This window comes from Rhizobium sp. LARHSG275, assembly GCF_052871115.1.
The window spans coordinates 1-57324 of sequence record NZ_JBIXJN010000027.1 but is presented as its reverse complement, the minus strand read 5'-3'; the positions used below and the strand labels follow the sequence as shown (position 1 = coordinate 57324).

51 protein-coding genes, 1 tRNA gene, 1 pseudogene and 1 riboswitch (1 of these 54 only partly in view) are annotated in these 57324 nt (G+C 61.7%); of the genes and pseudogenes, 38 read left to right on the top strand and 15 right to left on the bottom strand.

Going from position 1 to position 57324, the window contains the following annotated elements:
• Positions 1-289, bottom strand: the 5' end (the start) of a protein-coding gene (locus ACIPSK_RS28800; RefSeq protein WP_162115040.1) for a M48 family metalloprotease. 1256 nt of this gene lie to the left of the window's left edge; the window shows 289 of its 1545 coding nt (coding positions 1-289); the start codon lies at positions 287-289; its stop codon lies off the left edge, out of view.
• Positions 290-679: 390 nt separating this feature from the next.
• Positions 680-2212 (bottom strand): MDR family MFS transporter, encoded by a 1533-nt coding sequence (locus ACIPSK_RS28795; RefSeq protein ID WP_162115041.1) that lies wholly within the window; start codon positions 2210-2212, stop codon positions 680-682.
• Positions 2213-2325: 113 nt separating this feature from the next.
• Between ACIPSK_RS28795 and ACIPSK_RS28790 the strand changes: the two genes are divergently transcribed.
• From ACIPSK_RS28790 to ACIPSK_RS28775, 4 genes are all read left to right on the top strand, one after another.
• Positions 2326-2856, top strand: a complete 531-nt coding sequence (locus ACIPSK_RS28790; protein ID WP_017966117.1) for a MarR family winged helix-turn-helix transcriptional regulator — start codon at positions 2326-2328, stop codon at positions 2854-2856.
• Positions 2857-2913: 57 nt separating this feature from the next.
• Positions 2914-3570, top strand: coding sequence for a thiamine diphosphokinase (locus ACIPSK_RS28785; RefSeq protein WP_210254144.1), 657 nt, complete (start codon positions 2914-2916; stop codon positions 3568-3570).
• A 3-nt stretch (positions 3571-3573) separates the two neighbouring features.
• Positions 3574-5391, top strand: coding sequence for an ABC-F family ATP-binding cassette domain-containing protein (locus tag ACIPSK_RS28780; protein ID WP_162115043.1), 1818 nt, complete (start codon positions 3574-3576; stop codon positions 5389-5391).
• A 114-nt stretch (positions 5392-5505) separates the two neighbouring features.
• Entirely contained in the window at positions 5506-6135 is a 630-nt protein-coding gene (locus ACIPSK_RS28775; protein WP_162115044.1) for a DUF5666 domain-containing protein, read from the top strand.
• A 119-nt stretch (positions 6136-6254) separates the two neighbouring features.
• On the opposite strand, the gene ACIPSK_RS28770 is transcribed toward ACIPSK_RS28775, so the two are convergent.
• Positions 6255-8147: an ABC transporter ATP-binding protein/permease gene (locus tag ACIPSK_RS28770; protein ID WP_210254145.1), complete on the bottom strand. Its 1893-nt coding sequence runs from the start codon at positions 8145-8147 to the stop codon at positions 6255-6257.
• A 114-nt stretch (positions 8148-8261) separates the two neighbouring features.
• A riboswitch (SAM riboswitch) is annotated at positions 8262-8339 on the top strand.
• Positions 8340-8386: 47 nt separating this feature from the next.
• On the opposite strand from ACIPSK_RS28770, the gene metA reads away from it, so the two are divergent.
• The 6 genes from metA to ACIPSK_RS28740 all read left to right on the top strand — a co-directional run bounded on the left by metA (position 8387) and on the right by ACIPSK_RS28740 (position 14420).
• Complete coding sequence (gene metA / locus ACIPSK_RS28765) at positions 8387-9310, top strand: homoserine O-acetyltransferase MetA (protein WP_162115046.1); 924 nt, start codon at positions 8387-8389, stop codon at positions 9308-9310.
• 226 nt (positions 9311-9536) lie between these two features.
• Positions 9537-10559 carry an aldose epimerase family protein gene (locus tag ACIPSK_RS28760; protein WP_162115047.1) on the top strand — a complete coding sequence of 341 codons (1023 nt, stop codon included), beginning with the start codon at positions 9537-9539 and terminating at the stop codon, positions 10557-10559.
• A gap of 162 nt (positions 10560-10721) precedes the next feature.
• Positions 10722-11495: a GntR family transcriptional regulator gene (locus ACIPSK_RS28755; RefSeq protein WP_162115048.1), complete on the top strand. Its 774-nt coding sequence runs from the start codon at positions 10722-10724 to the stop codon at positions 11493-11495.
• Positions 11492-12523 (top strand): SIS domain-containing protein, encoded by a 1032-nt coding sequence (locus ACIPSK_RS28750; protein ID WP_162115049.1) that lies wholly within the window; start codon positions 11492-11494, stop codon positions 12521-12523. The genes ACIPSK_RS28755 and ACIPSK_RS28750 overlap by 4 nt, the downstream gene beginning before the upstream one ends.
• The gene (nagA, locus tag ACIPSK_RS28745; protein WP_162115050.1) at positions 12523-13674 is read left to right on the top strand and encodes an N-acetylglucosamine-6-phosphate deacetylase; all 1152 of its coding nucleotides are present in this window, start codon (positions 12523-12525) and stop codon (positions 13672-13674) included. Before ACIPSK_RS28750 ends, nagA begins: the two co-directional genes overlap by 1 nt.
• 17 nt (positions 13675-13691) lie before the next feature.
• Positions 13692-14420, top strand: coding sequence for an SIS domain-containing protein (locus ACIPSK_RS28740; protein ID WP_012759421.1), 729 nt, complete (start codon positions 13692-13694; stop codon positions 14418-14420).
• Positions 14421-14601: 181 nt separating this feature from the next.
• Here ACIPSK_RS28740 and efp read toward each other — a convergent pair whose 3' ends face one another.
• A complete protein-coding gene (gene efp / locus ACIPSK_RS28735) occupies positions 14602-15171 on the bottom strand; it encodes an elongation factor P (protein WP_017966128.1) in 570 nt (189 codons plus the stop codon).
• A 148-nt stretch (positions 15172-15319) separates the two neighbouring features.
• Here efp and epmA point away from each other — a divergent pair, with 148 nt between their 5' ends.
• From epmA to ACIPSK_RS28690, 9 genes are all read left to right on the top strand, one after another.
• Positions 15320-16381, top strand: a complete 1062-nt coding sequence (epmA, locus tag ACIPSK_RS28730) for an EF-P lysine aminoacylase EpmA (RefSeq protein WP_162115051.1) — start codon at positions 15320-15322, stop codon at positions 16379-16381.
• A complete protein-coding gene (locus ACIPSK_RS28725) occupies positions 16378-17430 on the top strand; it encodes a lysine-2,3-aminomutase-like protein (protein WP_446533086.1) in 1053 nt (350 codons plus the stop codon). The genes epmA and ACIPSK_RS28725 overlap by 4 nt, the downstream gene beginning before the upstream one ends.
• A gap of 262 nt (positions 17431-17692) precedes the next feature.
• Positions 17693-17944: an acyl carrier protein gene (locus ACIPSK_RS28720; protein WP_017962508.1), complete on the top strand. Its 252-nt coding sequence runs from the start codon at positions 17693-17695 to the stop codon at positions 17942-17944.
• Positions 17944-19125, top strand: a complete 1182-nt coding sequence (locus ACIPSK_RS28715) for an acyl-CoA dehydrogenase family protein (RefSeq protein WP_162115350.1) — start codon at positions 17944-17946, stop codon at positions 19123-19125. Before ACIPSK_RS28720 ends, ACIPSK_RS28715 begins: the two co-directional genes overlap by 1 nt.
• A gap of 5 nt (positions 19126-19130) precedes the next feature.
• Positions 19131-20039, top strand: a complete 909-nt coding sequence (locus tag ACIPSK_RS28710) for an amino acid--[acyl-carrier-protein] ligase (protein WP_162115053.1) — start codon at positions 19131-19133, stop codon at positions 20037-20039.
• Positions 20030-21007, top strand: a complete 978-nt coding sequence (locus ACIPSK_RS28705; RefSeq protein ID WP_017966133.1) for a DUF1839 family protein — start codon at positions 20030-20032, stop codon at positions 21005-21007. Before ACIPSK_RS28710 ends, ACIPSK_RS28705 begins: the two co-directional genes overlap by 10 nt.
• Positions 21008-21023: 16 nt before the next feature.
• Positions 21024-23504: a glycoside hydrolase family 2 protein gene (locus ACIPSK_RS28700; RefSeq protein WP_162115054.1), complete on the top strand. Its 2481-nt coding sequence runs from the start codon at positions 21024-21026 to the stop codon at positions 23502-23504.
• Between the two features lie 45 nt (positions 23505-23549).
• Complete coding sequence (locus ACIPSK_RS28695) at positions 23550-24728, top strand: glycosyltransferase family 4 protein (RefSeq protein WP_162115055.1); 1179 nt, start codon at positions 23550-23552, stop codon at positions 24726-24728.
• A gap of 186 nt (positions 24729-24914) precedes the next feature.
• Complete coding sequence (locus tag ACIPSK_RS28690) at positions 24915-28226, top strand: oligosaccharide flippase family protein (protein ID WP_162115056.1); 3312 nt, start codon at positions 24915-24917, stop codon at positions 28224-28226.
• 73 nt (positions 28227-28299) lie between these two features.
• Here ACIPSK_RS28690 and ACIPSK_RS28685 read toward each other — a convergent pair whose 3' ends face one another.
• From ACIPSK_RS28685 to ACIPSK_RS28675, 3 genes are all read right to left on the bottom strand, one after another.
• Positions 28300-29478, bottom strand: a complete 1179-nt coding sequence (locus ACIPSK_RS28685; protein WP_162115057.1) for a glycosyltransferase family 4 protein — start codon at positions 29476-29478, stop codon at positions 28300-28302.
• 249 nt (positions 29479-29727) lie between these two features.
• Positions 29728-29964, bottom strand: coding sequence for an Lrp/AsnC ligand binding domain-containing protein (locus ACIPSK_RS28680; protein WP_026154354.1), 237 nt, complete (start codon positions 29962-29964; stop codon positions 29728-29730).
• A gap of 68 nt (positions 29965-30032) precedes the next feature.
• Positions 30033-30941, bottom strand: a complete 909-nt coding sequence (locus ACIPSK_RS28675) for a LysR family transcriptional regulator (protein WP_017966139.1) — start codon at positions 30939-30941, stop codon at positions 30033-30035.
• Between the two features lie 84 nt (positions 30942-31025).
• On the opposite strand from ACIPSK_RS28675, the gene hglS reads away from it, so the two are divergent.
• The 6 genes from hglS to ACIPSK_RS28645 all read left to right on the top strand — a co-directional run bounded on the left by hglS (position 31026) and on the right by ACIPSK_RS28645 (position 39354).
• Positions 31026-32456, top strand: a complete 1431-nt coding sequence (hglS, locus tag ACIPSK_RS28670) for a 2-oxoadipate dioxygenase/decarboxylase HglS (RefSeq protein ID WP_162115058.1) — start codon at positions 31026-31028, stop codon at positions 32454-32456.
• A gap of 68 nt (positions 32457-32524) precedes the next feature.
• On the top strand, positions 32525-33808 hold the full coding sequence (locus ACIPSK_RS28665) for an NAD(P)/FAD-dependent oxidoreductase (protein ID WP_162115059.1): 1284 nt from the start codon (positions 32525-32527) through the stop codon (positions 33806-33808).
• Between the two features lie 25 nt (positions 33809-33833).
• Positions 33834-35372 carry an L-piperidine-6-carboxylate dehydrogenase gene (amaB, locus tag ACIPSK_RS28660; protein WP_162115060.1) on the top strand — a complete coding sequence of 513 codons (1539 nt, stop codon included), beginning with the start codon at positions 33834-33836 and terminating at the stop codon, positions 35370-35372.
• 200 nt (positions 35373-35572) lie between these two features.
• Positions 35573-36589, top strand: a complete 1017-nt coding sequence (locus ACIPSK_RS28655; protein WP_162115061.1) for an iron ABC transporter substrate-binding protein — start codon at positions 35573-35575, stop codon at positions 36587-36589.
• A gap of 63 nt (positions 36590-36652) precedes the next feature.
• Entirely contained in the window at positions 36653-38320 is a 1668-nt protein-coding gene (locus ACIPSK_RS28650) for an ABC transporter permease (RefSeq protein ID WP_162115062.1), read from the top strand.
• The gene (locus tag ACIPSK_RS28645; RefSeq protein WP_162115063.1) at positions 38317-39354 is read left to right on the top strand and encodes an ABC transporter ATP-binding protein; all 1038 of its coding nucleotides are present in this window, start codon (positions 38317-38319) and stop codon (positions 39352-39354) included. Before ACIPSK_RS28650 ends, ACIPSK_RS28645 begins: the two co-directional genes overlap by 4 nt.
• Positions 39355-39400: 46 nt before the next feature.
• On the opposite strand, the gene ACIPSK_RS28640 is transcribed toward ACIPSK_RS28645, so the two are convergent.
• From ACIPSK_RS28640 to ACIPSK_RS28620, 5 genes are all read right to left on the bottom strand, one after another.
• The gene (locus tag ACIPSK_RS28640; RefSeq protein WP_162115064.1) at positions 39401-40735 is read right to left on the bottom strand and encodes a glucoamylase family protein; all 1335 of its coding nucleotides are present in this window, start codon (positions 40733-40735) and stop codon (positions 39401-39403) included.
• Between the two features lie 6 nt (positions 40736-40741).
• Positions 40742-40960: a hypothetical protein gene (locus tag ACIPSK_RS28635; RefSeq protein WP_162115065.1), complete on the bottom strand. Its 219-nt coding sequence runs from the start codon at positions 40958-40960 to the stop codon at positions 40742-40744.
• 184 nt (positions 40961-41144) lie between these two features.
• Positions 41145-42587 (bottom strand): M81 family metallopeptidase, encoded by a 1443-nt coding sequence (locus ACIPSK_RS28630; RefSeq protein ID WP_162115066.1) that lies wholly within the window; start codon positions 42585-42587, stop codon positions 41145-41147.
• Positions 42588-42594: 7 nt separating this feature from the next.
• A complete protein-coding gene (locus ACIPSK_RS28625; RefSeq protein ID WP_162115067.1) occupies positions 42595-43047 on the bottom strand; it encodes a hypothetical protein in 453 nt (150 codons plus the stop codon).
• Between the two features lie 606 nt (positions 43048-43653).
• Positions 43654-44001, bottom strand: coding sequence for a hypothetical protein (locus ACIPSK_RS28620; protein ID WP_162115068.1), 348 nt, complete (start codon positions 43999-44001; stop codon positions 43654-43656).
• A gap of 132 nt (positions 44002-44133) precedes the next feature.
• On the opposite strand from ACIPSK_RS28620, the gene ACIPSK_RS28615 reads away from it, so the two are divergent.
• The 3 genes from ACIPSK_RS28615 to ACIPSK_RS28605 are packed head-to-tail and all read left to right on the top strand — an operon-like array spanning position 44134 to position 45072.
• Positions 44134-44472 carry a hypothetical protein gene (locus tag ACIPSK_RS28615; RefSeq protein WP_162115069.1) on the top strand — a complete coding sequence of 113 codons (339 nt, stop codon included), beginning with the start codon at positions 44134-44136 and terminating at the stop codon, positions 44470-44472.
• Entirely contained in the window at positions 44472-44828 is a 357-nt protein-coding gene (locus tag ACIPSK_RS28610) for a DUF6680 family protein (protein WP_210254146.1), read from the top strand. The genes ACIPSK_RS28615 and ACIPSK_RS28610 overlap by 1 nt, the downstream gene beginning before the upstream one ends.
• 1 nt (position 44829) lies before the next feature.
• Complete coding sequence (locus ACIPSK_RS28605; RefSeq protein WP_162115071.1) at positions 44830-45072, top strand: DUF6680 family protein; 243 nt, start codon at positions 44830-44832, stop codon at positions 45070-45072.
• A 143-nt stretch (positions 45073-45215) separates the two neighbouring features.
• Here ACIPSK_RS28605 and ACIPSK_RS28600 read toward each other — a convergent pair.
• Positions 45216-45290: transfer RNA gene (locus ACIPSK_RS28600), tRNA-Gly, on the bottom strand.
• Positions 45291-45545: 255 nt separating this feature from the next.
• Here ACIPSK_RS28600 and ACIPSK_RS28595 point away from each other — a divergent pair.
• The 4 genes from ACIPSK_RS28595 to ACIPSK_RS28580 all read left to right on the top strand — a co-directional run bounded on the left by ACIPSK_RS28595 (position 45546) and on the right by ACIPSK_RS28580 (position 48198).
• The gene (locus tag ACIPSK_RS28595; RefSeq protein ID WP_162115072.1) at positions 45546-46055 is read left to right on the top strand and encodes a prolyl-tRNA synthetase associated domain-containing protein; all 510 of its coding nucleotides are present in this window, start codon (positions 45546-45548) and stop codon (positions 46053-46055) included.
• Between the two features lie 160 nt (positions 46056-46215).
• A complete protein-coding gene (gene trxA, locus ACIPSK_RS28590; RefSeq protein ID WP_017966160.1) occupies positions 46216-47190 on the top strand; it encodes a thioredoxin in 975 nt (324 codons plus the stop codon).
• A 123-nt stretch (positions 47191-47313) separates the two neighbouring features.
• Positions 47314-48000, top strand: a complete 687-nt coding sequence (locus ACIPSK_RS28585; protein WP_017966161.1) for an LON peptidase substrate-binding domain-containing protein — start codon at positions 47314-47316, stop codon at positions 47998-48000.
• A 9-nt stretch (positions 48001-48009) separates the two neighbouring features.
• Positions 48010-48198 carry a Trm112 family protein gene (locus ACIPSK_RS28580; RefSeq protein ID WP_017966162.1) on the top strand — a complete coding sequence of 63 codons (189 nt, stop codon included), beginning with the start codon at positions 48010-48012 and terminating at the stop codon, positions 48196-48198.
• A gap of 72 nt (positions 48199-48270) precedes the next feature.
• Here ACIPSK_RS28580 and ACIPSK_RS28575 read toward each other — a convergent pair whose 3' ends face one another.
• Positions 48271-49485, bottom strand: a complete 1215-nt coding sequence (locus tag ACIPSK_RS28575; protein ID WP_162115073.1) for a ubiquinone biosynthesis hydroxylase — start codon at positions 49483-49485, stop codon at positions 48271-48273.
• Positions 49486-49568: 83 nt separating this feature from the next.
• Here ACIPSK_RS28575 and tesB point away from each other — a divergent pair, with 83 nt between their 5' ends.
• The 6 genes from tesB to ACIPSK_RS28545 all read left to right on the top strand — a co-directional run bounded on the left by tesB (position 49569) and on the right by ACIPSK_RS28545 (position 57200).
• Positions 49569-50453, top strand: coding sequence for an acyl-CoA thioesterase II (gene tesB / locus ACIPSK_RS28570; protein ID WP_017966164.1), 885 nt, complete (start codon positions 49569-49571; stop codon positions 50451-50453).
• A gap of 211 nt (positions 50454-50664) precedes the next feature.
• Positions 50665-51015 carry a P-II family nitrogen regulator gene (locus ACIPSK_RS28565; RefSeq protein WP_003543684.1) on the top strand — a complete coding sequence of 117 codons (351 nt, stop codon included), beginning with the start codon at positions 50665-50667 and terminating at the stop codon, positions 51013-51015.
• Positions 51016-51042: 27 nt separating this feature from the next.
• Positions 51043-52470 carry an ammonium transporter gene (locus ACIPSK_RS28560; RefSeq protein ID WP_017966165.1) on the top strand — a complete coding sequence of 476 codons (1428 nt, stop codon included), beginning with the start codon at positions 51043-51045 and terminating at the stop codon, positions 52468-52470.
• A 280-nt stretch (positions 52471-52750) separates the two neighbouring features.
• Positions 52751-55441 carry an FtsK/SpoIIIE family DNA translocase gene (locus tag ACIPSK_RS28555; protein WP_162115074.1) on the top strand — a complete coding sequence of 897 codons (2691 nt, stop codon included), beginning with the start codon at positions 52751-52753 and terminating at the stop codon, positions 55439-55441.
• A gap of 139 nt (positions 55442-55580) precedes the next feature.
• Positions 55581-56249, top strand: coding sequence for an outer membrane lipoprotein carrier protein LolA (locus ACIPSK_RS28550; RefSeq protein ID WP_162115075.1), 669 nt, complete (start codon positions 55581-55583; stop codon positions 56247-56249).
• A gap of 147 nt (positions 56250-56396) precedes the next feature.
• Entirely contained in the window at positions 56397-57200 is an 804-nt protein-coding gene (locus ACIPSK_RS28545; RefSeq protein ID WP_162115076.1) for an exodeoxyribonuclease III, read from the top strand.
• 6 nt (positions 57201-57206) lie between these two features.
• On the opposite strand, the pseudogene ACIPSK_RS28540 reads toward ACIPSK_RS28545, so the two are convergent.
• Positions 57207-57324, bottom strand: a pseudogene (locus tag ACIPSK_RS28540) (IS630 family transposase); the annotation flags it as partial.

Below are 57324 nucleotides of genomic sequence, written 5' to 3'. Positions count from 1 at the left end.
CCTTATATTCGCCGCCGTAGCTTGATACGATGCGCGGATGCTCACGAGCGCCCATCGCCGCGCGCGGATCGTTCTTCTGCACCTCGTCGACGATCTGCGGATTGGAAGAAGGCGAAACACTCGGCTGATAGGATTGGTCGATCAGCGTTTGGCAGCCATTCAGCGCCATTGCGACGGCCGAAAACAGCATCAGGCGACGGGCGAAACGCTGCGGCGCGGAGATGGCATCACTGGAAAGCGCGGGCGATTTCCACGTCGTCAAGCTGTCCAGGCTGTTTCTCCGCATCATGTCGCTGTTTTGCCGGTTTGCCGCAGATTCGGACCGACCATGGCAAAGGGAATTCAACAGGGACGCACCCCTGATCTCGCACTGCACAATCGGCCGATACAAGTCCTTGCTGTAGCTGATTTACGCATCGGTTGCATAGCGAGACTCTGTATAAATGTGGCGCCGTTGCATTTTGGCAAGCCTCAGGCATGAGGGCCACCCTTCGCTCGGATGAAATTATGGCGAAAGTTCCGTCACAACGCGGAGATTCGTCGACGGCGCGGAAAAAGAACGGCCCAATTGAAGCAACCGGGCCGATAGCAACAGTCCTGCGAGAAAATTGCAACCCACGATATATTCATCGAGAAGGAATGCCTTCCGATGAAGCATTCTCTCGCCGTCGTGATTCGACTATTCCGCAGCTTCCGCCGCCGGTTGCTTCGTCGTCTCGCCGGCGCGGGGCAGCTGCACAGGCTTCAGCATGATGGCGGCGGCAAGGCCGATCAGCGCAATGGCGCAGGAGGTCATGAACAGCGGCGAGAAAGCGGCGGCATAGGTATCGGCGACGGCCTGGCGACTCGCTTCGGGAAGGGCGGCCATCATTTTCGGCGTCAGCTGCTTGATATCGGCGACGCCGGGAATGGAGATGCTGACCTTGCCGAGCTCAGAGGCGATGATGGCGCCGTAGATGGAAATGGCGATCGAGGCGCCGCCCATGCGCGACAGCGTCACCGAGCCGGTGGCGGCGCCGACGTCGCGGGTGGGTGCTGCATTCTGTACGCCGATAATGGGAACCTGCTGGGCAAGGCCGATGCCGATGCCATGCAGCATCATGATCGCGCCGATGAAGGCGATCGGCGTTCCGGCGTGGGTCTGCGACATCAGCGCAAAGGCGGTGGCGCTGCAGGTGAGGCTTGCGATGGCGAAGGGCTTGTAGCGCCCCGTTATCGAGATGATACGGCCTGCGGAAAGCGACCCGCAGACGAGGCCGCCGGTCAGGAGGATGAAGAGCAGGCCGGCGGCAGACGGCGAAAGGCCGGTCGTGGTCTGCAGGAAGAGGGCGAGATAATTGACCATGCCGATGGCGACGGCGCCGCCCATGATCGAGATCACCAGGAGCAGGCTGAAGGTCGAATTGCGAAACAGCTGCAGGGGAACGATCGGTTCCGGCGCGCGGCGCTCGACGAACACCCAGGTGACGGCGCAGACGACGCCGAAGGCGACGATGCCGATACTCTCAGGCGAGATCAACGCGCCGAACAATTCGCTGCTGTCGGTGGCAAGCACGATGCTTGTCGTCGTCATGGCAAGCAGGAGCGCACCGGCATAATCGATCTTGGGGCGGCGATGCGGTTTGCGGTACGGCAGCATGAAGGCAAGGCCGATGAGCACGACGAAGCCGATCGGCACGTTGACGAGGAAGATCGAGCGCCAGCCGAAGAGATCGCTCATCGTGCCGCCGAGCACGGGGCCGATTGCGCCCGATGCCATCAGCACGAGGCTGGAATAGCTTTGGTAGCGAGCCCGTTCGCGCGGCTCGAACAGGTCGGCGTTGACGGCGAAGATCGACACCATGATGCCGCCGCCGCCAAGGCCTTGCAGCACGCGGGCGGCGATCAGCGTGTCCATCGAGACCGCCAGGCCGCAGACTGTCGATCCGACGGTGAAGATCATGATCGCCGTCATCATCACGTATTTGCGGCCGAACAGATCGCCAAGCTTGCCATAGACCGGCATGACGGCGCTCAGCGACAGGAGATAGGCCGAGCCGATCCAGCCGAAGCGCTCGAGATGGCCGAATTCGCCGACGATCGTCGGCAGAGCCGTGGAGACGATCTGATTATCGAGCGTCGCCATGAACATGGCCGTCATCAGGAAGAAGAAGAGAATAAGCCGTCGGCGAGGATCCGTCACGAGCGGCGCAGGCGCGAGTTGCATGTCCATGGAAGGCATCGTTCCGGGTTGATGTGCTTTTATGTGCTAACAGCATATAGTTGTCAATGGCACATTAATGACATCGGCATATTCAATTTTTGAATCGGCTCTGTTATAGTCCTATGATGAGTGAAATCCTGACCAAGACCCTTTCTGCGGAGCCGGCCGAGCCGGATCGTGAAAATGTGCCGCGTATCGGCCGGAGCATGGCGCGCATGCGGCTGATGACCGGGCGGCGGCTGATCGGCCGGCTGGCGATCCAGAGTGCTGCACCGGGCCTTGAGCTTTCGCATCTCGACGTGCTCGATGCCGTGCGCAAGGCGCAGCCTGCCGGCGAGGTCACCGTCGGCATGATCGCGGAGATGCTGCGCATCGATCCGTCACGGGCAAGCCGGGTGGTGGCCGACATGGTTGGGCGCAATGTGCTGCGCCGCGAGGCCTCGCAGGCCGATGCGCGGCGGATCGTCGTCGTCATGACCGAGGTCGGCCAGGACCTGCTTGCCGAGATCGTCGCGCAGAAACTTGCGATCATTTCCGAGATCGTTTCCGACTGGCCGCAGGAAGATGTCGAGCGCTTCGCAGCGCTTTTCGAGCGCTTCATCGGCGGTTACGAGGCGGTCTTCCTGTCGCGCGACAAGGATACGCCGGGCTGAGGCAGACGCCGTCGTTCGCCGGCCCTTCCCCTCGACCCCTCGTTTGCGCTAAGGGCAATGCCCATGAGCCAATCCACCTTCACCATTCTCCTTGGCGGCGAACTCAGCCTGACGGAACGCCTGCGCCATGCCATCGAAGACAGCCGCTTCATTGCGGCCGATGGCGGCATGCGGCATGCGGCAGCCCTCGGTATTACGCCGGAGCTCTGGGTCGGCGATTTCGATTCGACGCCTGATGATCTCGCCGGTGCATTTCCCGATGTGCCGAAACAGCCTTATCCGGCGGCAAAGACGGCGACGGACGGCGAAATCGCAGTGGCGGAAGCAATCGCGCGGGGCGCTGGGCGGCTGATCCTCGCCGGTGCGCTCGGTGGTGAACGTTCCGACCACGCGCTTCAGCATCTGCTGTCGGCCGTCAGCCTGGCGGAAGAGGGTTTCGACCTGCTGCTGACCTCGGGCAAGGAAGAGGCAGTGCCGCTGGTTGCCGGTACGATCGAACTGGACCTTCCCAAAGGCAGCCTGTTTTCCGTGCCCGGATTCAGCGAACTGAGGGGGCTTTCCATCGAGAATGCGCGTTATCCGCTGGTGGATTTCCATCTGCCTTTCGGCTCGTCACGCACGATTTCCAATGTTGCGGAAGGCACCGTTCGCTTTTCGCTCCGCAGCGGCCGGGCAATCGTGCTCGCCCGGCCCTATGATCTTTCCGGAGTCTGATTTTTGGCCCCTCCCATTCTGAAACTCGACGATATCTTCCTGAGCTTCGGCGGTGCACCGCTTCTGGCGGGTGCTGGCCTGCAGATCGAGCCCGGTGACAAGATCTGTCTCGTCGGCCGTAACGGCTCGGGAAAATCGACGCTGCTGAAGATTGCCGCCGGCCTGGTCGAGGCGCAGTCCGGCGAGGTCTTCCGCCATCCGTCCTCGACGGTGCGTTATCTCGAACAGGCGCCGGATTTTGCCGGCTTCAACACGGTGCAGGCCTATGCCGAGGCCGGCCTCGGCCCGGGCGATGACCCCTATCGTGTCACCTATCTGCTGTCGCATCTCGGGCTGAGCGGCGACGAAGACCCCAGAATGCTGTCCGGTGGCGAATCGCGGCGCGCAGCCCTTGCCCGGGTTATGGCACCGGAGCCGGACATTCTCCTGCTCGACGAGCCGACCAACCATCTCGACCTGCCGACCATCGAATGGCTGGAAGGCGAGCTGCAAAAGACCCGCAGCGCCTTGGTGCTGATCTCGCACGACCGGCGTTTCCTCGAAAAGGTCTCGACTGCAACCGTTTGGCTCGACCGCGGCACCTCGCGCCGGCTCGACCGCGGCTTTGCACATTTCGAAGCATGGCGCGACCAGGTGCTGGAGGCCGAGGAACTGGAGCAGCACAAGCTCGGCAAGTCGATCGAGCGCGAGGAGCACTGGCTGCGCTATGGCGTCACGGCGCGGCGCAAGCGCAACATGCGCCGTCTCGGCGAGCTGCAGACGATGCGCTCGAACTATCGCGGCCACAAGGGGCCGCAGGGCACGGTGCAGGCGACGGTTTCGGACGCGCAGGAATCCGGCAAGCTGGTGATCGAAGCCGACAAGATCACCAAGAGCTTCGGCGAGCGGGCAATCGTCACGTCGTTTTCGATCCGCGTACATCGCGGCGACTGCATTGGTTTGGTCGGGCCGAACGGCGCCGGCAAGACGACGCTGCTGAAGATGCTGACCGGGCAGCTTTCGCCGGATAGCGGCATCGTCAAGCTCGGCACCAATCTGGAGATCGCGACGCTCGATCAGAAACGCGAGGATCTCGATCCCGAGGACACGCTTGCCAACTATCTGACGGATGGGCGCGGCGAAAGCCTGCTCGTCAACGGCGAGCAGCGGCATGTCACCGGCTACATGAAGGAATTTTTGTTCCAGCCGGAACAGGCGCGTACGCCGATCAGAAACCTCTCCGGCGGCGAACGCGCCCGGCTGATGCTGGCGCGCATCCTTTCGCGCCCGACAAACCTTTTGATCCTCGACGAACCGACCAACGATCTCGATATCGAAACGCTCGATCTCCTGCAGGAGATTGTCGCCGGCTTTCCCGGCACTGTCATTCTCGTCAGCCACGACCGCGATTTCCTCGACCGCACCGTGACCTCGACGATTGCACCCGCCGTGCCGGATGCGCCGGATGGTCGCTGGATCGAATATGCCGGCGGCTACTCGGACATGCTTGTGCAGCGCAAGGGCGCGCTCGATGAGCGTAAGAGGGCCGAGAGAACGGCGGAGAAGCCGAGGACGCAGCAAGCAACAGCTTCAGGCAACTCGAAAGTCAAGCTCTCCTTCAAGCAGAAATTCGCATTGGAAAACCTGCCAAAGGAAATGGCGAAGGCCGAAGCCGAAATCGCCAAGCGCGAACAGGTGATGGCAGATCCCAATCTTTTCACGCGCGATCCCGCAGCCTTCAATCGCCTTGCCCGCGAGATGGAAAAATTGCGCGCCAGCCTGACAAAGATGGAAGAGGAGTGGCTGGAGCTCGAAATGCTGCGGGAAGAGTTGGAAGGCTGAACCTTCTCTCGCGGCTCACTTTTCCTTGATTCGTCGGTGTGTCGTCCTGCGGCATAAGGTGCCGTCCGGCAGCCGGGGATATTGCCGATCGTAATGGCGACAAGGAAAAGTCATATGTCTCGCAAGCCCCATTCCCGTTTTCTCACAGCACTTGCGGCCGGCGGCCTCGTCGCGCTTGCCCTGTCACAAGCCGCACAGGCGCAAGACGCCCAGCGCATTCGTGTTCGCGGCGCAATCGAAAGCCTCAGCGGCGATACGCTCGTCGTCAGGACGCGCGAGGGCAACGATGCGACGGTCGCGCTGAAAGCCGGCTGGAAGGTCGGCGGTATCAAAAAAGCGTCCGTCGAGGATATCAAACCCGGCGATTTCGTCGGCGTCGCCTCGTTTCCGAAGGGCACGGGCCCGGACGGAGCGATCGAGGTGCTGATCTTTCCGGCGTCGATGAAGGGAACCGGTGAGGGCAACCGTCCCTGGGATGCGCAGCGGAACAGCCAGATGACGAACGCGACCGTCAGCAACGCCGTCAAATCCGTCGACGGCCACACGATCACGTTGACCTATGAGGGCAAGGAAAAGACTATCTCGATTGCCGATGGCACACCGATCGTGACGTTGGCGCCTGCGACCAAGGATGATCTGAAGCCCGGCGCCGGCGTTGTCGTCACTGGCGAGAAGGGGGCGGACGGCAGCATCTCCGCCAGCCAGATCGCCGTCGGCCTCAACGGCGTCATACCACCCATGTGACGGATGCGCTGCGCATCTTTGTTTTACGCATCGCCGTTAGACCGAATCGCTAGATTCCCTGGTGCCGCACGTCTTTTCAGACGGGCAAAGGGCGCTGCAACGCCGGTAGCAGCGGCGTTTTACAGCGCCGGCGCGGGGACGGCGGCAGCGCCGGCACTGGCGCTGGCGCCGGCTTGGACGACAGGCGGCGATTCCTCGGATTTTGACGGCAGCGCCTGCAGATGCAGCACGCGCGGCTTCAGTGCCTCGAGATAGGCCTCGGAGCGGCCGATATAGATCATGCTGCTTTCAGGCATGGAGGTGAGCAGTTTGGCCATTGTTTCCTGCCATTCCGGCTCCATGCCTTCCAGGACTTCCTCGAAGATGACCCAGCGGGGGCGCACGAGCAGCAGGCGCGCAAAGCCAATCGCCTTCTGTTCGTCGCTGTCGAGCAGCTTGTCCCAGCGGGCACGGGTATCGAGCCTTGCGACCAGCGAATGCAGGCCGGCCTTTTCGAGGGCCGCCTCGACGGCCGCTTTCTCGTATTTCTCCGGGCTTTCGGGAAAGGCCAACGCCTCGCGCAGCGAACCGCCGGGAACGTAGGCAACCTGCGGAACGAACACCATATCGTCGATCGGCGGCAGACCCATCGTGCCGCTGCCGCACGGCCAGAGGCCGGCCATCGCCTGGAACAGCAGCTTGCGGTTGACGCTGTGATCGCCGTTGATCATGATCTTGTCGCCGGCCTTGATCACGACATCGGTTTCAAGCAGGCGGAAACCGCCGCATTCATCGATGTCTTCGCCGATCTTAGCGACGATCACCACATCCTTCAGCGTCAGCGTGCCGGGCGCGGCATTTTCATAGGCAATGCTGTTCTTCAGGTTGAAGTCCTCTTCCATCTCGACCAGCGCCTGGCGGAAATCGGTGACGCGCATCAGCGTGGCACGCCATTCGGCGATCGGGCCGAAATTGGCAACGTACCAGCGCAGCGCCGTGTTGACCTGATTGAAGGCGCCGACGGACATCATCAGCTGGCCGAGGGTGAGGCCGCCGGAAAAATAGGCGGGGGCGGCAACGATGATCGGGATGACGATCACCAGCCAGCCGTAGCCGGCCGAAACCCAGGTGAGGTTGGTATTGGCCATGGCGAGCCGCTTGACGACCCTCAGCACCGAACTGATATCGGTGTTGATGCGCCGGCGCTCGTTTTCCTCGCCGCGGGCAACGGTGATTGCCGGCATGTTTTCGTTGGCGTGCATCAGCGTGAAGCGAAGCTCGGCCTCTTTCGAAAAACGATCGGCATTGAGCTTCACTAGCTTGCGGCCGACGACCTGGCTGAGCACCGAGGCGGAAGCGGCATAGAAAATCGCCGCCCAGACCATGTAGCCCGGAATGGAGAAGCTGTGGCCGCTGATGCGGAAGATGAAGCCGCTCGAAAGCTCCCAGAGCACGCCGATGAAGCTCACCAGGAGAATGGTCGACTGCAGCAGGCCGAGAACCAGCCCTGTCGTGCTTTCGGCGAGGTTGCGGGAATCCTCGTGCAGACGCTGGTCCGGATTGACGCCGATCAGGCCGCTGGAAGCGAGCCGCAGCGCCCGCTTGCGCTTCAGCCACTGGTCGACGAGATCGCGCGACAAGCCTTCGCGCATATAGAGCGCCGTCATCTGGTTCAGCCAGGCCTGCAGCACGTTGAGCAGCAGCAGTGTGCCGGCGATCATCGCGAAGATTTCGAGCTGGTGGAAGAATTCGCCGAGGTCGCGGCGCTCCAGCGAATCATAGAAGGGAGCATTCCACTCGTTCAAAATCACCTGGCCATAGGATGTCGCCAGGATGACGAGGATCAGCACCGTCGCCAGAAACAGCACCTTGCCACGCACTTCCGAATTCCAGAATGCTGAGAACATGACGCCGAGGCGATATGTCAGGCTGAGATCATACCCTACCCTATCCTGCCTTCGGATGCCCGGCCCCCTCTCGATTTTATCTGCCATTACGCTTTTCCACACCGCCCATGCTCCCATTAATAACATGGTGGCGTTACCGGTCTATCAACAGATTCTATCAGTCATTAAAGTGTGATGATGCTTGCATGAGTCTCTCCTGCATGCATTCGCCAGTTGATTCGCAATTCGACTGGGTCTAATTAAGGCCTCCGTGGTGATTTGGCCGGCCGGCTTGCAGCCACGTTAAAAAAGTCGCTAAAGGGCCGCGTGCGGACCGGTAGCGATTTTTGTCGCCGCCGGTTTTTGTTTTTGATCGAGTGACCGCAATGCCCATCAAGATCCCCGATACGCTGCCCGCCTTCGAAACCCTGGTTCAGGAGGGCGTGCGGGTGATGACCGAGACGTTGGCGATCCGTCAGGATATTCGGCCGTTGCAGATCGGGCTGCTCAACCTCATGCCGAACAAGATCAAGACCGAGCTGCAGATGGCCCGCCTGGTCGGCGCCTCGCCGCTGCAGGTGGAGCTGTCGCTCATCCGCATCGGCGGCCACAAGGCGAAGAATACGTCCGAGGACCATCTGCTTGCCTTCTACCAGACCTGGGAGGAGGTAAAGCACCGCAAGTTCGACGGCTTCATCATCACCGGGGCGCCGATCGAGCTTTTGCCGTATGAGGACGTCACCTATTGGGCGGAGATGCAGGAGATTCTCGACTGGACGGAAACGAATGTCCATTCGACGATGAACGTCTGCTGGGGCGCGATGGCGGCGATCTATCATTTTCACGGCGTTCCGAAATACGAGCTGAAAGAGAAGGCCTTCGGCGTCTACCGCCATCGGAACCTGAAACCTTCCTCGATCTATCTCAACGGCTTTTCCGACAATTTCGAAGTGCCGGTGTCGCGCTGGACCGAAGTGCGCCGCGCCGATATCGAAAAATCCGAAAGTCTGGAGATCCTGATGGAATCAGCCGAGATGGGCGTGTGCCTCGTGCACGAGAAGCGGGGCCGGCGGCTCTACATGTTCAACCATGTCGAATATGATTCCACCTCGCTTTCCGACGAATATTTCCGCGACGTCAACGCCGGCGTGCCGATCAAGATGCCACACAATTACTTCCCCCATAACGATCCGGCGCTTGCGCCGCAGAACCGCTGGCGCAGCCATGCGCATCTCCTGTTCGGCAACTGGATCAACGAAATCTATCAGACGACGCCCTTTGATGTGGAAGAGATCGGCACGGATCTCTGACCGTTGCCGATCGCGCCGCGAGCCGATGCCACTGCCTCGATGCTGCGGCTTTTCTTTCCGATCCATCGGTTGCGGATCGAAGCAAATGCGGGCAGGTTCCTGTCCTGAAGCCTACAGCACCGCGCGTCTTCGTTGGACGTGCAATGCACATGTTGAATCGCTGCAAATTCCTCAAATCGGTTCCGAATTGAGGAATTTGCAGCAGAGATAGAATGGACGGTCGATCATGTCGGATAAGTTGGAGCGGGACGTTTTCGGGCGAACGAAGGCGGGCGAGACCGTCTATCGGGTCGAGATCAAAGGCGGCGGGCTGACGGCCAAGATCATCAGCTGGGGTGCGGTCATCCAGGATCTGCGCCTCGAGGGACATGACGCGCCGCTGCAGCTCGGCTTCGACGATTTCGACAGCTACCCGCTCTATTCGTCCTACTTCGGCGCAACGCCAGGCCGCTGCGCCAACCGCGTCGGCGGCGGCAGGTTCACGCTTGACGGCAAGGACTATCAGCTCGAGCCGAATGAAAACGGCGTCACGCATCTGCATGGCGGCAGCGACAATATCGCCAAACGCAACTGGACGATCGTCGAGCATGACGTCGACCGCGTGGTGCTGAAGATCGTCGATCCGGATGGCCGCGCCGGCTATCCCGGCAATTGCACCATCCAGGCGACTTTCTGGGTGCATGGCAACGGTGAACTGTCGATCATCTACGAATCGACCAGCGACCAGCCGACGCTCGCCAATGTCTGCCAGCACGCCTATTTCAACCTCGACGGCCGCGAAGATGCGCTTGGCCATGACATCATGATAGCCGCCGATCATTATCTGCCGACCGATGAAAAGCAGGTGCCGACCGGTGAGATCCGTCCCGTCGAGGGCACGGAATTCGATTTCCGCGAGATGGCGCCGATGAAGCGTTTCGTCGGCAGTGAACAAGCGTTTTACGACCATAATTTCTGCCTGTCGGGCGAGCGTACCGCCAAGCGGAGCGTCGCGCTTGCCCGCAGCCTTTATTCCGGTGTGTCGCTGGAAGTGCGCAGCACGGAGCCAGGCGTGCAGTTCTATGCCGGCTTCAAGCTCGATGTCGCGGCTCCCGGCATCGGCGGGCGCAAATACGGCCCGTTCGCCGGCTTCTGCCTGGAGACGCAGGTCTGGCCGGATGCCATCAATCACCAAGGTTTTCCGAATGCAGTGCTGCGCCCCGGCGAAGTGCTGCGCCAGGAGACGGATTATATCTTCACCAAGAACTGAGCATCCTCCAGCGCCGCGCGTTCTAAACGCGCGGCGCTACCGACGCACGACTGTCAAATTCGAGCGCTATAAAACCCTTGCTGGTCCGCCGGCGAGGGTTTTTTCGTTGCATGTTCGATTCTACCTTGCCGATTGGTTCTATATAGGTTCTATTGTTGGCCTATGGATAGAACCAGTCTGATAGCGGAACTGAACAGCCGCGGCCTGCGTGACGAGGCGCTGACCGGGCCGCTCTACAAGCGGCTGGCGCAGACACTGACCGGCCTCATTCAGGAAGGGCTGCTGAAGCCCGGCACGGCACTCCCGGGCGAGCGCGACCTTGCCGAGGCTCTGAAGCTCGGCCGTGTCACTGTGCGCACTGCCTATCGCGATCTGATGGCATCCGGCGCACTGGAATCGCGCCACGGAAGCGGTACTTTCGTATCGAGCAGGGTGGAGCGCATGGAACAGTCGCTGTGGCGGCTTTCCTCCTTTTCCGCCGACATGCGCTCGCGCGGGCGTCTGCCGGCCGCACGGATATTGTCGCGGGCGGTCAATACGCCATCGCCGGAGGAATCCTTCCTGCTCGGCCTCGGCGGCGACGAGCCGGTGCTGAGGCTCGACCGCTTGCGCCTTGCCGACGGACTGCCGCTGGCGATCGAACGCGCCGTGGTGCCGATCAAGTTCCTGGAGCACGATGCCGGCGGCGAGGGATCGCTCTACGATGCGCTGACGGCCAGCGGCCACAGGCCCGTGCGCGCGCTGCAGCGGCTGACCGCGGTCACGCTCGACCCATCCTCCGCCGCAATCCTGAACGTCAAATCAGGCGCGCCGGCGCTTCTGATCGAACGTGTCTCGCGCCTGGAAGACCAGCGCGTCGTCGAATACACTCGCTCGCATTATCGCGGCGATGCTTATGATTTCGTTGCCGAATTGAGAATCGGAGATGACCTATGAATGACAACCAGTCACTGATGCTGCAAGAAGCCGGTCAATCGCCGGAGGTGGTGGCCACGCTGCTCGAAAAGGAAAAACCGGTCTTTGCCGAGATCGCCCGGCTGTTTTCGTCCGCCCGCCCGAGTGTGGTGACGACGGCGGCGCGCGGCTCCTCGGACCACGCCGCCACCTTCTTCAAATACCTCTTCGAGATCACCTGTGGCGTTCCGGTCGCCTCGGTCGGTCCGTCGATCGCTTCCGTTTATGGTGCGGCGCTGCATCTGAAGGGCGGCGTGCATTTCACCGTCTCGCAGTCGGGTGCCAGCCCCGACATCGTCGCGCTGCAGGATGCGGCGAAGAAGGGCGGAGCAACGACGATCGCCGTCGTCAACGTCACCGACAGCCCGCTTGCGAAACAGGCCGATATTGTTCTCGGTCTCAATGCCGGCGCGGAAAAGAGTGTCGCGGCGACAAAATCCTTCATCGCCTCGGTCGCCGCCCTTTCCGGCGTGACGGCTGCGATCGGCGGTGGATCCGATCTGCAGGCCGCGCTCGGCAAGCTGCCGGAGGCACTGTCGGCGACCGCGGGGATCGACACGGCGGCAGCCGAAGAGGTGCTCTTCAACGCGACCTCGCTTTATACGGCCGGCCGCGGCCCGGCTTTCGCGATCGCTCTCGAAGCGGCGCTGAAGGCCAAGGAAACCTCCGGCCTGCATGCCGAAGCCTTTTCGCTGGCGGAATTGATGCATGGCCCGATGCGCCTGGTGCAGCCGGGCTTCCCGATCGTCGCCTTTGCGCCCGACGATGCGGCCTTCGCCAACAATGTCCAGGCGCTGGAACGCCTGCAGAAGCTCGGCGCCACCACCGTCGGCTTCTCGGCACAACCGCTCTCCGGCGTCCATCTGCGCGTGCCGACGACGGGCAACGGCCTCGTCGATCCGCTGGTGTCGCTGCTCGTCTATTACCGGCTGATCGAGTCGGTGACGCGCCGCAAAGGCTTCGATCCCGACAAGCCGGCAAACCTGCTCAAGGTGACGGAGACGGTCTGATGGTCCGCAAGATCTTCCTCGGTGCTCGCATCTTCGACGGCGAGCGCTTCCATGACGACAAGGCCCTCATCGTTGCCGGCGGCCGCGTCGAAGCGATCATCGCCAGAAATGATCTGCCGGACGGCGAGGTGGTGACGCTTGCCGGCGGGGTTCTGTCGGCCGGTTTCATCGATGCGCAGGTCAATGGCGGCGCCGGGCGGATGCTGAACGACGAGCCTTCCACCACCTCGATGGACATCATCGCCCGGGGGCACCGATCCTATGGCACGACGTCGCTGCTGCCGACGCTGATCACCGATACATCAGAGGCCTCCATTGCCGCCATCGACGCGGCCAAGGCGGCAGTGAAAGCCAACCGCGGCGTCGCCGGTCTGCATCTGGAAGGCCCGCATCTGGCGCCTGCGCGCAAGGGCGCGCATCTGGCCGAATTGATGCGGCCGGTGGAGGGCCGCGACGTCAAGGCCTTCATCCGGGCGCGCGAGGCGATCGGCACGCTGCTCGTCACCATGGCCGCCGAGCAGGTGACGGTTGCCCAGGTGCGTGAGCTTGCGGAGGCCGGCGTCACCGTCAGCATCGGCCATTCCGATTGTTCGAGCGAGGCGGCGGAGGAACGTTTCGATGCCGGCGCACGGGGCGTCACGCATCTCTTCAACGCCATGAGCCAATTGGGACACCGTGCGCCTGGCCTCGTCGGCGCGGCGATCGATCATCCCTCGATCTGGTGCGGCATCATCGCCGACGGCCATCATGTCGATCCGAAGGCCCTGCGCACGGCGCTTCGTGCCAAACGCGGCGAAGGCAAGCTGTTTTTCGTCACCGACGCGATGTCGCTCGTCGGATCGGAGAAGGATTCGTTCACGCTGAACGGACGCACCGTCCGGCGCGAAAGGGGCGGTTTCTGCTCGAAGCTAGTGCTTTCCGACGGCACGTTGGCCGGTTCCGACGTCGACATGATCTCGACGATCCGTTACGGCGTCACCTATCTGGACCTGACGCTCGCCGAGGCCTTGCGTATGGCGACCCTTTATCCCGCGCGGTTCCTCAGGCTTGCCGATCGCGGCCATCTCTCGCCGGGCGCGCGTGCCGATCTCGTGCATCTCACCGATGCGCTTGCCGTCAGCGCCACCTGGCTCAGCGGCGAAGCGGCCTGAAATCAAGGATAAGCCGGATGACCGACATTACCGATGCCTATTTCTCCAATCTGATCGGCCGGCTGGAAGAACTGAAGCAGACGCTTGCCCAGCCGATGGCGCAGGCAGCAGCCGTCATCCTCGATGCTGCCCGCGGCGACAAGCGTGTCTATGTCTTCGGCACCGGCCATTCGCATATGCTGGCGGAAGAGGTGCACTATCGTGCCGGCGGGCTCGCCTTCACCGTGCCGGTACTCGTCGGCTCGGCCATGTTGCATGAGGGTGCAGTCATCAGTTCGGTCTATGAGCGCACGCAGGGCCTGGTGCGGCCGATGCTGGAGCGTTACGGCATGCAGCCGGGCGATGTCATCATCATCGCCTCCAATTCGGGCGTGAACGCCGCACCGATCGAGGCCGCCGACTATGCGCGCGAAATCGGCGCAAAGGTGATTGCCATCACTTCGATCGCCTATTCCTCAGCGATTGCCAATGGCCGCCGGCGGCTCGCCGACGTGGCCGATGTGGTGCTCGACAACGGGCTGCCACCGGGTGACGCCGTTGTCGATCTCGAAGGCACGGGACTTCGGGTCGGGCCAGTCTCGACGGCGGTCGGGGTGACGGTCATCAATGCGATCTTCGCAGAGGTCGCTTCGGAGCTTTCGAAATCCGGCGATGCGCCGATTTATCTCAGCGCCAACATGCCGGGTGCCGCCGAGATCAACCAGAAGCTCGTCAAGAAATACCGGCCGCGCAACCCGCATCTCTAGGGCAATTCCAGCAAAAGTGCGTAGCGGTTTTGCGTCCGGAATTGCGTGAAAACAAAGAGATAGAGCATGATGCCGAAAAGTGTGTGCGGTTTTCGCGCGACATCATGCCCCGATTATTTAATTGAGACGGCGGAAAAAAAGGCCGGCGCGAGCCGGCCTCTCCGATAGGCTGAAACCAGGATCAGTCCTTGGCGCGTTCGACGTAGGAATTGTCTTCCGTGGCGATGACGACGCGGGTGCCGGCATTGATGTGCGGCGGCACCATGGCGCGCACGCCGTTCGACAAAATCGCCGGCTTATAGGAGGACGATGCCGTTTGGCCTTTGACGACCGGTTCCGTCTCCATGATTTCGAGCGTGACGTGGCGCGGCAGTTGGAGCGCCAGCGCAATGCCTTCATGCATCGAGAGGATGCAGGACATGCCTTCCTGCAGATAGGCCTTGTCGTCACCCATCGTGTCGACATCGACGACCACCTGATCGTAGGTCGCCGGGTTCATGAAGTGGAAGCCTTCGCCGTCTTCATAGAGAAACTGGAAGGAGACGTCTTCGACGAAGGCGCGCTCGACCTGTTCGGTGGTGCGCCAGCGCTCGGAAACCTTCACGCCGTCGACGATGCGGCGCATATCGACCTGGGTGACCGGCGTGCCCTTGCCCGGATGAAAGTTCTGGGCGGTGAGAACGACGTAGAGCTTGCCGTCGACATCGAGAACGTTGCCCTTGCGGACCGAAGAGGCGATGACCTTGACCATAAGACTTCCTTGTAACTCGGCTTTCGGCGTCGTAGATGACTGGCGAGACGCCCCGAAGACGCAAATGTTTTTCTTTGGGGCGCAACTAACCTAAAATCCGGGAAATAGCCACCCCCAATACCGGCTTCTCCGGCGAAGAAAGCTTGGAATGAACTCTTCGGCGAAAGCGTCCCCTTGGTGGACCCCGTCCGTGCATGCCGACCGCCGTCCGTTCCTGGTCGGGCGCAACGCAATCCAGGCGGCGTTGCGCGGGTTTTTTGTGCGCGAGGATTTCATCGAGGTGGATACGGCGGTGCTGCAGGTTTCCCCCGGCAACGAGGCGCACTTGCATGCCTTCGCCACGGAAGCGCTGACGACGGATGGGCAAAGGGCGCCGTTTTACCTGCATACCTCGCCGGAATTTGCCTGCAAGAAGCTGCTTGCGGCGGGCGAGGAACGCATCTCGTGTTTTGCCCATGTCTATCGCAACCGCGAGCGCGGGCCGCTGCATCATCCTGAGTTCACTATGCTCGAATGGTATCGGGCCGGCGAAAGCTATGAGAGCCTGATGATGGATTGCGTGCGGATCCTGGCGCTGGCCGCCGAAACGGTGAAGACCGGGAAGCTTGCCTATCGCGGCGCCGAGAGCGATCCCTTTGCCGGGCCGGAGCGGATCAGCGTTGCCGAAGCGTTCGAGCGTCATGCCGGCATCGATCTTCTCGCCTCGGTCGCCGCCGACGGTTCGACCGACCGCGACCATCTGGCCGCCGAGACGAAGCGCGTCGGCATGCGTGTTGCCGATGACGACGGCTGGGCCGATCTCTTCAGCCGGGTGCTTGTGGAAAGGATCGAGCCGCGTCTCGGTTTCGGCCGCATCACCATCCTCGACGAATATCCGATCTCAGAGGCGGCACTTGCCCGTCCCTCGACAGACGACCCGAGGGTTGCCGAACGTTTCGAGCTCTATGCCTGCGGCGTCGAACTTGCGAACGGCTTCGGCGAGCTCACCAACGCTGCCGAACAGCGGCGACGGTTCGAGATCGAGATGGCCGAGAAGGCGCGGGTCTACGGCGAGACCTATCCAATCGACGAGGATTTTCTCGCTGCGCTGCCGCTGATGCCTGAAGCAAGCGGTATCGCGCTCGGCTTCGACCGGCTGGTGATGCTGGCGACGGGAGCATCACGCATCGACCAGGTGCTCTGGGCGCCGGTGGCGGAGTACGGAAGATGAATGCCGTCAAACCGATCAAGAGCGTCGACGATCTTGTGAAGGCGGGACTGGTCGCGTCTGCCGATCGCGCAGCGCTCGAGGAGGTTGCGGCGCGTTATGCGATTGCGCTGACGCCTGCAATCAGTAAGCTCATCGACCGCACCGATCCCGTTGATCCGATCGCTCGGCAATTCGTGCCTGATACAGCCGAACTCACGGTCGCCCGCGAAGAACGGGCCGATCCGATCGGCGATCATGCCCACAGCCCCGTCGAAGGCATCGTTCACCGCTATCCCGATCGTGTCTTGCTCAAGGCCGTGCATGTCTGCCCGGTCTATTGCCGCTTCTGCTTCCGGCGCGAAATGGTGGGGCCGCAGGGTCTCGGCACGCTCGATGCGGCGGCGATGCAGGCCGCTTTCGATTATATAAGCAGTCATGAGGAGATCTGGGAGGTCATCCTCACCGGCGGCGATCCGCTGGTGCTTTCCTCGCGCCGGCTCCACGAGATCATGGAGGCGCTTGCCGGCATCGCGCATGTGAAGATCATCAGGTTCCACACGCGTGTCCCGGTCGTCGAGCCCGAGAAGATCGATGCGGCGCTGATCGCCGCGCTGAAGGCGAGCGGCAAGACGGTCTATATCGCGCTGCACGCCAACCATGTGAGAGAGCTGACGACGGAAGCGCGGGCCGCCTGCGGCCGCCTCGTCGATGCCGGCATTGCCATGGTCAGCCAGTCGGTGCTGCTCAAGGGCGTCAACGACGATCCCGCCGTTCTGGCGGAGTTGATGAAGGCCTTCGTCGAAATCCGCGTCAAACCCTATTACCTGCATCATCCGGATCTGGCGCCCGGCACCAGCCACTTCAGAGTGACGATCGAGGAGGGACAGAAGATCGTCGCGGCGCTGCGCGGGCGGATTTCCGGTCTCTGCCAGCCGGCCTACATCCTTGATATCCCAGGCGGTCACGGCAAGGCCGTCATCAGCGGAAGCGCGATCCGGGCGACAGGCGAGGGATGTTATTCCGTCACCGATTATCGCGGCGGCGAACATTCTTATCCGCCGGCCGGTTGAGACAAAAGCGGCGCTTTCGTATCATTTCTGTACTCGCCACGTCGGAAACCAGAGTGTGTCGCAACGGCGAAATTATCTTAAGCTATTGATATAAAACGGTTGTTTATGATGGTGCAGGAAGGATCGCTAAAATCCTAACTATGAGCCTTAGTCATATTTAACTCAATAAATTAGCGGAATGTTCTGTTTTCCGCACTAAAAGAACGCTCATGACAAGGCGATGAACGCCGGATCGGGATCATGAGAATCTTGGAGTGATGGGATGAATAAGGCAATCCGCGACCTCGTAGCTAAATTCGGCAAGCTTCCCGGGTCGATCGACCAGGTTGCCGACGATGCCGATCTTTATGCGGCAGGTTTGACGTCCTTTGCTTCTGTGCAGTTGATGCTTGGCCTCGAAGAGGCCTTCGACATCGAATTTCCCGACAATCTCCTGAACCGCAAATCCTTCGCGAGCATCTCGGCCATTGCCAGGACCGTCGATCTCATCCGGGACGGCCGGAAGGTCGCGTGATGAATTTCCCCGTCAAGATCATGCAGGACGGTCTTGTCGCAAGGGTGGCCCGCGTCGCCGAAATCGCGGCGAAACACGCGGATACCGTCGATACCGAAGCCCGTTTCCCCCGGGAAGCCGTCGATGCGATGAAGGCCGAAAGGCTGCTCGGCATCCAGGTGCCGCGCCATCTCGGCGGCGAATCCGCCTCGATCACCGAGATCGCCGAATTGTGCTCGATGCTCGGCCAGGCCTGTGCCGCAAGCGCCATGGTTTTCGCCATGCACCACATCAAGCTGTCGAGCCTCGTTGAACACGGCGCCGACAGCGAATGGCATCGCGGTTTCATGCGCCGCGTCGCCGCCGAGCAGCTGCTGATCGCATCCGCCACCACCGAAGGCGGTATCGGCGGAAACCTGCGCAACAGCATCTGTGCGGTCGAAGTCGATGACGACACGTGCCGCCTCGAAAAGGATGCGACCGTGATTTCCTACGGCTCGCATGCCGACGCCATTCTCATCACCTCGCGTGCCCACGCGCAGGCGGCTTCCTCCGATCAGGTTCTGACGGCCTTCCTCAAGGACCAGTACACGCTCGAGAAAACGCATGTCTGGAATACGCTCGGCATGCGCGGCACCTGCTCCGACGGCTTCCTGTTCAAGGGCGAAGCGCCGGCTTGCCAGATCCTGCCGAAGCCTTTCGCGGAGATCGCGGCGCAGTCCATGCTTGCCTCCTCGCACCTCTTGTGGAGCGGCGTCTGGTACGGCATTGCTGTCGACGCCGTTGTGCGCGCCCAGGCTTTCGTGCGTGCCGCAGCCCGCAGGGCGCCGGATGCCCAGCCGCCGGGCGCGCTGCGCCTCGCCGAGGTTTCGAACCTGTTGCAGATGGTGAAATCCAACGTCGTTGCCGGCCTCAAGGCCTATGAGGATGCCAAGACCGATGCCGACAGGCTGTCTTCGATGGGATTTGCGGTGGCGATGAACAACGTCAAGATCGCCTCGTCCGAGACCATCCTGGAGATCGTCAACCATGCGATGCTGATCTGCGGCATCATGGGCTACAAGAACGGTACGCCCTTCAGCCTCGGACGCCATCTGCGCGACGCGCATTCCGCACAGCTCATGATTTCGAATGACCGCATCCTCGGCAACACGTCGAGCATGCTTCTTGTCCATAAACAGGACACTAGCCTACTGGGGTGACAGTCATGGATATGCAGACCTCGTTTCTGGACCGGCTTTTCGAATCCGGTCTGCTGATCGATACCGGCATCGACGGGCTCTACGGCCGTAGCGGCCAGTTCGAAGACGTGATCGCTGCCTTCGAGCGCCTGATCGACACGTTCGGCGGCGCCGATGGTGCCGAAGCCATGCGCTTTCCGCCCGGCATGAACCGCGCCTTCTTCGAAAAGAGCGGCTACATGAAGAGCTTTCCGCAGCTCGCTGGCACAGTGCACAGCTTCTGCGGCAGCGAACTCGATCATGTCAGCCTGCTGCAATGCATGGAAGTCGGCGAAGACTGGACCAAGGGACAGGACGCGACCGACATCGTGCTGACGCCGGCTGCCTGCTATCCGCTCTATCCGACGATCGCCAAGCGCGGCAACCTGCCGAAGACGGGCGGCCTCTTCGACCTGCAATCCTATTGCTTCCGCCATGAGCCGTCGAAAGACCCTGCCCGCCAGCAGCTGTTCCGCATGCGTGAATATGTCTGCATGGGTACCGAGCTGCACGTCACCGATTTCCGCCAGCGCTGGATGGATCGCGGCGTCGAGATGATGAAGGCCGTCGGCCTCGAGGTGACGATCGACGTTGCCAATGATCCGTTCTTCGGCCGTGCCGGAAAGATGCTCGCCAATAATCAGCGCGACCAGAACCTGAAGTTCGAGCTGCTGATCCCGATCACCTCGGCTGCCAATCCGACCGCCTGCATGAGCTTCAACTACCATCAGGATGCCTTCGGCACGAAGTGGGGTCTCAAGCTCGAAGACGGCAATGTCGCGCACACCGCCTGCGTCGGCTTCGGGCTGGAGCGCATCGCCCTTGCCCTCTTTCATCATCACGGGCTCGATGTGAAGCAATGGCCGGCCAGCGTACGGAAAGCGCTGTGGGGCTGAGCAAATCGATGACATCGGTCTTTTCGGGAATCGACCCGGAAACCTACCGGGCGCATGCGCTGCATTCCGGCGAGCGCGCCTGGCCGGAAACCAATTGCTATGTCGATCTATGGATCGAGGTTCTGGCGACATCAGGCGTTGCGCCGGAGGCGATGCTGGGTTTTACCCTGACGCAGGATTTCGAGGGCGACCAGTTCACCTTCTTCAAGGTGCCGCTCGAGGATCTCGAAGCGCTCTACGGCATTCGTGCGACCGAGCTTGCCATCTACGACCGTGTCGAACGCCATGTCGAGGTTCAGATCGCGCGTGCCCGTCTCTGCCTGATCGAAATGGATTCTTTCTACATGCCGGATACGCGCGGCACCGCCTACCGGCAGGAGCACGGCAAAACGACGGTTGCGATCAACCGACTGGATATTGCGGCCAAACGCGTCGATTATTTCCACAATGCCGGTTATTTCAGTCTCGAAGGCGAGGATTTCGACGGGCTGTTCCAGCTGCATCGGGAAAACGACCCGCCGTTCCTTCCCTATGCGGAATTTGCTCGGTTCCCGGAAAAGCCCGCGGATGAAGCGCATCTGCGCGCAACCGCGCGGCGGCTTGCCGGCTTTCACTTTGCCCGGCGTCCCCGCGAAAACCCGATCCGCGCCTTTGCAGGCGTCTTTCCGCAACAGGTCGAAGCGGTGGCGGAACGGCCGTTCGGCTTCTTCCACAAATACGCCTTCAACACGCTTCGCCAGGTAGGCGCCAATTTCGAACTGGCGGCCGATTACCTCACCTGGCTCTCCGCTGATGAATTCACGGCTGCCGCCGAGCATGCCAGGCGCATTTCCGAGGTGGCGAAATCGGTGCAGTTCCAGCTTGCCCGCGCCGTCACCCGCAAGAAGTTCGAGCCGTTGCAGGCAGCACTTGATCCGGCCGCCGATGCATGGGATTCCATGATGGCGTCGCTTGCGGGGCGAATCTGAGGCCGGAGATCTGACCATGCGGGGGCGTTTGGCAAGCATCGGTGCTGAGGAAAGTCTACTTTCCGAAGGCTGGAACCTGATCCTGACGGAGCCGGGCGCATGCGCGGTGCCGCACGACATCCCGCTATCGGCGCAGTTCATTCCAGCACCCGTTCCCGGGACCGTCGCCGCAGCACTCGAAAAAGCCGGTCTCTTCGATCGGGAAAATCCCGAGCCGCTGAACACGCGGGACGCCTGGTATCTCTGCCGGCTTTTCGATGCCGAGGCCGGCGACGCAGTCCTGCGTTTCGCAGGGCTGGCGACGCTCTGCCACGTCTTCCTGAACGGCCAGGAAATCCTGTTTTCCGAGAGCATGTTCACGGCGCACGAGATTCCGGTGACACTTTCGGGCGGCGACGAGCTGGCCCTGTGCTTCCGGGCACTCGGCCCCCGCCTGTCGGAGCCGGGCCCGCGCGCGCGCTGGCGGCCGCAGATGATCACGCCGGCGGGCTTGAAGAATTTCCGCACGACGCTGCTCGGCCATATGCCGGGCTGGTGCCCCGATATCCATGCCGTCGGGCCATGGCGGCCGATTTCGATGGTGCGGCGTCATCCCGTCTCGATCTACAATGTTTCCATCCGCGCCGTATTGGAGGAGAGTGGCGTCGGCCGTCTCAGCGTTTCCCTGCACAGCAATGCCGAGGATCCGGCAATGCTGCTGCACTGTGGCGGGATGGAGCAACCCTTCGAAAAGGTCGGCGACAGTCATTACTCGGCTATCCTCAAGCTTTCCGACATCGAGGCCTGGTGGCCGCACACGCATGGCGCTCCGCGTCTCTACGAACTGACGCTGGTTTCCGACGGGGTGGAATATCCGCTCGGCAGGACCGGCTTCCGGCGCATCGACGTCGACCGCGGTGCCGATGGCGATGACTTCGCGCTCCTCGTCAACGGCGAACGCATCTTCTGCCGCGGCGCGGTGTGGACAACGGCTGATATCGCGCGATTGCCGGGCGGGCGGGCGGATTACGAGCCGTTTCTACGGCTTGCCGCTGCAGCCGGCATGAACATGATTCGTATCGGCGGCACCATGGCCTACGAAACGCCTGATTTCTTCGCGCTCTGCGACGAACTCGGCCTGCTTGTCTGGCAGGATTTCATGTTCGCCAATTTCGATTATCCGCGCAACGACAAGGCTTTTCTCGGCCACGTGCATGCGGAGGTCGAGGAATTCCTGCATGGCGTGCACGCGTCGCCTTCGCTGGCCGTGCTCTGCGGCGGCAGCGAAATCCACCAGCAGGCGGCAATGCTCGGCCTGCCGGCGGAATTCTGGAGCGGGCCGGTTACCGATGAAATCATCCCGGCGGTCGTCGCGCGCATGCGCCCCGATGTGCCCTATGTGCCGAACTCTCCCTATGGCGGAGCGATGCCCTTTTCGCCGAATGCCGGTATCGCCCATTATTATGGCGTCGGCGCCTATATGCGGCCGATTGCCGATGCGCGCCGCGCCGACGTGCGTTTTGCCTCCGAAAGCCTCGCCTTCGCGCATGTGCCGCAGCAAAGGACGCTGAAGCATCATCTCGATGTGCCCGCCGTCCACAGCCCGCTATGGAAGGCCCGCGTGCCCCGCGATCGTAGCGCATCGTGGGATTTCGAGGATGTTCGCGATTTCTACCTGCAGCTTCTCTACGGTTTCGATCCGGCTGAGCTGCGCCGCGAAGATCCGGAACGCTATCTCGATCTCTCCCGCGCCGTCACCGGCGAGGTGATTGAAGAGACTTTTGCCGAATGGCGGCGCAAGGGCTCTGCCTGCAATGGCGCGCTCGTCTGGACGCTGCAGGACCTGCTGCCCGGCCCCGGCTGGGGGGTGATCGATTCCACCGGAGAGCCGAAGCCCGTCTGGTATGCGATGCGCCGTGCATTCCGGCCGGTGCAAGTGGTCTTCACCGACGAGGGAACGAACGGTCTCGACGTGCATGTCGTCAACGAGGCGGATGCCGCGCTCGACGTCGAACTCGAGGTCGTCTGCCTGCGCGACGGAAAACAGCAGGTCGTCAGCGGCAGCAGGGCCTTCAAGCTAGCGGCAAGAGACACTGAGCGCCTTGCCTGCACGGCGCTGTTCGGCGCCTTTTTCGATACGACCTATGCCTTCCGTTTCGGGCCGCCGGCGCACGATGCAAGTGTGGCGCGCCTGCGCTCGCTGGCGGATGGCGCCCTTCTCGCCGAGAGCTTCCACTTCCCGTGCGGACGAGGGAAGGCGCTGCATGATGCCAGTATCGAAGCATCATTCGGCAGAGACGGCGACGGCTGGTTCGTCGATCTCAGGACCGACCGGCTGGCGCAATCGGTGCATATCGACGTCGAAGACTATCGAGCCGACGACGACTGGTTCCACCTTGCCCCCGGCGCGATGCGGCGGGTGACGCTCCACGCGCTGTCCGGCGTGGAAAGCGACATTCCGCCTGCAGGCGAGATCAGAAGTCTAGGCAGTTCGCATCGCGTCGCAATCGAGGGCTGACGCCGCTGCGAAGGATGATGCCGATCCATTGGGAAAGACCGTGATTTGAGAACGATGTACCGCTTTCTGCGCGCCCATGTCCTGCAGCGGCTGATCCCGCGGTCGCGTCTTGCTTTCAACCCGCGCAGGCCGGTGGAAGTCGTCGGTTATCTCTCGATGGCGGTCGGCGTCGGCGAGTCGGCAAGGCTCTGCGCCGACGCGCTGTCGAAGGCGGGGCAGGCGATTTCGCTCTCCGATGTCAGCACGCATCCTGACGAAAATTCCTTCGCCGGATGGATGCCGTCGCATCTCACCGCCGAACCCGCGGGAAGCCGGATCTGGCATCTCAATCCGCCGATGCTGCCGCGCGCCATCCTGAAGAAGGGCGTTGCCAATTTCACCCGCGCCTTCAACATCGGCTATTTCGCCTGGGAGCTCGAAATCGTCCCGGCGGAGTGGCGCAATGCGATGCATTACATGAATGCCGTCTTCGTGCCGTCGGAATTCACCAGGCGGGCGATTGCACCGCTCACTGCGGCACCGGTCATCGTCGTTCCGCATCCCGTCACCGAGAAGCCGGCGACGGAAGGCATGCGCCAGAAATTCGGCGTCGAGGAAGACGCCTTTCTGGTCAGCTTCATCTTCAGCGCCGGCTCCTCGATCAACCGGAAGAATCCGCAGGCCGTCATCGAGGCCTTCCGGATATTCGCTGCCGAATGCCCCAGCGCCTTCCTGTTGATGAAGGCCAGTGGCGATATCAACAAGGATGAAAGCCTGCGCGAACTGGTCGCCTCGGTCGCAGGCAACACCCGGATCAGGATCGTCACCGACAGGCTGTCGGACTCCGATATCAACGGGCTCATCCACTGCTCAGACGCCTATGTTTCGCTGCATCGTTCCGAGGGTTTCGGGCTGACGGTGGCAGAGGCGATCATGCAGCGTACGCCGGTCGTGTCCACGGCCTGGTCGGGCACGTTGGATTTCTGCGATCCCGACAATAGCTGGCTGGTCGCCTCACCCCTGATTCCGGTGGTGGACACCCACCCTGAATTTGCCGGGCTCGAAGGCGCGGTCTGGGCCGCCCCTTCTCCCAAGGCGGCGGCCGCGCACCTGCTGGACATCTTCCGCGCACCCGAGCGTGCACGCGAGAAGGCTGAGAAGGCGCGGGCGTTCCTGCTGCGTTACCTCGCGGAGAACAGTTACGAGAAGGCGCTTCAGACGCTGACGGCGATGCCGACCGGCTAAGAGGAGGTCGTCACTCCGCTTTATTTTAACATTTTCGCATTAGTGATGACGGGCGGCTTTAGAGCATGTCGCGCAAAAGTGTGCAGCGGTTTTGCGATAACGACATGCGTAAAAACAAAAACCTAAAGCGCGAGGAGCGATCCGAAGATCGCGACCCGCTTTAGGCCGATCCTGACGGATGGACAGATGTCGAAGGGTATTATCGCAAACTCGGTGATGAACGCGGCGGCAGGCATGCTGCTGCTTCTGACGGGTTTTGTGTCATCGATCATAACCGCGCGGCTGCTCGGGCCGGAAGCCAACGGCATCGTCGCCTTTTCGCTCTGGCTGGTGGTAACCGGCGCCTCGATCGCCGAGCTCGGCTCCAGCATCACGCTGCTGAAGACCTTGCCGCAACTTTCGGCGGAAGGCTTCGACGCGCGCCGCCGGCGGGGTTTTGCCGCCATCCTCGTCAGCTTCATGATGTTCTCGACCGTCGTGCTGCTGGCGCTCTACGCGCTGTTCTTCCTGACCTCAGAAAAGATGCACTGGGCCGACACGGCGCCATCCGTCGCTCTGGTCACGGGCGTGCTGTTTTTCATCCAGGCGATCGGTTCCTTCGTCAAATTCTACCTGATCGGCGAAAAGAAGCTGGGCGCCTTCTTTAAGCTGACGGTCGCCGTCTCGATCGTGCAGCTTGCCGGCGTTGCCGTCGGTGCCGTTTTCTATGGCGTCGAAGGCGTTCTCGTCGGTTATGCGCTCGGCCAGCTGGTGCTGTTTTTCGCCACGCTGCCGATCCTTCTTGCGCGGCGCGACTGGTGCGGGGTCTCGCTGAAATATCTCGCCTCCTCCTCCGTCATCCTGTCGATCCAGTTCATCATCGATTCCATCTTCCTCAACCGGCTCGAGTTGCTCTTCCTGCAGCAGTTCTGGTCGGTGGAGATGGTCGGTTATTATGCCGTCGGCTTGTCGATCGCGAATATCGCGCTGCAACTGCCGATCCAGATGACCGGCAGCCTGCTGCCCTATTATTCCGAGCGGCGCCACGGCAGCGACGATTCGACATTGCCGGTCGAGGTCTTCGCCGCCGTCACCCGAAGCATGGCCTATATCGTGCTGCCGATGAGCCTCGGGCTTGCCGCGATCTCCAGCGAACTGGTGCTCGTGGTGTTCGGCGAAGCGTTCCGCCGCAGCGGGACGGTGGTGGCGCTGCTTGCGCTCGTCGCTCCCGCCTATACCTTCATGCAGATCCTCAGTCTCTACCTGCTGTCGATGGACAGGGCCCGCTCCCGCCTGAACATCAGTGTGATAGGTGGCCTACTGATGGTAGCGGGTTGTTTACTGATCGTACCTAGGCTTGCAGCCGAGGGTGCTGCAATCGTGCGCATCCTCGTATTCGTTGCGATGTCGATGATGATGATCAGGCAGACAGGATTCGGATCCCAGCTTTCGGGTCTCTACGCAAGCTTGACGAAGGTGACGCTCGCCTCCGTCCTCTGTGCTTGCGGAGCGATTTCCGTGCTGGAATTCGTCCAGGGTCCGGCCGGGCTGGTCGGCGCGATCATCGCCGGCGCATTCGCTTATTTCGCAGCACTCCGGGTGCTGCGCGCCGTGCCGGGCGAGGATGTCGAAGTCATGCGCTCAATTCTCGACAAGATGCCGTCCCTGCTGCGGCGACCTGTCGGACATGCGATCAATTTCATCGCGCCGCGGCTTCCCGGCGATCCCGATCGCGCCAAGGTCGCGCCCGGTGAATTCTCGCTGGAACCGGCCGAGGGTGCGGGGCGCAGCGCTGCCCTGCCTGTCGTCTTCGATGGCACGGTCGGGCTGTTCATGCCTCAGAATCCTCTCGCCAGGAAACGTTCGGCCGCCGTGCTCTTCGTCAGCCCTTGGGGTTTCGAGGAGATGTGCAGCCGCAAATTTTTCCGCGTTGCGGCCGAGCGTTTCTCGGATATCGGCGTGGCGAGCCTGCGCTTCGACTATCGCGGCACCGGCGACGCGCTCGATTTCGGGGCGCTGCCGGCAAGGCTGGAAACCTGGGAAAACTCGATCCGTGCGGCCGCCGACAAGCTGAAGTCGCTGAGCGGCTGCGACCGCATCATCCTCATCGCGCAGGGCCTCGGCGCGACGCTTGCCCATCGCGTCGGTTCCTCGATCGAAGGCGTCGACAGCCTCGTCATGTTGGCGCCTGTTCTGAGCGGCCGGGCTTATCTGCGCGAACTCAACATGTGGTCCAAGATCATCGATGCCGATCTCGGCCTTGGCAAGGAGCATGCCCAGACCGCCAAGGTGCAGATTGCCGGGCTCGTCATGCCTGAAGAGATTGCTGCCGAGCTCGGCAAGCTCAACATCGCCTCGCCGCAGGGGCTCGCAGCGTCCCGCTATCTGATCCTCGAACGTCCTGCCAAGGCCGAGGATACCGGCTTTGCCGATGCGCTGAAGGCGCTTGGCGCCGATGTCGAGCAGACGGCCTTCGAAGGCTATGACGAGCTCGCCACCAATCCGCTGTTTGCCAAGACGCCGATGGCTGTCGTCGCGCTGCTGACGACGTGGCTGGAGGCAACGACGACGGAGACATCCGCCGCCCATTCGCCGACGGCGATCGACAACCCGCTGCTTGCCGGCGACGGTTTTGCCGAAACGCCGGTCCGTTTCGGAAGCCATAATCATCTGGTTGGCGTCGTCAGCCGGCCGCTCGGCGAGATCAAGGGCAATGCCGTGCTCTTCCTGTCGACGGCCTATGACCGGCATGCCGGCTGGGGACGGACGACGGTCGATATGGCACGCGAGCTCGCCCGCCAAGGCGTCGTTTCGCTGCGCTTCGATTCCGCTAATGTCGGCGACAGCCCACCTCGGCCGGACGCGCCCGAACAGGTGCTTTATTCGGACACGCAGACCGCGGATGCGGTCGCCGCGCTCGACCTGCTCGAAAGCGTCGTCACCGGCCCCGTCATGGTCGCCGGCCGATGCAGCGGCGGCTATGTCGCCTTCCGCGCCGGCGTCGCCGACGAGCGCTTGAAGGCTGTCGTGTCGATCAATCCGTTCGTCTATTACTGGGATCCTGACATGCCGGTGCGCAGGGAGCATGTCGTCTCCGTTCCCCGCAGCCTCGATGATTACAGCCAGCGCCTGGCGCGGCTCGACACGCTGAAGCGGCTGCTGCGCGGCCAGGTGGATGTCGTCTCGGCATTGCAGAACATCGTCATCGCCGCCGGTCGCCGGCTGTCGCCGTGGATTGCGCCGCTCCTCGAGCTGCTCCCCGACCGGCGCCACATCGCCCGCGAGGTTCGGCACTCCTTCGCGCTGTTCGGCAAACGCAAGGTGCCGCTGACGCTGATCTACAGCGAGGGCGATGTCGGGCTCGACCACGTCTATTTCCACTTCGGGCCGCGCGGCGCCAGGCTTTCCCGCTATCCGAACGTGCGGCTGCTGATGCTGCCGGATGCCGACCATAATCTAACGCCGCCGCAATCGCGCAAATTCGTGCTCGACGAGATCATCCGTCTGGCGAGAGCGTAACCGGGGATTTTACAGTGCCGCGCCTCTTTTCACACACGCGCAACGCTGTAGCTTATGCGGCAGGAAGACAGGATCAGATGCTTTTCGCGACGACGACATCAAGCGATCTGTAGAGATCGATGTAACGTCCGGCGACGATATCCCAGGAATAGCTGCGGGCGGCGTCGAGAAGCTCAGCTCGAACGGTCTCCGGTTGGCGCGAAAGAGTTTCATGCGCTGTTTCGAACGCCGTGGCGGCGGTCTCAGGATTGGTGAAATCGACAAGCATGAGAACGGGATGCCGGGCAGCAAGCGTCGTAAAGGCATCGTTGGCGTTCAGCACCGGCAGGAGGCCGGCGCTCATCGCCTCCAGCGCCACCAGGCCGAAACCTTCATATTCCGAGGCGGAAGCGAAAATCGAGGCTTCTGCGATGACGCGCCGGATGGTGTCGTTCTCGGGCGACACATGCAGGGTGACGCGGCCGGAAAGAAGACGGCTTTCGATTGCCCCTTCGACATCCGCCCGGTTCAGGTCGGATTCGGCGCCGATGATGTCGAGATGCCATTCCGGGTCACGGGTCTTCAGCATGGCTATCGCATCGAGCAGGTGGTCCAGCCGCTTGTTCACCGAGAACCGGCCGATCGTGACGATGCGGCGCTTTGCCCGGCGCGAAGCGGTGTCGGCGAACTTGCCGATATCGGCGCCGTTTTCGATCAGGAGGCTGTCAGGCACGATCTCGGAAAACTGCTTGAGGTCGGAGGCGCTGCAGCAGACGACGCGGCGGTAGGCCATCGCCGAAGCCCGGGTCAGCGTCTGGAACCAGATCTTCTTGATCGTCGCGTATTTCCGCGTGTGGAAGAAGCCGCCATGAGTGGTGACGATCATCGGCTTGCCGTGCAGCAGCCGGCCCCAGGCAAGTGCGTCGAAGAAGAAATCGATGGCATGGACATGCACGAGATCGGCATCGGCGAGATGGCGGAAGACCTGCGGTGCCAGCGGATAGCGGCTGGTGCCGGACCAGGGGATGCGCACCACCTCGATACCGTCGATATCTTCGCGAAGCGGCAGCTTGTCCTCTGGCGTCGTAAAGAGCGAATCCAGCGTGACGACGCGCACGCGATAACCGCGGCGCACTGTCTGGCGGGCGAGATTGGCGACCACGTCTTCCAGGCCGCCGCGGTTGGGCAGGAACTGGCGCACGACATGAACGATCAGCGGAGCCGTTTCCACCTGCGGCACCGCGCGCGCCCTATCTGCCTCGACGATCGACATTTTCCACCTATCGCTGCACCTGCCGGCCTGCGCTGACGCGGGCCCGTGATAGCAACGACCAGACATGCCCGGCGTTAAGGCGCGGTTTAGGCGACCGCTTGCGAGGGCCAATCTTCGCGAAAAGGGTTAACCGTGTCTGACGGGAATTCAGAGTGTTTCCGTTTTTCTCGAGTCACGGAAACGCTCTATCTCTTTTGTTTTCACGCAATTCCGGACGCAAAACCGCTGCGCACTTTTGCTGGAATTGCTCTAGAATGCCTTGAAGGTCAGCGTCGTCAGCGAGCGGACGATGCCGGGAATATTGGCGATGTTCTCGTTGATGAATTTGCCGATATCCTGGCCTTCCTCGATATAGACCTTCAGCAGCAGATCGTAGTCGCCGCTTGTGGAATAGAGCTCCGAGACCAGTTCGGTCTGGTAGATGGCGTCGGCGACCTCATAGGTCTTGCCGGGTGCGCATTGGAGCTGGACGAAGATCGGCTTCATGGAGATTTCCTGCAAAGTTGTTTGGCTGATATAATGGTCGAAAGCGCCATGCCGATGCAAGCCGTTCGTCACGCAGCCGGGTCGGCGGCCGCTTCCGCGACGATCCAGTCGCGAAAGGCGGCAAGTGGCGCATAGTCGGCGCGCTCGGGTGGAAAGGCGAGATAATAGCGCTCGCGACTTTCCATCTCACGATCGACAGCGGCGACGAGATCGCCGCGCCTGATCTCCTCCTGCATCAGGAATGTCGGCAGCAGGGCGACGCCGAGGCCGGCGATTGCCGCCTGCGCGGCGGTGGCGAACTGGTCGAAGAGCATGCCGTGCACGTTTTCGAAGGAAACGCCATTGCCGGCGAACCATTGCTCCCAGGCGTCAGGACGCGTCGTCAGGTGCAGAAGCGGAACGGCGAGCAGATCTTCTGGTTCTGAGATCGCGTATCGCTTCAGAAAATCCGGACTGCAGGCCGGCACCGTGCGCTCCGACATCAGAAGCGCGAGTTCGGCGCCTGGCCAGTGCGGGTGGCCGAAATGGATGGCGGCGTCGATCGAATCGAGGCGGAAATCGAAGGGCGAAAGCCGGGTCACCAGATTGATGGTCACGCCGGCATTGGCGGCGAGAAAGCGCCCCAGGCGCGGCGCCAGCCAGCGCGTGCCGAAGGTCGGTAGGATGGCGAGGTTAAGCGTGCCGCCATGGGGATTGGCGCGCAGGTTGAGCGAAGCGCTCGATATGCGCCGCAGCGCCTCGCGAATCTCGCGGGCATATCCGTCACCGGCAAGCGTCAGCCGCATGGTCTGGCGTTCGCGCAGGAAGAGCTCGACGCCGAGCTGCTCCTCCAGCGCGCTTACCTGGCGGCTGACGGCGCTCTGCGTCAGATCGAGTTCGCGCGCCGCTGCCGTCACGCTGCCGGTGCGGGCAACCGCCTCGAAGGCGGCGAGATGCGAAATCGATGGCAGAAAGCGTCTGGACGTCAGCATGGTCATTCCGTTTCAGAATGGGCTATTTCCGAAATAGCGATATTTGCGCCTTTGTCGCGCGTGTAAAGAGGTTCATCCTGCAAAAACGGAATGATCCGGAGTTTCCCAATGCCGCAAAGCTTCGTTTCCCCAGACCGCATCCGATCGCTTTTCACCGAGGCGATGTCGCAGATGTACCGGGCGGAGGTGCCGCAATACGGCACGCTGATCGAACTGGTGGCGGATGTGAATGCCAGCTGCCTCGAAAGGGATCCCGACCTGCGCGCGCGCCTGGCCCGCGCCGGCGAGCTGGAGCGTATCGAGGTCGAGCGTCACGGCGCTATCCGGCTCGGTACGGCAGATGAGCTCTTCACCATTCGCCGGCTGTTTGCGGTCATGGGCATGCAGCCGGTCGGCTATTACGATCTTTCGGTCGCCGGCGTGCCGGTTCATTCCACCAGCTTCCGGCCGATCGACGAGGCCGCGCTCAATGTCAATCCATTCCGCGTCTTCACCTCGTTGCTGCGACTGGAACTAATCGAGGACGAAGGGTTGCGCGGCGAGGCCGAAGCCATCCTGGCCAAACGGCGGATCTACACACCGCGCGCCATCGCGCTGATCGAGCGCCACGAGCACATGGGCGGCCTGAGCGAGGCGGAAGCGACGGAATTCGTCGCCGAGGCGCTGGAAACCTTCCGCTGGCATGGCGAAGCGACGGTCAGCGCCGAAACCTACAAGCGCCTGCATGATGCCCATCGGCTGATCGCCGACGTCGTCAGCTTCAGGGGACCGCACATCAACCATCTGACGCCGCGCACGCTCGATATCGATGCGGTCCAGGCCCTCATGCCGGAACGCGGCATCACGCCGAAGGCTGTCATCGAAGGGCCGCCGCGCCGTCATTGCGATATCCTGCTGCGGCAGACGAGTTTCAAGGCGCTGGAGGAAACGATCGCCTTTTCCGATGATGACGATGCGATACAAGGGACGCATACCGCCCGCTTCGGCGAGATCGAACAGCGCGGCGTGGCGTTGACGGCGAAGGGCCGGGCGCTCTACGACCAGCTGCTCGCCTCGGTTCGCGGCGAGGTGCAGGTGGGCGCCGGCGGCGCCAAGGCCGGCGCCTACGATCACGAACTCGCCGCGCGTTTCAAGGCGCTGCCGGACAGCTGGGACGAGCTGCGCAGGGCGGATCTGGCCTTCTTCCGCTATTCCGCGACGCCTGCGGGCATTGCCGCTGCGGTCGGCAGCAGGCTGCCCAGCGATCCGGAGGCGCTGATCGCCGGAGGTTACCTTGCCTTCACCCCGATCGTCTACGAAGACTTCCTGCCCGTCAGCGCGGCCGGCATCTTCCAGTCGAACCTCGGTACCGACCAGCAGCAGAACTATGCGGCTCGCTCGAACCGCGACGCCTTCGAGGCAGCACTCGGCGCTACCGTCCAGGACGAGCTGGCGCTCTACGCCGAACGCCAGGCGGCATCGCTGGATTCGGCGCTGGAGGCGCTCGGCCTTGCGGACTTGCCGTTGAAGACCGTTGCGTGAAATGGCAGGTTCAACACTTTCTTTTATACATTAGAGTATCCGCGATTTCGCTCTGATCGGACTGAGCCATGCTGAATGATCCGCGTTCCCACGGCCTCTGGGAAAAGACAGCGCCCGAAGCGCCGACGACCTCGCCTCTCGAAGGCACGGTATCGGCCGATGTCGTCATCGTCGGCGGCGGTTACACCGGCCTCTCTTCCGCCCTGCATCTCGCCGAAGCCGGGTCGAAGGTGGTGCTGCTGGAGGCCAAGGAAATCGGCTTCGGCGGCGCGGGGCGTAATGTCGGACTGATCAATGCCGGCATGTGGGTGATGCCGAACGATCTGCCCGGCGTGCTCGGCCCGGTGCATGGCGAACGTCTGCTCGATCTGCTCGGCAATGCGCCGAAGCTGGTCATGGAGCTGATCGACAAACATCAGATTGCCTGCGAACTCGAACGGAACGGCACGCTGCATTGCGCGGTCGGCGCGGACGGGCCGAAGGAGATCGAGGATCGGGCGGCGCAATGGTCCGCCCGCGGCGCCGCCGTGACGCTGCTCGATGCGGCGGAAACGGCCAAACGCATCGGCAGCGATGCCTATACCGGTTCGCTGCTCGACAAACGCGCCGGAACGCTGCAGCCGCTTGCCTATGCGCGCGGCCTTGCCCATGCCGCCGTCAAATCAGGCGTCACCATTCATACATCCAGCCCGGTCGTTGCAACGGAGCGTAACGGCAGCCGCTGGACCGTGAAGACATCAAGCGGCGAAGTCAGCGCCGAGTGGATCATCGTCGCGACGGATGCCTACAGCACCGGTCCATGGGAGCAGGTGCGCAGCGAACAGGTGCATCTGCCCTATTTCAATTTCGCCACTGTGCCGCTCGGCCACAATCTGCGCCAGTCGATCCTGCCCGGGCGGGAAGGCGCATGGGATACCAAGGAAATCCTCTCCTCCTTCCGCATGGATCAGGCCGGCCGTCTCGTTTTCGGCAGTGTCGGGGCGCTGCGCAATACCGGACTGGCCGTACACAAGGGTTGGGCCAAACGCGCATTGAAGCGGCTCTTCCCTGTGATCGGCGACGTCGAATTCGAGTGTGAATGGTATGGCCATATCGGCATGACCGACAATGCGCTGCCGCGCTTCCACAAATTCGCACCTGGTGTCGTCGGCTTTTCGGGCTACAATGGCCGTGGCATTGCCCCCGGTACGGTCTTCGGCCGTACGCTGGCGGAGCATATCCTCGGCCGGCTTCCGGAAGCCGATCTGCCGCTGCCGCTGACTTCGCCCACCGAGCCAAGCTTCCGTACACTCAAGGAAATATGGTACGAAGCCGGCGCTCAGGTCGCCCATTTCGCCGATGCACGCTTCTGAGAATAATAAGATTGGAAACACGACAATGACCATCGCCGTCCTCGATCTCGCCACCGAAACCGCCAAACTGCTTGCCGAACTCGGCGTCGATGCCGGCCGCTACCACGGCGGCACGCTTTCCGTCACCTCGCCGGTCACCGGCAAGGAAATCGGCAAACTCAGGGAACATTCCGTTTCCGAGACGAAGGCGGCGATCGAAGCGGCGCACCAGGCGTTCCTCGAATGGCGTGCCGTGCCGGCGCCGAAGCGCGGCGAACTGGTCCGCCTGCTGGGCGAGGAACTGCGCGCCTCCAAGGCGGCGCTCGGCCGTCTCGTTTCGATCGAGGTTGGCAAGATCACTTCGGAAGGTCTGGGCGAAGTGCAGGAGATGATTGACATCTGCGATTTCGCCGTCGGCCTTTCCCGTCAGCTCTACGGCCTGACGATCGCCACGGAGCGCTCCGAGCACCGGATGATGGAAAGCTGGCATCCGCTCGGCGTGATCGGCATCATCTCCGCCTTCAACTTCCCGGTTGCGGTCTGGTCGTGGAATGCGGCGCTTGCGATGGTCTGCGGCAATTCCACCGTCTGGAAGCCCTCGGAAAAGACGCCGTTGACGGCGCTTGCCGTTCAGGCGCTGTTCGAAAAGGCGCTGAAGCGTTTCGTCGCCGAGGGCGGTAGCGCACCGGCCAATCTGTCGACGCTGATCATCGGCGGCCGCGAGGTCGGCGAAGTGCTGGTCGATCATCCGAAGGTCCCGCTGGTTTCCGCCACCGGCTCGACGGCTATGGGCCGCGCCGTCGGTCCGCGCCTGTCTCAGCGTTTTGCCCGAGCGATTCTCGAACTCGGCGGCAACAATGCGGCGATCGTCTGTCCGTCGGCCGATCTCGACCTGACGCTGCGCGGCGTCGCCTTCTCCGCCATGGGCACGGCCGGCCAGCGCTGCACGACGCTGCGCCGTCTCTTCGTGCATGACAGCGTCTACGACCAGCTGGTGCCGCGCCTGCAGAAGGCCTATGGCTCCGTCACCATCGGCAATCCGCTCGAAAGCGGTACGCTTGTGGGACCGCTGATCGACGGCCAGGCTTTCGAGAAGATGCAGGCAGCGCTTGGCGAGGCGAAATCGGCCGGCGGCACGGTGACCGGCGGCGAACGCGTCGACAATGGCTCGGCTGAGGCCTTCTACGTTCGCCCGGCGCTTGTCGAAATGCCGGATCAGACCGGCCCGGTCGAGCACGAGACCTTCGCGCCGATCCTTTATGTGATGAAATACAGCGACTTCGACGAGGTGCTGGCATTGCACAATGCCGTGCCGCAGGGGCTGTCGTCGTCGATCTTCACCAACGACATGCGCGAAGCCGAAACCTTCGTCTCCGCCCGCGGCTCGGATTGCGGCATCGCCAACGTTAATCTTGGGCCATCGGGTGCCGAGATCGGCGGCGCCTTCGGCGGCGAGAAGGAGACCGGCGGCGGCCGCGAATCCGGCTCGGATGCCTGGAAAGCCTATATGCGCCGCTCCACCAACACGATCAACTATGGCCGGACGCTGCCGCTGGCCCAAGGCGTCAAGTTCGACGTCGAATAAGCCACTGAAACAGAGGCGGCGCTCGGGGAGCGTCGCCTTTGTGGCCAAATCGAAATCTATTCCCTCGTAATATGAAATATTCAGTCAAGATATTGTGATGGCTTTTCCGGCCAAGCCAAACTTGAAATCGGCAGTCAGGAAAAATATACGCCTCTCATCGCCCTTGGGAGCTCGGGCGCGCCATTGCCACGGAGGCCATCATGAACATTGCTCTTAATCGTTTTTCCCTTGCGCTTGTCGCTTCTCTTTTCGCCGCCACCGCGCTCGCCGGCAGTGCCCATGCGCAGGACGAAGGTCTCGTTGTTTACAATGCCCAGCACGAAAGCCTCGGCCGCGAATGGATCGACGCCTTCACCAAGGAGACCGGCATCAAGGTCACCATGCGTCAGGGCGGCGACATGCAATTCGCCAACCAGATCATCCAGGAAAGCGACGCCTCTCCGGCTGATGTATTCCTGACCGAGAATTCGCCGGCGATGACGCTGGTCGATGGCGCGGGCCTGTTTGCCCCCATCGAAAAGGAAACGCTGGATCAGGTTCCGGATCAGTATCGCCCGGCTGACGGCATGTGGACGGGCATTGCCGCCCGCACCACGGTTTTTGCTTATGACAAGACGAAGCTCACCGAAGACAAGCTGCCGAAGTCGATGCTAGACCTAGCAGATCCCGCCTGGAAGGGCCGCTGGGGTGCGTCCCCTGCCGGTGCCGACTTCCAGGCCATCGTCGCCGCCCTGCTGCAGCTCAAGGGCGAGCAGTCGACAGCCGCCTGGCTGAAGGCTTTCAAGGAAAACGCTACGCCCTACAAGGGCAACAGCGTCGCCATGAAGGCCGTCAACGCTGGCGAAGTCGAAGGCGCGATCATCTACCACTATTATTGGTTCGGCGATCAGGCCAAAACAGGCGAGAACAGCAAGAATGTCGGCCTGCATTACTTCAAGAACCAGGATCCGGGCGCTTTCGTCAGCGTTTCGGGCGGCGGCATCCTCAAGTCCACGCAGCACATGAAAGAAGCTCAGGCTTTCCTGAAGTTCCTCACCAGCAAGGCTGGCCAGGCAGTCCTCAAGGATGGCGATTCCTATGAATATGCCATCGGCAAGGATGCGCCCTCCAATGACAAGCTCACCCCGCTTGCCGATCTCAACGCCCCGAAAGTCGAAGCTTCGACCCTCGACAGCAAGAAGGTCGTCGAACTGATGACGGCCGCCGGCTTGATCTAACCTTTCTGCCGCAGGCGTCTTCCGGCCAAAACTATTGCATTTGGCTCAAGAAAACCTTAGGGCATGACGAAATCCGGCAATCGCCCTTCAAGGGCGGTTGCCTTCCTTTTTCAGCGTGTAAAGGCATCGGCCTTGCTGCAGGACAATAGATTGCTCGCATCCGGCAACCAGGCGCCGGTCGCGCCGAGGGCCACGCGCATGGTTTTGCCGCGCGGACGCATGCCGCACGCTTCGGTGATCCTGCTTGCAACCGTCGTTGCGATCTTCAGCCTCGTGCCGCTCGGCTTCATCGGCTGGGTCACCTACGATGTCGGCTTTGAAACGGTGAAGGCTCTGATCTTCCGGCCACGCGTGGGCGAACTTCTCGTCAATACGGTTCTCCTCGAATCGATCACCATTCCGCTGTCGATCGCGCTTGCCGTGACGCTTGCCTGGCTGACAGAACGGACGAACATTCCTTTCGCGCGGCTCTGGGCCTGGCTGGCGATTGCTCCGCTCGCCGTGCCTGCCTTCGTGCACAGCTATGCCTGGGTCAGCCTCGTTCCCGGCATGCGCGGCCTGCAGAGTGGCGTCTTCGTCTCGGTTATCGCCTATTATCCGTTCCTTTACCTGCCGGTCGCCGCAGCACTGCGCCGTCTCGATCCGGCCATCGAGGATGCCGCGGCCTCGCTTGGCCTTAATCCCTGGCGCGTCTTCTTCCGCGCCGTGCTGCCGCAGTTGAGGCTCGCCATCTGCGGTGGTTCGCTGCTGATCGCGCTGCATCTGCTTTCGGAGTACGGGCTGTTCGTCATGATCCGGTTCGACACGTTCGCGACTGCGATCGTCGACCAGTTCCAGTCGTCCTACAACAGCCCGGCCTCCAACATGCTCGGCGGCGTGCTCGTCGCCTGCTGCCTTTTTCTGCTCGGCTTCGAGCTGCTGGTGCGCGGCAACGAACGTTATGCCCGCGTCGGCACCGGCTCGCCACGCCCGGCGGACCGTCGCCGGCTGGGCTGGTTCGTGGTGCCGGCCGTGTTGCTGCCCGTCATCCTGGCGGCGCTAACGCTCGGCGTGCCGCTGGTGACGCTTGGCCGCTGGCTCTATCTCGGTGGCACCGATATCTGGCGCATCGAAGTCGGCAACGCCTTCCTGCAGACGATTGTACTTGCCGCTATCGGCGGCGCGCTGGCGACGACTGCCGCAGCACCGATGGCCTGGCTTTCAGTGCGTGCGCCCGGACGCCTCCAGCGTGTGCTCGAAGCCTGCCATTATTATGTCGGCTCGCTGCCGGGCGTCGTCGTGGCGCTGGCGCTGGTGACGATCACCGTGCGTCTCGTGCTGCCGCTCTATCAGACCTTCGCAACGCTGCTCGTCGCCTATGTGATGCTTTTCCTGCCGCGCGCCATGGTCGGGCTGCGCGCCAGCATCGCCCAGGCGCCGGTGGAGCTGGAGCGCGCCGCGATGGGCCTCGGCCGCACGCCCGGCCAGGCGGTGCGGCAGATTACCATGCGGCTTGCAGCACCCGGAGCGGCCGCCAGCGTCGCGCTGGCCGCACTCGGCATCACCAATGAACTTACGGCAACACTGATGCTGTCGCCCAACGGCGTCGATACGCTGGCGACGAAATTCTGGTCGCTGACCAGCGAGATCGACTATGTCTCGGCCGCCCCCTATGCCTTCATGATGGTCGTGCTGTCGCTGCCGCTCACCCTGATGCTCTATACCCAATCGAAACGGACTGCCGGCCAATGACGCTGCTCACGATCGAGAACATCAGCAAGCGCTATGGCCCCGTCCAGGCGTTGAAAGATATTTCGCTCGAGGTCTCGGCGGGCAGCCGCACCGCCGTCGTCGGCCCGTCCGGTTCGGGCAAGACGACGCTGCTGCGCATCATTGCCGGCTTCGAACAACCGGATGTCGGCAGGGTGACGTTGGATGGCGAGGTGCTTGCCGACGGCCCGGCGACAATACCGGCGCACAAGCGCGGCATCGGCATCGTCTCGCAGGACGGTGCGCTGTTTCCGCACTTAAGCGTTGCCGAGAATATCGGCTTCGGCTTCGAGCGAGGTGCCGCCGATCGCGAAAAACGCGTGCTCGAGCTGCTCGACATGGTCGAGCTCGACCGCGGCATGCTGGCGCGGCGCCCGCATCAGCTTTCCGGCGGCCAGCAACAGCGTGTGGCGCTCGCCCGCGCGCTCGGCCGCAAACCGCGGCTGATGCTGCTCGACGAACCTTTCTCGGCACTCGATACCGGCCTGCGCGAGAATATGCGCAAGGCGGTTGCGCGCGTGCTGCAGGCGGCCGGCATCACCGCCATTCTCGTCACCCATGATCAGGAAGAGGCGCTGACCTTTGCCGATCAGGTGGCGGTGCTCAGGGAAGGACGGCTGATCCAGGCCGGGTCGCCGCAATCATTGTATCTGCATCCGCGCGATCGCGAGACGGCGCTGTTTCTCGGCGACGCCGTGCTGCTTCCCGCCATCATCCGAAATGGCCTTGCCGACTGCGCCCTCGGCCATGTCGCCGTCGAGGGCAGCCGTCAAGGCAAGGCAGAGATCATGCTGCGGCCCGAGCAGATTCGCGTCGTTGCCGATGAAGGCGATCGCAAATACGGCGGACGTGTCGTCGAGGTGGAATTCGGCGGCGCCGTCTGCACCGTCGCCGTTTCGCTCGACGGCGTTGCGCTGCCGCCGATCCTGATCAAGACCTCGAGCGTCGCCCTTCCGGCGCGAGGCGATCTCGTTCGCCTCGACATCGCCGGCAAGGCGCATGTCTTCGAGAGCTGAGTTAGGGCGCCGAGCGTCTTTTTAGACGCGCCTTTGCTCGGATTGCTCAGCCGAACTTGCGCACCACTTCTTCTGGCTCGATGCCTTCGAGCCAGCCGCCGGTAAAGCCGGCGCGTTCGAGGCCGAGGCGGATAACCGGCGATTGCCGCATCAGTTTCCAGATGAAATCAGAACGGTCGTTCTCGATGGTCATGACGACAAGGCCCTGGTCGATGCCGACGGTGCGGTCGTCGACCCAGCCTTCCGGCCGCTTGGTCTTGACCGTGGGGTTGAAGCCACCGGGGAAGCCGCCTTCCAAGAGCAGATTCGGATAGGTGGTCAGAAGCGCCTTGGTGCCATCGAGAGCCGCCTGCTTGTCGTAAGGCAGGCAGGCAAGGGCTGCCCAGGGGGCGATCGTGCCGTCATCCGGGCCGAGCGGGGCGCCGCGGGCGGCATAACCCAGAACCTTCGGCTGGCGGCCGCCGCGCATGCGCCGTGTCGGCGGCGGGCCGTCACAGGCGGAGAAACCCCAGACATTCCTGTTATAGCCGACGAACTGGCCGGGATTGCGTTCGGCATAGTCACGCTGGACGTTGATCATCACCTGCGTGTTGCGGAAATAATCCCAGTTCCGCTCCGCCATCGGCTTGTCCTGAATGGCGCGGAAATCGATCCAGGCATGCGAGAAAAGGTGGATGAAGAGCGGCCCGGCATAGAGATAGGACTGCTCGCCATGCAGCATCCAGGAATAGCTTGACGTAAAGACGTCGTAGCTCGATTGCGGGATGGGGTGCGTCGGCGAGGCGAGTGCCAGCGTGTAGAGGATGATCGCCTCGTCGAAGCCGTGATAGCGCCAACGCAGGAAGCCGGAAGAGGGTTTCCAACCCATGGCAATCGTGTCGCCCTTGTTCAGCGCCCAGCGCCAGTCGACGCGCTCGTAGATGAAGGTCGCGAGTTGACGGATTTCAGTCTCCGTGTCGTCGTCTTCGCGATTGAAATACTGTGCGGCCGTGAGGATGCCGGCGACAAGCAACGCCGTATCGATGGTCGAAAGCTCGCTGTTCCAGGCGCGATGGCCGGTATCCATGTGCAGGAAATGGTAGAAGAAGCCCCGGTGCCCGGTCGCGTGGCGTTCCTCGCCCTGGCGCGCCTCGGCGAAGAACCGCAGCGTATTGACCGTACGTTCGGCTGCTTCCTCGCGGCTGATCCATAAACGCTCGACACCGACAGGATACGAGGAAAGCGCAAAGCCGACGGCTGCGATGCTGCACGGAACCCCGCCGATCGAGGTATCCGCCACAAGGCCGTTTTCGGGATTGGAATATTTCAGGAAGTACTTGAACGCCGAATGTTGCAGCCTGTCGACGAGCGCTGCATCAATGTCTTCAATCCGTTGCAGCATAGGCTCCTACCCAACTGTTGCATCGCCCCATGCTTCAACATGGTGGGCGTCCCCGAGCAAATCAAACCTTTTTGATTCGTAGGGATAAGAGAACACAAATGGGTGGAATTGGTCGTTAACAATTATGGGTGAAATAATATCTGGGATAAGTGATATAAGCGGTGCAGCAAAAAGGGCGATCTGCACCCCTCCGGCACAGCTCATTTCCTGAAATACTTGCTTCATCGGATGCTCTATAAGAGCGGCCGACAAAGCCCTCGGGCGCTATCGTCCGATCGCATAGGCCTGCATCAGGCGGGGTGTGGCTGCGGCGCGCATCAGCCCGTCAGTATGTCGCCGGGCGGCAGTCAGCCCGCCAATGGCCCAGGCATCGGCGAGCGTCGGCTTGTGGCGCGCCGACCGGTCGAACTCAGGCCGGCGTCGAGCGTGCGGAAAGAAAGACCTGCGGCTCGAAGGCAAAATCCTTGTCGAAGGGGTAGGTCGGATGCAGCTTGCGCAGCCGCGGCAGGCGTTCGACGAACTGGTCGACGACACCTGTTGATAGCGCCATCAGGTTCGGATTGGCAATCGGCGCCAGTTCCGGTGAGAGATAGCCCGATTTGACGACGATGATCTTCGCTTGGTGCGGGTCGAGGCCAAGCCGGGTGAAATCGGCGATATTGTGATAGGGCCGGCGCTTGGCGGAAAGCACCAGATCGATGCCACTGACCGAAACCACCGCCTGGCGGTCGGCGGGATCTGATGTCTCATGCAGGAATTTGACCGTGAAGCGGGCGATAACCGGCTTGCTGCCTTTCGCATCGAGCGAGGCGCCGACGCTGAGCTCCAGCTCGGCGCCGATGCCTGCGGCATAACAGGCCTCGGTCGCCGCCTTGTCGGCAATGCCGGCGAAGACGACGCCGGTGGCACCCCTGGCGATCAACTCGGCCAGTACATCTGCCCGGTCCCCGACGCCGCCGCCTGTGGGGTTGTCGCCGGATTCGGCAAGCACCACAGGGGCAGTGGGGCTTGCGATCGCCCTTTCGACGCATTCCTCGAGCGAGCCGGTTTCGCAGCCGAAGACGAAGTCTTCGCGCGCATCCCAATAAGCCAGCGCGAGGCGTTTGGCCTCGCGTTCCAGCACGGCGCGGTCGGTGCCGGTCATGATCGCGGCGGCCGTGGCGCGCGGTTCGTCGGCCCAGACATAACCGACCATCAGCGATGCATCCCAAACGCCATCAAGCGCATCGATCCCGGGCAGCATGTCATAGAGGCTCTTTGCCGGCTCGTCGACGGTGCTGGTGCGCTCGCCGGGCAGCACGACCGGGATCGGCGCCCAGAGGAGGATCGGCCGCTTGCCGGTTTTCAGGCTATTTACCAGCATCGAGACGGAGCGGCGCATCGTCTCCTCGACATCGATATGCGGCGCGGTGCGATAGGTGGAATAGATGTCGAGCGCATCGATGATGCGCTGGGTGACATTGCCGTGCAGGTCGTAGCTTGCCGAAACCGTGCAATCCTCGCCGACCAGGGCACGGGCCGCGCTGATCCAGTCGCCTTCGGCATCCTCCATGCCCTCTACATACACTGCGCCGTGCATGGCGAGGTAGAGACCGTCGAGCGGCAGCATCGGCTTCAGCCGCTCGAGGAATTCACCCTTGAAGGCCTCGTAGGTGGCGCGTGAAACCGGGCCGCCGGCAATGGCGCGCGCATGGATCGTCGGCAGGAACTCGGCATCGTAATCCCTGAGGAAGGCGAAATAGGGCGCTGCCAGCAGCGCCTCCCCGCGCACCACGCGAAAATCCTTCTCCTCGTTCAGGACGGGATTGTATGTACTGCACTCGGTATGAATGCCACCGACGGCGATGCGCATGGGAACCTCAGTTGATGTTGGGAGCAATCAGGACGTTATGGGCGGCGATGCTGGCACTCCGGCCCGAGCGCCGGCATCGACACGCTGCGTGCAGATCGGTGTCGCTCGACGGAGTTTGTGCTGCGATAAACTGAACATGCGGGATCCGATCCGAAGACGCGTCCTTTTGCCTCGACAATAAGTTTACAAACGAACCAATCAACCAAAATAAATTACAATCTTGATCTTCTAAGCCGGCGTCGAGGTGGAAGGTGCCGTAATCGGTGAGCCTCCGACCGACTCGGTTTTTTCCGTCGGATGATGCGGGCCGATTGCTGCCGACAGCACTGGCCGCGTCGCCATAGAGAAAAAATCCCACTTCGGGATCCCGAAATTCCCCCACTTCGGGATTCCGAAATTCGTCGCGTTTTGGGCGGTGCCGCCGCGGGGAAACATCCAATGATTTCAATACCGCCACCAATTTCGGGATTCCGAAGCGCTATATAGATTATGGTGGGGCGTGGCTTGCCGATGAAGTCAGCGAAGCGCTCGACAATTCGCCGAACAGAAAGTCGATGCGGCTATGCGCTTTAGAGGCTACCCGTCGAGAATGGATATCAATCTACGGATACCTGCCAAAATGACCTCTGACACGTAGCACAAGGCGTCAAATCAGCTGTTCCGCGCAAGCTCTTTAGCGGCTTCATTGTGTAGATGGTTGAGAATGTCATATATGTGCGCTACCGGGCACCCGAATATCTTGCGCTCCGATTTCTTCCATGACGATTGAATTTGTTAGGGCGCTCGGTGTTGAAACCAAAAATCGGCCCACCACTCATGCCCTCTAGGCTCTGTAGATGGGTCCGGCTATCGATTGTGGCGATAAACCTCGGAAAGAGCGTGGTCTGCTCTTCCGGTTCGGCTTTCTTAAGCCTGAGCATCGTCATTCCGACAGTGGCGTTTCCCGAAGGCGATACCCTTTCGGATGTTAGCTCAACAGGAAGACCGAGCAGAAAAAAGACCTCAAGGTCGGCAGGTTCGTTCTGCGAAGCCTCGTATGTGAGCGGGACAATATTGTGTTTCGCGATTAATCGGATTTGGTGCTCCTCGAGAAACAATCGAGCCCAAGTTTGTCGTCGTGAAAATGGAGGCGAGGCGAGCTCTTAAGATCATAAGGAACCCCGTGGTCGCTTAGCTTCGTTTCGCCGAAGGTGTCTAGCAACTGGCACCCAAGGCTGATGATGTCTGGGTGATTCACGGCCTCATCGAGGTATTCGACCACATGACCCGCTGTCAGAATGCCAAATATGTCCCCGATGCGTATCAGCAACCCGGAAGCCGCGAAGAAACGGTCGGGGCCTTGATCATCCTTCATGCGAGAGTTGACGCTTATCGCCACAAAGTGACGAGCGATGAATGTTTGAGCATCAGTCATTCGCGGCGACACCATAATTTGAAGATGTAATTCGAGATTCGAAATAAAAGTAATAATTGTGATTAAGCTCTCCGTCTAATTGTTCCGACTCAGAGAATTTGACCTTCTCCTTGCAACCGAGGAGGTGTGGCGATGACTGGTTTCTACGCGGGCTACTTCGCAGGCGGTGCGGCTAACGGCTTGGCAATGTTTGTAATAGCCGACGGTAAAATATCGGGCGCGGACATGGCGGGTGTCAGTTTCGATGGCGCTTTTGGCGAGGACGAAGAAGGCAAGCTTACAGGTACGGTTTCGGTTCAAGTGCCACCTGGTGTAACCGTGGTGCAAGGCGTCACAGCACCCGCGCAAGGGCTAACCTATGAAGTGCCTTTCGTCTTTCCAATGAAATTTGACAAAGAGCCCTTTCTAGAGCTTCGGACGCCGCTGGGGAACGTTAACGTTCGGCTCCAAAAAGTTCGGGAACTGCCGTGATGGACTCAAACTTTTGGGCATTTCAGGCGAAGGATTGGATCAATATTCTGATCTTAGGCGTCACCGCTTTCGCCGTCTACATTGGTCCGATCCGTGCGGTGAAGATCACGAGACGAGAGGAGGTCGAGGCACTCAAATTGCGGCAGAAAGCAGAAATTTTCGCATCACTCATGAAAACACGGCGATTTCAGCTTGATCCCGAACACGTCTCGTCGTTGGATCTCATCCAAGTGTACTTTAGTGAAGAAGAGACCGTGCTGGCGGCCTACAAAGCTTATATCCGTCTTCTGTCAAGAAAACTGATTCCGGGCGTGGCCGACGAATCGTTCTGGAAAGAACGACGATGCTTTCGTTGATTTGGTCTACGCTATCGCGCGGGCTACCGGCTTTTCACAAGACAAAAAAGAAATCGAAGAATTGGCCTACTCTCCAAGCGGGTGGGCAAGCGATCAAGAAACAATAAGACGGTTGCATGGCCTATTGATCGAAATCTTCGAAAACAAGCGGCCGATACCGGTCACAAATTTCATCAATCCGACAGTTTTCAATCCATTTCCACCGGCGCCCGCGATCGATCCGAACTGGCTGTGGAAAGGCTGACGATGGTAGAGGTGTGGGCCTGGTTCTGGCTGATGGAGCGCCATCAGCCTTGAAAGGCTCCCGGTACCTCTTTGGTTCCATGAAAAAACTAGACCCACAGAGGCCCGCCGGGCGTTTCTATCCTTGCTGGAAATTTGAGAAACTGGAGCGGGCGAAGGGATTCGAACCCTCGACCCCAACCTTGGCAAGGTTGTGCTCTACCCCTGAGCTACACCCGCTCAATCCGCATCGGTCCGGGGTAGTTGTTGGACCGTGGGCGCCGCCTCGCGGCGACCGGCGCTATATGGCCTAACGGGTTTTCAAATGCAACAGGGAAATGACGGAGAGGCGAAGAAAAATTCTGGTGTTCGCAGACGCTCGGCGGAAAGGCCGCAAATGCGGGGCAAAGCGTCGGTCGCAAAGATTGCCAAACGATGTGGACACACTTAATCAGGACGCCTCGCTTTTTTCCCTTCCGCCCAACGGATCGCCCCATGTCCAAAAATGCCCCCAAGACAAGAGAAGAATTGTTTGCCTTTCTCGATGGCCTCGGCATCGCCCATAAGACGGTCGACCATGCGCCGGTCTTCACTGTCGCCGAATCGGTGGCGCTGCGCGATGAAATCCCCGGCGGCCACACCAAAAACCTGTTCGTCAAGGACAAGAAGGACAGGTATTTTTTGCTGACCGTGGAGGAAAATGCTGAGGTCGACCTCAAACAGGTGCACAATTTAATCGGCGGGTCCGGGAGGGTTTCCTTCGGCAGGTCGGAAAAGCTGATGGAATATCTCGGCGTCATCCCTGGGGCCGTCACGGCCTTCGGCGCGATCAACGATACCGCAGAGAATGTCACCTTCGTGCTCGATGCCGAGTTGATGGCGCACGAGATCGTCAACTGCCATCCGCTGTCCAACGATGCGACGACATCGATTGCGAGCAGCGATCTCATCCGTTTCATGGAAGCGACCGGACATAAGCCGCTTGTCTTGAAAGTGACGTCCTGACATACGATTTTAGCGCTAAAGCGCGGCGTGATCTTTTAGATTCGCTTGCCACGCTTTAGTCTCTGGTTTTGCGTATGCCTTTATCGCAAAACCGCACCACAGTTTTGCGCGACATGCTTTAGCAAAGACGCCGGCAGGATCGGCGCGGCGGGAGATACCTATGAGCGGCAGCGACAACCCCTATAGCGGTTCCTTCGGAAATCAGATGACGGCGAGCACAAGCTTCGGTGCTGCGCCGGAACCCGCGGCTGCGGCCGGCAGCTACATCACGGAGACGACGACCGCGAATTTTTCCAAGGACGTCATCGAGGCATCGCGCAGCCAGCCGGTGCTGGTCGATTTCTGGGCGCCCTGGTGCGGTCCGTGCAAGCAACTGACTCCGGCCTTGGAAAAGGTGGTCAACGAAGCCAAGGGCCGTGTCCGGCTGGTCAAGATGAACATCGACGATCATCCCTCGATCGCCGGTCAGCTCGGCATCCAATCGATCCCCGCCGTCATCGCCTTCGTCAACGGCCGTCCTGCCGACGGTTTCATGGGCGCGGTGCCGGAAAGCCAGATCCAGCAGTTCATCGACCGGATCGCCGGTCCGGCCGGCGCCGACCAGGCGGCCGAAATCGAAGCCGTGCTTGCGGAGGCGGCGGAGCTGCTTGCCGCCGGCAATATCGACGAGGCCGCTCAGCTCTACGGCGCCGTCATGCAGGCCGATCCCGAGAATGCCAAGGCGCTTGCCGGAATGGCCGAATGCATGATCGCCGCCAACCAGCATCAGCGGGCGCGCGACATACTGACGGAATTGCCGGAAGAGCTGGCAAAAGACACCGGCATCCAGGCCGTGCTGATGAAACTCGAGCAGATCGAAGAGGCCCGCAAGCTCGGTGATCCCGTTGCGCTCGAACGTGAACTGGCCGCCAATCCTGATGACCACGAGGCGCGGATCAAGCTCGCCAAGATCCGCAATGTCGAGGGCCGGCGCGACGAAGCGGCCGACCACCTGCTTCAGATCATGCGCAAGGACCGTGCCTTCGACGATGATGGCGCCCGCCGCCAACTGCTGCAGTTCTTCGAGGTCTGGGGCTTCAAGGATCCAGCGACGGTTGCAGCGCGCCGCAAGCTTTCGGCGATGCTGTTCTCCTAGATCAGGATGATTTTAGGCCTGATCGGCCTAAAATCTGAATCCTGCTAAGTTTCGAACATCTGCCCTTGCGTTTTCGGGCGAGGGCACCACATTCTCGTCAAGACGGGCATGCCCGTTACAAGAATGCGGGACGGTTTCATGCAAGTCGGGAATGCCAGATACCTGAAGCCGGGCGATCTGCCTGATGCGATCGCTGTCTTCCCCCTGACCGGCGCCCTCCTCCTGCCGGCCGGGCAGCTACCCCTCAACATTTTCGAGCCGCGCTATCTGGCGATGCTGGATGCAGCATTGAGCGGAAACCGGCTGATCGGCATGGTGCAGCCGGCGCTTGGCGAACATGAGGACAAGGGCGGCGAGCCCAACCTTGCCGCTGTCGGCTGCCTCGGTCGCATCACCTCCTTCGCGGAGACTGGCGACGGGCGCTGTATCGTATCGCTGACCGGCGTCTGCCGCTTCCGGCTGCTGGAAGAGAAATCGACCAACGATCCCTTCCGTATCTTCCGTATCGCCCCATTCATCGCCGACCTCTCGGCCGAAAACGAGGAGGAGGCGGTTGATCGCGCTGCACTTCTCACCGCCTTCAGGGACTATCTCGATGCCAACAAGCTGGAGGCGGACTGGGAGAGCGTCGAGCGGGCGAGCAATCTGACGCTCGTCAATTCGCTGGCGATGATGTCACCCTTCGGGCCGGCGGAAAAACAGGCGCTGCTGGAGGCGCCGGATCTGAAGACGCGGGCCGAGACGCTGATCGCCATTACCGAAATCGTGCTGGCGCGCGTCTTCGGTGACTCCGACACGGTTCTGCAGTAGACTTCAGCCATGGATGAAAAACTCAGCCGCGTCGATCCCAAGCTGCTCGATCTCCTGGTCTGCCCGCTCTCCAAGGGCCGGCTTTCCTATGATCGCGAGCAGAATGAGCTCGTCTCGGAAAAGGCACGGCTTGCCTATCCAATCCGAGACGGCATTCCGATCATGCTGGTATCCGAGGCCCGCCGCCTCGACGACTAAAGCAATTCTCGGAAGCGGTTTTCCCAGGCAAGGCGCGAGGCGCTTTTGCCGGGTATTGCGTAAAAACAAAGGTTAAATTGTCTCTCCGGCAAGCAGCCGCGGATTGTCCTTCGCCGTCGTTCCGGCCGCCTGGCCGATGAAGAAGGATTTAAGGCGCGGCAGCCGGTCGACGATGCCGAGGCCGACGTCGCGGGCGATGCGGATCGGCGTTGTGTCGTTGGAGAAGAGCCGGTTCAAGACGTCGGTCGTCACGCCCATGCGGAAGGTGTCGAAGCGCCGCCAGGTCTGGTAGCGCTCGAGAATGTTGATCGAGCCGATATCGAGGCCGAGGCGATCGGCGTCCACGATGGTTTCGGCCAGTGCCGCCACATCCTTGAAGCCGAGATTGAGGCCCTGACCGGAAATCGGGTGGATGCCATGGGCAGCGTCGCCGGCCAGCGCGAAACGCGGCGCGACGAAGGAGCGGGCGAGCGTCAGGCCGAGCGGGAAGGCGCGCTTGTCGCCGATCACTTTCAGGCTCCCAAGCTTGCGGCCGAAGCGGCGTTCGAGCTCTTCCTCGAAGATCAGGTCGTCGGCAGCGACCAGCCGGTTGGCATCCGGCGTGCGCTCCGTCCAGACGAGCGAGGAGCGGTTGTTCTTCAGCGGCAGAATGGCGAAGGGGCCGGCCGGCAGGAAATGTTCCTCGGCGCAGCCGTCATGCGACCGCTCGTGTTCGACGGTTGCAACGATGCCGGACTGGCCGTAGTCCCAGGTGACGGTCCTGATGCCGGCGAGATCGCGCAGTGTCGAGCGCACGCCGTCGCAGGCAACCAATAGCTTGGTTTCCAGCGCGCTGCCGTCCGAAAGCGTGACGGTGACATGGGTGTCATGGGTCTTCAGCTCCGTGGCGCCGAGCCCGTGGCGGATGTCGATGCCGAGCCGGTCGCAGGCACCGCGCAGGGCTGCGACCATCACGACATTCGGGATCATGTGGGCGAAGGGCCGGCCTTCGGCGATTTCGCCGTCGAAGGTCAGAAAAACCGGACGCACCGGATCGGAGGTCTTGGAGTCGGTGACGATCATTTTGGTGATCGGCTGGGCTTCCGGTTCGATCTCGTTCCAGATGCCGAAGACCTCGAGCATCTTTGCCGCCGCCGCGATGACGGCGGAAGCGCGCGTGTCGTTTTTCCAGACATGCTCGGGAGCCGCCTCGACGACGGCGACATTCAGATGCGGCGCGGCCTGTTTGACCGCGACAGCGGCGGAAAGGCCGACATAACCCCCACCCACAACCAGCATGTCCAGCATCGCGCCGCTCCCGTACCTTATGCCTCAGATGTGCTTTATATAGATCATCGCAACTTCACTTCCTACCGCTGGGAGACATAGAAATGACGGGCGAGACATCAGGGCCTTCGGCGATGGAGACGCTGCTTTCGACGCTCGACCTCGAGCCGATCGAGGTCGATATTTTCCGCGGCCGCAGCCCCAAGGTCGGCTGGCAGCGGGTCTTCGGCGGCCAGGTGATCGGCCAGGCGCTGATGGCGGCGCAACGCACCATCGAGGGCGATCGTTTCGTCCATTCGCTGCATGCCTATTTCATGCGGCCCGGCGATCCCTCGGTGCCGATCATCTACCAGGCGGAGCGCATCCGCGACGGATCGAGCTTCAATACGAGGCGTGTCGTCGCCATCCAGCACGGCAAGGCGATCTTCGCGCTGTCGGCCTCCTTCCAGGTGGAGGAGCCGGGCTTCGAGCACCAGATCGCGATGCCCGAAGTCGAGATGCCGGAGGCGCTGCTCGGCGAGCAGCAGATCAAGGAACAGTATCTCGCCCACGCGCCGGAGGCGATCCGAAAATACTGGCAGCGTGAGCGGCCGATCGAGATTCGCCCCGTCTCGCTGACGCATTATTTTTCCGACAGGAAGCTCGATCCCAAACAGGACGTCTGGGTGCGCGCCACCGGCCCGGTTCCCGACGACCGGCTCTATCAGGCGGCGGTGCTTGCCTATCTTTCGGACATGACGCTGCTCGATACGTCGCTCTATGCGCACGGAACGTCCATCTTCGACCAGAGCCTGCAGGTGGCGAGCCTCGATCACTCGATGTGGTTCCACAGACCCTGCAAACTCGATGACTGGCTGCTTTATACGCAGGATAGTCCCTCGGCTTCAGGTGCCAGAGGATTAACCCGGGGTAGCCTATTTACACGTTCGGGTAGCCTGATCGCATCGGTCACGCAGGAAGGTCTGATTCGGAAAAAGGCAAATGAATAAATAATGTGCAACTTTTTTAATTTGCGCGTTATTTGTGCGCTTATCGGCCGATCATTTGCCTGTTTATTGGCACTTTTTATTATAACCTTTACTTTTCAATAACTTACATCTTGCCTCGAATCTGGCACGTCCCTTGAATGTGTATTCGCCGGTCGCTGTTCGGGAACGTCAGCGGCAAGGAGAGTCGGCTCCGCGCCGAGGATAACGAAGGATGGGAAACCAGATGAAAATTGTGATGGCCATTATCAAGCCGTTCAAGCTCGATGAGGTCCGCGAAGCCCTTACGGCGATCGGCATTCAGGGGCTGACCGTAACCGAAGTGAAGGGCTACGGGCGCCAGAAGGGACACACCGAAATCTATCGCGGCACCGAATATGCAGTCAGCTTCCTGCCGAAGCTCAAGATCGAAATCGCGGTTGCATCGGAACTCGTCGACAGGGCGGTCGAGGCCATCGCGGCATCGGCCAAGACCGGTCAGATCGGTGACGGCAAGATCTTCGTCTATTCGATCGACCATGCCGTGCGCATCCGTACGGGCGAAACCGATTCAGAAGCGCTGTAAGAACGGCAGATCAAGGAGCTTTTTCCAATGTCAATTTCGAAGTTTTCTTCCACCTCTGCGCGTCTTTGCGCAGCAACGGCTGCCCTTCTGGCGCCGGCCGTTGCTTTCGCGCAGGAGGCTGCACCAGCTGCCACCGCCGCTGCTGCTCCTGCTTTCACCATGGACAAGGGTGACAATACCTGGATGCTCGTCTCCTCGGCGCTCGTCCTTCTGATGACCATCCCCGGCCTTGCGCTTTTCTACGGCGGTCTCGTCCGCGCCAAGAACATGCTCTCGGTGCTGATGCAGGTCTTCATGATCACGGCCGTCGTGGCGCTGATCTGGGTGACCTACGGCTATTCGCTCGCCTTCACCGACGGCGGCTCGCTGAACAGCTTCGTCGGCGGCTTCTCCAAGGCGTTCCTCGCCGGCGTCAACACGTCGTCGCTCGCTGAAACCTTCTCGAAGGGCGTCGCCATTCCGGAATACACCTTCATCGTGTTCCAGATGACCTTCGCCTGCATCACGCCCGGCCTGATCGTCGGCGCGTTCGCCGAGCGCATCAAGTTCTCGGCCGTCATGCTCTTCGTCGTCCTCTGGGTCACCTTCATCTACTTCCCGATGGCCCACATGGTCTGGTTCTGGGGCGGTCCGAGCTCCTACACCTCGCCGGCCGGCCTGATCTTCTCCTACGGCGCAATCGACTTTGCCGGTGGCACGGTCGTTCACATCAATGCCGGTATTGCGGGCCTCGTCGGCGCCATCATGCTCGGCAAGCGCACGGGCTATAAGAAGGAAATCATGGCTCCGCATTCGATGACGCTGACCATGGTCGGCGCCTCGCTGCTCTGGGTCGGCTGGTTCGGCTTCAATGCCGGCTCCAACCTCGAAGCCAATGCCTACGCCTCGCTTGCCTTTATCAACACCTTCGTCGCAACGGCTGCCGCCGCTGTGTCCTGGTGCATCGTCGAAACCCTCACCCGCGGCAAGGCTTCGATGCTGGGTGGCGCTTCCGGCGCGGTTGCCGGTCTCGTCGCCATTACCCCGGCGGCAGGCTTTGCCGGCCCGATGGGCGCGATCGTTCTCGGCCTGATCGTCTCGCCGGTCTGCTACTTCTTCGTCGACGTCGTGAAGAACAAGTTCAACTACGACGACAGCCTCGACGTCTTCGGCGTCCATTGCGTCGGCGGCATCATCGGCGCTCTCGGCACCGGTATCCTCGTCAACCCGGCGCTCGGCGGTGCAGGCATCGTCGATTATTCGACTGCAGACTTCGCAGCCTCCTATGCCGGCACGGCAACCCAGGTCTGGGCTCAGGCCAAGGGCGTGCTGACGACGCTGCTGTGGTCGGGTATCGGCTCGGCGATCCTCTACAAGATCGTCGACGTCGTCATCGGCCTGCGTGTCACCGTCGAAGCCGAGCGCGAAGGTCTCGACCTTTCGACCCACGGCGAAGCCGCCTACCACTCTTCCTGATCACAGGGTTTGCGGCGCCCGGCAAAAGGGCGCCGCTTCACGGCCCGTCGCGGCCTATCTCGAGCTTTTCCGGGTTAGACCCGGAAAAGCTGCCATAGACCGCATTTCGCCCGGACCTTTCAAGGTTCGGGCCTTTTTCATTTCCCTGTCCGGAATTGTCGTCCGGCTATGCATGGTTAACATCGCTTTAACCCGGCTCTGATTAGGTAGAGCGGACGCATTTTGGCACGGCGAAGCTTCAGCGATTCGCGTGTCCTCAGGCATTGGACGGGTTAGACACATGGCAAGAAGCACGTCGCCGGCAATGGATGGCCGTCCGGATCGGTTCTCCTTCTCGGCATTCATGCTGCGGCAGATCCAGGCGCTCATCGGCTTTGCGATCTTTCTGCTGCTGGCGTTCTGCGTCGCGGCGCTGGCGACTTGGAATGTTGCGGATCCGAGCTATTCCTATGCCACCGCCAACCTGCCGACGAATATTCTCGGTTACAGCGGTGCCGCCTTTGCCGATATCGTCATGCAATTCCTCGGCCTTGCCAGCGTCGTTTCAATGCTGCCGATCGTCGCCTGGGCGCTGACGCTGATTTCTGGCCGCCGCTTCAGCCGCATTCCGGCCCGTGCCGGCGCCTGGTTGGCCGGTTCAGTGCTCTCTTCCGCCGTCATCGGCTGTTTTCCGCCGCCGCTCACCTGGCCGATTCCGAACGGCATCGGCGGCGTCGTCGGCGACATGATCCTGCGTTTTCCCGCACTCTTCGTCGGCGCCTATCCCACCGGCACCTTCGCCATGGTGGTCGGCTGCATCTTTGCCGCGCCGACCGCCTGGATGATGCTCTTTGCATCGGGCCTCGTCGGCCGCAGCGACGCCGACGAGGAGATCGAGGAGGATTACGTCGATACGAGAAGCAAGGCCCGCGTCGTCGGAGACGAGGACGAGGAGGAGGACGAGTCGCGCTGGGTCGCTTTCAGCGGCGCTGTGACGCATGCCTGGTACATGAGCCAGGGCCGGCTGCGCCGGCTCTTCGGCATGGGTCCGCGCAAGCGGCGCCAGGGCGATTACGAATCACCGTATGATTTCAACGATGACGAGTTCGGCACGCTGAACGAACCCGTTCGCGCCAAGGCGCCGACCGTCCGCGGCGAGCGCATGGAGCCGTCGATGGAACCATCAATGGGGCCAAGGACGGCTTCGCCGCGGCGCATCGTCTCCGCGCCGTCGCTGTCCATCGATGACGACGACAATGACGACGACCTGCCCTTCGATAACGACATGCCGCCGCGCCCGGCCGATATCCTGCCCGACGACGATGACGACGACTGGATGATCCGAGCGCCGGCAAAGGCGGCCGGCAAGCCGGAACCGCGCGTCGTCCCCGTGGTCGCACGCCCGAAGCCCAGCGCCCGCATCGAGCGGGAGGCGCAGGGCTCGTTCATCCGCCCCGAGGGTTTCCAGCTTCCGTCGATGCATCTGCTCGCCGAACCGAAGAATGTCGTGCGCGATTCCACGCTTTCGGCCGATGCGCTGGAACAGAACGCCCGCATGCTCGAAGGCGTGCTCGAAGATTTCGGCGTCAAGGGCGAGATCATCCATGTCCGTCCCGGTCCCGTCGTCACGCTCTACGAACTGGAGCCGGCGCCCGGCATCAAGTCGTCGCGCGTCATCGGCCTTGCCGACGATATCGCCCGCTCGATGAGCGCGATTGCCGCCCGCGTCGCCGTCGTGCCCGGCCGCAACGCGATCGGCATCGAATTGCCGAACCAGACGCGCGAGACCGTCTATCTGCGCGAACTTATCGCCTCCCGGGATTTCGAGGGCAGCAAGGCGAAGCTCGCCATGGCGCTCGGCAAGACGATCGGCGGCGAAGCCGTGATCGCCGATCTTGCCAAGATGCCGCATCTGCTCGTCGCCGGCACCACCGGTTCCGGCAAGTCGGTCGCCATCAACACGATGATCCTGTCTCTGCTCTACCGCATGACGCCGGAACAGTGCCGGCTGATCATGATCGACCCGAAGATGCTCGAACTCTCCGTCTATGACGGCATCCCGCATCTGCTTTCGCCTGTCGTCACCGATCCGAAAAAGGCCGTCGTCGCGCTCAAATGGACGGTGCGCGAGATGGAAGAGCGCTACAAGAAAATGTCGAAGATCGGCGTGCGCAATATCGACGGCTTCAACACCCGCGTCGAGCAGGCGCTGTCGAAGGGCGAGGCGATCTCGCGCACGGTGCAGACCGGCTTCGACCGCCACACCGGCGAGGCGATGTACGAGACCGAGGAATTCGATCTGCGGCCGATGCCCTATATCGTCGTGATCATCGACGAGATGGCCGACCTGATGATGGTCGCCGGCAAGGACATCGAAGGCGCCGTCCAGCGTCTGGCGCAGATGGCGCGTGCGGCCGGCATCCACGTGATCATGGCGACACAGCGTCCGTCAGTCGACGTCATCACCGGCACGATCAAGGCGAACTTCCCGACCCGCATCTCCTTCCAGGTGACCTCGAAGATCGACAGCCGCACCATTCTCGGCGAGCAGGGCGCCGAGCAGCTGCTCGGCATGGGCGACATGCTCTACATGGCGGGCGGCGGGCGTATCCAGCGCGTGCACGGCCCGTTCGTCTCTGACGTCGAGGTGGAAGAGATCGTCTCCTACCTGAAGACCCAGGGCTCGCCGCAATATCTCGACGCGATCACCGCCGATGACGACGAAGACGGCGATTACGGCGGCGGTGGCGGCGGTCCGGCCGGCACGTCCAATCTTTCCGAATCGGAGGATCCCTACGACCAGGCGGTCGCCATCGTGCTGCGCGACGGCAAGGCGTCGACCTCCTACGTCCAGCGCCGGCTCGGCATCGGCTACAACCGCGCCGCCTCGCTCGTCGAACGCATGGAGAAGGAGGGCATCATCGGACCGGCCAACCATGCCGGCAAACGCGAGATCCTCGTTCCCACCGAAGGCGACATCCTCGACCGCTGACAGAAGAGGCATATATTTCCAATACGGCCGCTTTTGCGGAAACCTGATAGCGTCGAAGCCGTTACCTCTCGCAGGCCGATCGCAACGCCTTGAAGACGCCGCCTTTCGGCAGCATGCAGATCGCATAAAGGAGATTTAGATGAGTCACTCCGATACCTTCCTCTCCGGCCTGACGGTAACGCGCCGCGACCTTCTCGGCGCCTTCGCCGTTGCTGCGATGGCGAGCGCCATTCCCTTCGGTGCTCATGCGCAGGCGGCAGCTCCCGCCTCCGGCACGGCGCAGGCGATCGCCGATCATTTCTCCGGCGTCACGACGATGCAGGGTGAATTCGTGCAGTTCGGACCGCGCGGCGAGCAGACCGGCGGCAAGTTCTATATCCAGCGTCCCGGCAAGCTGCGTTTCAACTATGACGAGCCGTCGCCGATGCGAGTGATCGCCGACGGCAAGAACGTCGCCATCGGCAATACGAAGCTCAAGACCTGGGATCTCTATCCGCTCTCCAAGACTCCGCTCAGCCTGCTCCTGGCGCAGCATATCGACCTTTCGGCCGGTATGGTGAAGGGCGTGAAGGAAGAGTCCGACCTGACGACGATCGCGCTCGGCAACAATACGGTGTTCGGAAACTCGACCATCACCATGATGTTCGACCCGAAGACCTACGACCTGCGTCAGTGGACGATCACCGACAATCAGGGCAAGGACACTTCGGTGATGATCTTCAACGTCAAAACCGGCATGCAGTTCGACGATCGCGTCTTCCGCGTGCCCTATGAGGCCATTCCCGGCACGCCGCAGTCGCGCGACTGAGAGCTTTTCGGTTGATCGCCGGCCGCTTTGACATGCGGCCGGTTCCCTCGCGTCCGCCTTTGTTCTAAAGCCCTTTCATGAAAGCGCATCGCGTGGAAACCGTTGCACGGTTTGTGCGATACGCGTTGGGCGTGAAAGGGCATCGGCATGGGCTTTTCGATCACCACCTGGAACATCAACTCGGTGCGGCTGCGCATGCCGATCGTCGAGCAGCTCGTTCTCAAGCACAGGCCCGATATCCTCTGCCTGCAGGAAACCAAGGTGACGAACGATCTGTTTCCGGCGGCACCGCTCAGGGCCATGGGCTACAATCACATCATCATCCATGGCCAGAAAGGCTATCACGGCGTGGCGATCGCCTCGCGCATTCCGTTGACCGAGGATCACCGGCAGGATTATTGCGGCGTCGGCGATGCGCGCCACATCTCGGCGATCTTCGAGCACGGCAATCGTCGCGTCCGGCTGCATAATTTCTATGTCCCGGCCGGCGGCGACGAGCCGGATCGCACGATCAATCCGAAATTCGGCCACAAGCTCGATTTCATCGAGGAGATGAAGCTGCTGAAAGCCAATGGCGAGGCCAATACGTCGTCAATTCTCGTCGGCGACCTCAACATCGCGCCGCTGGAGCACGATGTCTGGTCGCACAAGCAGCTTCTGAAGATCGTCAGCCATACGCCCGTCGAAACCGAGGGGCTGCTCGAGGTGATGAAGCGTGGCGCCTGGCTCGATCTCATGCGCCAGCATGTGCCTGAAAACGAGAAGCTCTACACGTGGTGGAGCTATCGCGCCAAGGACTGGGAGGTCGCCGATCGCGGCCGCCGTCTCGACCATATCTGGTCGTCGTCGGATCTCGGGCCGCATCTGAAGCGGATCGAGATCCTGAAGGAGGCGCGCGGCTGGGATCGTCCCTCCGACCACGTGCCGGTGACGGCGCATTTCGATTTCTAGAGCGTTTCAGGTTTTGACGGAAGCGTATCCGGCATTGTCGAAGTAGTTGCTGCATTCGCTGGGCTCGATGGTTGTGACGAGGTGTCCGATGTGGCGCCAGGTGTCATCGATGGTTCGCTTCTGA

Coding starts and splice junctions, on each gene's coding strand:
- ACIPSK_RS28795 (WP_162115041.1), bottom strand. CDS start 2,212: ATGGACATGCAACTCGCGCCTGCGCCGCTCGTGACGGATCCTCGCCGA.
- ACIPSK_RS28655 (WP_162115061.1), top strand. CDS start 35,573: ATGAACATTGCTCTTAATCGTTTTTCCCTTGCGCTTGTCGCTTCTCTT.
- efp (WP_017966128.1), bottom strand. CDS start 15,171: ATGGTCAAGGTCATCGCCTCTTCGGTCCGCAAGGGCAACGTTCTCGAT.
- ACIPSK_RS28790 (WP_017966117.1), top strand. CDS start 2,326: ATGATGAGTGAAATCCTGACCAAGACCCTTTCTGCGGAGCCGGCCGAG.
- ACIPSK_RS28610 (WP_210254146.1), top strand. CDS start 44,472: ATGGACTCAAACTTTTGGGCATTTCAGGCGAAGGATTGGATCAATATT.
- ACIPSK_RS28775 (WP_162115044.1), top strand. CDS start 5,506: ATGTCTCGCAAGCCCCATTCCCGTTTTCTCACAGCACTTGCGGCCGGC.
- ACIPSK_RS28785 (WP_210254144.1), top strand. CDS start 2,914: ATGCCCATGAGCCAATCCACCTTCACCATTCTCCTTGGCGGCGAACTC.
- ACIPSK_RS28715 (WP_162115350.1), top strand. CDS start 17,944: ATGAATTTCCCCGTCAAGATCATGCAGGACGGTCTTGTCGCAAGGGTG.
- ACIPSK_RS28665 (WP_162115059.1), top strand. CDS start 32,525: ATGCTGAATGATCCGCGTTCCCACGGCCTCTGGGAAAAGACAGCGCCC.
- epmA (WP_162115051.1), top strand. CDS start 15,320: ATGAACTCTTCGGCGAAAGCGTCCCCTTGGTGGACCCCGTCCGTGCAT.
- ACIPSK_RS28720 (WP_017962508.1), top strand. CDS start 17,693: ATGAATAAGGCAATCCGCGACCTCGTAGCTAAATTCGGCAAGCTTCCC.
- nagA (WP_162115050.1), top strand. CDS start 12,523: ATGGTCCGCAAGATCTTCCTCGGTGCTCGCATCTTCGACGGCGAGCGC.
- ACIPSK_RS28620 (WP_162115068.1), bottom strand. CDS start 44,001: ATGACTGATGCTCAAACATTCATCGCTCGTCACTTTGTGGCGATAAGC.
- ACIPSK_RS28725 (WP_446533086.1), top strand. CDS start 16,378: ATGAATGCCGTCAAACCGATCAAGAGCGTCGACGATCTTGTGAAGGCG.
- ACIPSK_RS28580 (WP_017966162.1), top strand. CDS start 48,010: ATGGATGAAAAACTCAGCCGCGTCGATCCCAAGCTGCTCGATCTCCTG.
- metA (WP_162115046.1), top strand. CDS start 8,387: ATGCCCATCAAGATCCCCGATACGCTGCCCGCCTTCGAAACCCTGGTT.
- hglS (WP_162115058.1), top strand. CDS start 31,026: ATGATCCGGAGTTTCCCAATGCCGCAAAGCTTCGTTTCCCCAGACCGC.
- ACIPSK_RS28700 (WP_162115054.1), top strand. CDS start 21,024: ATGCGGGGGCGTTTGGCAAGCATCGGTGCTGAGGAAAGTCTACTTTCC.
- ACIPSK_RS28760 (WP_162115047.1), top strand. CDS start 9,537: ATGTCGGATAAGTTGGAGCGGGACGTTTTCGGGCGAACGAAGGCGGGC.
- ACIPSK_RS28635 (WP_162115065.1), bottom strand. CDS start 40,960: ATGAAGCAAGTATTTCAGGAAATGAGCTGTGCCGGAGGGGTGCAGATC.
- ACIPSK_RS28585 (WP_017966161.1), top strand. CDS start 47,314: ATGCGGGACGGTTTCATGCAAGTCGGGAATGCCAGATACCTGAAGCCG.
- ACIPSK_RS28560 (WP_017966165.1), top strand. CDS start 51,043: ATGTCAATTTCGAAGTTTTCTTCCACCTCTGCGCGTCTTTGCGCAGCA.
- ACIPSK_RS28685 (WP_162115057.1), bottom strand. CDS start 29,478: ATGTCGATCGTCGAGGCAGATAGGGCGCGCGCGGTGCCGCAGGTGGAA.
- ACIPSK_RS28640 (WP_162115064.1), bottom strand. CDS start 40,735: ATGCTGCAACGGATTGAAGACATTGATGCAGCGCTCGTCGACAGGCTG.
- ACIPSK_RS28615 (WP_162115069.1), top strand. CDS start 44,134: ATGACTGGTTTCTACGCGGGCTACTTCGCAGGCGGTGCGGCTAACGGC.
- amaB (WP_162115060.1), top strand. CDS start 33,834: ATGACCATCGCCGTCCTCGATCTCGCCACCGAAACCGCCAAACTGCTT.
- ACIPSK_RS28565 (WP_003543684.1), top strand. CDS start 50,665: ATGGGAAACCAGATGAAAATTGTGATGGCCATTATCAAGCCGTTCAAG.
- ACIPSK_RS28645 (WP_162115063.1), top strand. CDS start 38,317: ATGACGCTGCTCACGATCGAGAACATCAGCAAGCGCTATGGCCCCGTC.
- ACIPSK_RS28755 (WP_162115048.1), top strand. CDS start 10,722: ATGGATAGAACCAGTCTGATAGCGGAACTGAACAGCCGCGGCCTGCGT.
- trxA (WP_017966160.1), top strand. CDS start 46,216: ATGAGCGGCAGCGACAACCCCTATAGCGGTTCCTTCGGAAATCAGATG.
- ACIPSK_RS28740 (WP_012759421.1), top strand. CDS start 13,692: ATGACCGACATTACCGATGCCTATTTCTCCAATCTGATCGGCCGGCTG.
- tesB (WP_017966164.1), top strand. CDS start 49,569: ATGACGGGCGAGACATCAGGGCCTTCGGCGATGGAGACGCTGCTTTCG.
- ACIPSK_RS28555 (WP_162115074.1), top strand. CDS start 52,751: ATGGCAAGAAGCACGTCGCCGGCAATGGATGGCCGTCCGGATCGGTTC.
- ACIPSK_RS28550 (WP_162115075.1), top strand. CDS start 55,581: ATGAGTCACTCCGATACCTTCCTCTCCGGCCTGACGGTAACGCGCCGC.
- ACIPSK_RS28675 (WP_017966139.1), bottom strand. CDS start 30,941: ATGACCATGCTGACGTCCAGACGCTTTCTGCCATCGATTTCGCATCTC.
- ACIPSK_RS28690 (WP_162115056.1), top strand. CDS start 24,915: ATGTCGAAGGGTATTATCGCAAACTCGGTGATGAACGCGGCGGCAGGC.
- ACIPSK_RS28595 (WP_162115072.1), top strand. CDS start 45,546: ATGTCCAAAAATGCCCCCAAGACAAGAGAAGAATTGTTTGCCTTTCTC.
- ACIPSK_RS28680 (WP_026154354.1), bottom strand. CDS start 29,964: ATGAAGCCGATCTTCGTCCAGCTCCAATGCGCACCCGGCAAGACCTAT.
- ACIPSK_RS28750 (WP_162115049.1), top strand. CDS start 11,492: ATGAATGACAACCAGTCACTGATGCTGCAAGAAGCCGGTCAATCGCCG.
- ACIPSK_RS28650 (WP_162115062.1), top strand. CDS start 36,653: ATGACGAAATCCGGCAATCGCCCTTCAAGGGCGGTTGCCTTCCTTTTT.
- ACIPSK_RS28575 (WP_162115073.1), bottom strand. CDS start 49,485: ATGCTGGACATGCTGGTTGTGGGTGGGGGTTATGTCGGCCTTTCCGCC.
- ACIPSK_RS28545 (WP_162115076.1), top strand. CDS start 56,397: ATGGGCTTTTCGATCACCACCTGGAACATCAACTCGGTGCGGCTGCGC.
- ACIPSK_RS28710 (WP_162115053.1), top strand. CDS start 19,131: ATGGATATGCAGACCTCGTTTCTGGACCGGCTTTTCGAATCCGGTCTG.
- ACIPSK_RS28770 (WP_210254145.1), bottom strand. CDS start 8,147: ATGTTATTAATGGGAGCATGGGCGGTGTGGAAAAGCGTAATGGCAGAT.
- ACIPSK_RS28630 (WP_162115066.1), bottom strand. CDS start 42,587: ATGCGCATCGCCGTCGGTGGCATTCATACCGAGTGCAGTACATACAAT.